70 protein-coding genes and 1 tRNA gene (1 of these 71 cut by a window edge) are annotated in these 51,406 nt (G+C 67.6%); 35 read left to right on the top strand and 36 right to left on the bottom strand.

Going from position 1 to position 51,406, the window contains the following annotated elements; all coding sequences use genetic code 11:
• Nucleotides 1-80, bottom strand: the beginning of a protein-coding gene (locus V2S04_RS13880; protein ID WP_005050818.1) for a hypothetical protein. The gene continues 181 nt to the left of window position 1, outside the view; the window shows 80 of its 261 coding nt (coding positions 1-80); the start codon lies at nt 78-80; its stop codon lies off the left edge, out of view.
• 159 nt (nt 81-239) lie between these two features.
• Here V2S04_RS13880 and V2S04_RS13875 point away from each other — a divergent pair, with 159 nt between their 5' ends.
• Both V2S04_RS13875 and V2S04_RS13870 read left to right on the top strand, forming a co-directional pair.
• Nucleotides 240-527, top strand: a complete 288-nt coding sequence (locus tag V2S04_RS13875) for a hypothetical protein (protein WP_005050816.1) — start codon at nt 240-242, stop codon at nt 525-527.
• The gene (locus tag V2S04_RS13870) at nt 524-769 is read left to right on the top strand and encodes a hypothetical protein (protein ID WP_005050814.1); all 246 of its coding nucleotides are present in this window, start codon (nt 524-526) and stop codon (nt 767-769) included. The genes V2S04_RS13875 and V2S04_RS13870 overlap by 4 nt, the downstream gene beginning before the upstream one ends.
• A gap of 207 nt (nt 770-976) precedes the next feature.
• Here the strand turns inward: V2S04_RS13870 and V2S04_RS13865 are convergent, their stop codons facing one another.
• The 3 genes from V2S04_RS13865 to V2S04_RS13855 are packed head-to-tail and all read right to left on the bottom strand — an operon-like array spanning nt 977 to nt 3,231.
• Nucleotides 977-2,200 (bottom strand): MFS transporter, encoded by a 1,224-nt coding sequence (locus tag V2S04_RS13865; protein ID WP_413639023.1) that lies wholly within the window; start codon nt 2,198-2,200, stop codon nt 977-979.
• The gene (locus V2S04_RS13860) at nt 2,197-2,577 is read right to left on the bottom strand and encodes an ArsR/SmtB family transcription factor (RefSeq protein ID WP_067121069.1); all 381 of its coding nucleotides are present in this window, start codon (nt 2,575-2,577) and stop codon (nt 2,197-2,199) included. Before V2S04_RS13860 ends, V2S04_RS13865 begins: the two co-directional genes overlap by 4 nt.
• 48 nt (nt 2,578-2,625) lie before the next feature.
• Nucleotides 2,626-3,231 carry a TetR/AcrR family transcriptional regulator C-terminal domain-containing protein gene (locus tag V2S04_RS13855; RefSeq protein ID WP_067121071.1) on the bottom strand — a complete coding sequence of 202 codons (606 nt, stop codon included), beginning with the start codon at nt 3,229-3,231 and terminating at the stop codon, nt 2,626-2,628.
• A 93-nt stretch (nt 3,232-3,324) separates the two neighbouring features.
• Here V2S04_RS13855 and V2S04_RS13850 point away from each other — a divergent pair, with 93 nt between their 5' ends.
• Nucleotides 3,325-4,266 carry a cation diffusion facilitator family transporter gene (locus V2S04_RS13850; protein WP_067121073.1) on the top strand — a complete coding sequence of 314 codons (942 nt, stop codon included), beginning with the start codon at nt 3,325-3,327 and terminating at the stop codon, nt 4,264-4,266.
• Nucleotides 4,267-4,311: 45 nt separating this feature from the next.
• Here the strand turns inward: V2S04_RS13850 and V2S04_RS13845 are convergent, their stop codons facing one another.
• Entirely contained in the window at nt 4,312-4,698 is a 387-nt protein-coding gene (locus tag V2S04_RS13845; RefSeq protein ID WP_067121088.1) for a four-helix bundle copper-binding protein, read from the bottom strand.
• Between the two features lie 129 nt (nt 4,699-4,827).
• On the opposite strand from V2S04_RS13845, the gene V2S04_RS13840 reads away from it, so the two are divergent.
• From V2S04_RS13840 to V2S04_RS13830, 3 genes are all read left to right on the top strand, one after another.
• A complete protein-coding gene (locus V2S04_RS13840) occupies nt 4,828-5,253 on the top strand; it encodes a DUF6153 family protein (protein ID WP_067121074.1) in 426 nt (141 codons plus the stop codon).
• Between the two features lie 79 nt (nt 5,254-5,332).
• Entirely contained in the window at nt 5,333-5,944 is a 612-nt protein-coding gene (locus tag V2S04_RS13835) for a DUF305 domain-containing protein (RefSeq protein WP_067121076.1), read from the top strand.
• A 71-nt stretch (nt 5,945-6,015) separates the two neighbouring features.
• Nucleotides 6,016-6,855, top strand: coding sequence for a F510_1955 family glycosylhydrolase (locus tag V2S04_RS13830; RefSeq protein ID WP_413639034.1), 840 nt, complete (start codon nt 6,016-6,018; stop codon nt 6,853-6,855).
• 29 nt (nt 6,856-6,884) lie between these two features.
• Here V2S04_RS13830 and V2S04_RS13825 read toward each other — a convergent pair.
• The 13 genes from V2S04_RS13825 to V2S04_RS13765 all read right to left on the bottom strand — a co-directional run bounded on the left by V2S04_RS13825 (nt 6,885) and on the right by V2S04_RS13765 (nt 19,256).
• A tRNA-Cys gene (locus V2S04_RS13825) sits at nt 6,885-6,955 on the bottom strand.
• A gap of 58 nt (nt 6,956-7,013) precedes the next feature.
• Nucleotides 7,014-7,328, bottom strand: a complete 315-nt coding sequence (locus V2S04_RS13820; protein WP_067121078.1) for a metal-sensitive transcriptional regulator — start codon at nt 7,326-7,328, stop codon at nt 7,014-7,016.
• Between the two features lie 18 nt (nt 7,329-7,346).
• Nucleotides 7,347-9,521, bottom strand: a complete 2,175-nt coding sequence (locus tag V2S04_RS13815; RefSeq protein ID WP_067121080.1) for a heavy metal translocating P-type ATPase — start codon at nt 9,519-9,521, stop codon at nt 7,347-7,349.
• 18 nt (nt 9,522-9,539) lie between these two features.
• The gene (locus tag V2S04_RS13810) at nt 9,540-10,745 is read right to left on the bottom strand and encodes an FAD-dependent oxidoreductase (protein ID WP_067121082.1); all 1,206 of its coding nucleotides are present in this window, start codon (nt 10,743-10,745) and stop codon (nt 9,540-9,542) included.
• A gap of 62 nt (nt 10,746-10,807) precedes the next feature.
• A complete protein-coding gene (locus V2S04_RS13805; protein WP_067121084.1) occupies nt 10,808-11,020 on the bottom strand; it encodes a YHS domain-containing protein in 213 nt (70 codons plus the stop codon).
• A 143-nt stretch (nt 11,021-11,163) separates the two neighbouring features.
• Entirely contained in the window at nt 11,164-12,684 is a 1,521-nt protein-coding gene (locus V2S04_RS13800; protein WP_101305190.1) for a multicopper oxidase family protein, read from the bottom strand.
• The gene (locus V2S04_RS13795; protein WP_184214646.1) at nt 12,681-13,928 is read right to left on the bottom strand and encodes an MFS transporter; all 1,248 of its coding nucleotides are present in this window, start codon (nt 13,926-13,928) and stop codon (nt 12,681-12,683) included. The genes V2S04_RS13800 and V2S04_RS13795 overlap by 4 nt, the downstream gene beginning before the upstream one ends.
• Complete coding sequence (locus tag V2S04_RS13790; protein ID WP_413639018.1) at nt 13,925-15,076, bottom strand: FAD-dependent oxidoreductase; 1,152 nt, start codon at nt 15,074-15,076, stop codon at nt 13,925-13,927. Before V2S04_RS13790 ends, V2S04_RS13795 begins: the two co-directional genes overlap by 4 nt.
• Nucleotides 15,077-15,131: 55 nt before the next feature.
• Entirely contained in the window at nt 15,132-15,428 is a 297-nt protein-coding gene (locus V2S04_RS13785; protein ID WP_067119691.1) for a metal-sensitive transcriptional regulator, read from the bottom strand.
• A 55-nt stretch (nt 15,429-15,483) separates the two neighbouring features.
• A complete protein-coding gene (locus V2S04_RS13780; RefSeq protein ID WP_067119694.1) occupies nt 15,484-15,726 on the bottom strand; it encodes a YHS domain-containing protein in 243 nt (80 codons plus the stop codon).
• A gap of 49 nt (nt 15,727-15,775) precedes the next feature.
• A complete protein-coding gene (locus tag V2S04_RS13775) occupies nt 15,776-18,049 on the bottom strand; it encodes a heavy metal translocating P-type ATPase (protein WP_067119698.1) in 2,274 nt (757 codons plus the stop codon).
• Nucleotides 18,050-18,084: 35 nt separating this feature from the next.
• Nucleotides 18,085-19,047, bottom strand: a complete 963-nt coding sequence (locus V2S04_RS13770; protein WP_067119702.1) for a heavy metal-binding domain-containing protein — start codon at nt 19,045-19,047, stop codon at nt 18,085-18,087.
• Entirely contained in the window at nt 19,047-19,256 is a 210-nt protein-coding gene (locus V2S04_RS13765) for a heavy-metal-associated domain-containing protein (protein WP_067119704.1), read from the bottom strand. Before V2S04_RS13765 ends, V2S04_RS13770 begins: the two co-directional genes overlap by 1 nt.
• A gap of 377 nt (nt 19,257-19,633) precedes the next feature.
• Between V2S04_RS13765 and V2S04_RS13760 the strand changes: the two genes are divergently transcribed.
• The 17 genes from V2S04_RS13760 to V2S04_RS13680 all read left to right on the top strand — a co-directional run bounded on the left by V2S04_RS13760 (nt 19,634) and on the right by V2S04_RS13680 (nt 30,066).
• Nucleotides 19,634-19,765 carry a hypothetical protein gene (locus tag V2S04_RS13760; RefSeq protein ID WP_005050812.1) on the top strand — a complete coding sequence of 44 codons (132 nt, stop codon included), beginning with the start codon at nt 19,634-19,636 and terminating at the stop codon, nt 19,763-19,765.
• 340 nt (nt 19,766-20,105) lie between these two features.
• On the top strand, nt 20,106-20,876 hold the full coding sequence (locus V2S04_RS13755; RefSeq protein WP_413639017.1) for a hypothetical protein: 771 nt from the start codon (nt 20,106-20,108) through the stop codon (nt 20,874-20,876).
• Nucleotides 20,877-20,887: 11 nt separating this feature from the next.
• Nucleotides 20,888-21,337: a hypothetical protein gene (locus V2S04_RS13750; RefSeq protein WP_193599315.1), complete on the top strand. Its 450-nt coding sequence runs from the start codon at nt 20,888-20,890 to the stop codon at nt 21,335-21,337.
• Nucleotides 21,338-21,357: 20 nt separating this feature from the next.
• The gene (locus tag V2S04_RS13745; RefSeq protein ID WP_413639015.1) at nt 21,358-21,567 is read left to right on the top strand and encodes a hypothetical protein; all 210 of its coding nucleotides are present in this window, start codon (nt 21,358-21,360) and stop codon (nt 21,565-21,567) included.
• Between the two features lie 54 nt (nt 21,568-21,621).
• Complete coding sequence (locus V2S04_RS13740) at nt 21,622-22,083, top strand: hypothetical protein (protein ID WP_005051910.1); 462 nt, start codon at nt 21,622-21,624, stop codon at nt 22,081-22,083.
• Nucleotides 22,084-22,094: 11 nt separating this feature from the next.
• Nucleotides 22,095-23,390: a hypothetical protein gene (locus V2S04_RS13735; protein WP_193599313.1), complete on the top strand. Its 1,296-nt coding sequence runs from the start codon at nt 22,095-22,097 to the stop codon at nt 23,388-23,390.
• A 22-nt stretch (nt 23,391-23,412) separates the two neighbouring features.
• The gene (locus tag V2S04_RS13730; protein ID WP_005050711.1) at nt 23,413-23,676 is read left to right on the top strand and encodes a hypothetical protein; all 264 of its coding nucleotides are present in this window, start codon (nt 23,413-23,415) and stop codon (nt 23,674-23,676) included.
• A gap of 181 nt (nt 23,677-23,857) precedes the next feature.
• Nucleotides 23,858-24,298 carry a hypothetical protein gene (locus V2S04_RS13725; protein WP_005050713.1) on the top strand — a complete coding sequence of 147 codons (441 nt, stop codon included), beginning with the start codon at nt 23,858-23,860 and terminating at the stop codon, nt 24,296-24,298.
• Between the two features lie 164 nt (nt 24,299-24,462).
• Nucleotides 24,463-24,762, top strand: coding sequence for a hypothetical protein (locus V2S04_RS13720; protein WP_005050714.1), 300 nt, complete (start codon nt 24,463-24,465; stop codon nt 24,760-24,762).
• Between the two features lie 45 nt (nt 24,763-24,807).
• Entirely contained in the window at nt 24,808-25,029 is a 222-nt protein-coding gene (locus V2S04_RS13715) for a hypothetical protein (RefSeq protein WP_005050716.1), read from the top strand.
• Nucleotides 25,022-25,462: a hypothetical protein gene (locus V2S04_RS13710; RefSeq protein ID WP_005050717.1), complete on the top strand. Its 441-nt coding sequence runs from the start codon at nt 25,022-25,024 to the stop codon at nt 25,460-25,462. Before V2S04_RS13715 ends, V2S04_RS13710 begins: the two co-directional genes overlap by 8 nt.
• The gene (locus V2S04_RS13705; RefSeq protein ID WP_005050718.1) at nt 25,459-25,743 is read left to right on the top strand and encodes a hypothetical protein; all 285 of its coding nucleotides are present in this window, start codon (nt 25,459-25,461) and stop codon (nt 25,741-25,743) included. The genes V2S04_RS13710 and V2S04_RS13705 overlap by 4 nt, the downstream gene beginning before the upstream one ends.
• Complete coding sequence (locus tag V2S04_RS13700; protein WP_264674921.1) at nt 25,740-25,868, top strand: hypothetical protein; 129 nt, start codon at nt 25,740-25,742, stop codon at nt 25,866-25,868. Before V2S04_RS13705 ends, V2S04_RS13700 begins: the two co-directional genes overlap by 4 nt.
• Before the next feature lie 109 nt (nt 25,869-25,977).
• Nucleotides 25,978-27,381 carry a hypothetical protein gene (locus V2S04_RS13695; protein WP_005050720.1) on the top strand — a complete coding sequence of 468 codons (1,404 nt, stop codon included), beginning with the start codon at nt 25,978-25,980 and terminating at the stop codon, nt 27,379-27,381.
• A 460-nt stretch (nt 27,382-27,841) separates the two neighbouring features.
• Nucleotides 27,842-28,021 carry a LysE family transporter gene (locus V2S04_RS13690; protein ID WP_005050722.1) on the top strand — a complete coding sequence of 60 codons (180 nt, stop codon included), beginning with the start codon at nt 27,842-27,844 and terminating at the stop codon, nt 28,019-28,021.
• A gap of 420 nt (nt 28,022-28,441) precedes the next feature.
• The gene (locus V2S04_RS13685; RefSeq protein WP_005050723.1) at nt 28,442-29,155 is read left to right on the top strand and encodes an alpha/beta fold hydrolase; all 714 of its coding nucleotides are present in this window, start codon (nt 28,442-28,444) and stop codon (nt 29,153-29,155) included.
• Entirely contained in the window at nt 29,152-30,066 is a 915-nt protein-coding gene (locus V2S04_RS13680) for an alpha/beta hydrolase (RefSeq protein ID WP_005050725.1), read from the top strand. Before V2S04_RS13685 ends, V2S04_RS13680 begins: the two co-directional genes overlap by 4 nt.
• Nucleotides 30,067-30,117: 51 nt before the next feature.
• On the opposite strand, the gene V2S04_RS13675 is transcribed toward V2S04_RS13680, so the two are convergent.
• Entirely contained in the window at nt 30,118-30,846 is a 729-nt protein-coding gene (locus V2S04_RS13675) for a class II aldolase/adducin family protein (RefSeq protein ID WP_005050727.1), read from the bottom strand.
• A 145-nt stretch (nt 30,847-30,991) separates the two neighbouring features.
• Here V2S04_RS13675 and V2S04_RS13670 point away from each other — a divergent pair, with 145 nt between their 5' ends.
• The 6 genes from V2S04_RS13670 to V2S04_RS13645 are packed head-to-tail and all read left to right on the top strand — an operon-like array spanning nt 30,992 to nt 35,572.
• Entirely contained in the window at nt 30,992-32,386 is a 1,395-nt protein-coding gene (locus V2S04_RS13670; protein WP_005050729.1) for an aromatic-ring-hydroxylating dioxygenase subunit alpha, read from the top strand.
• Entirely contained in the window at nt 32,383-32,976 is a 594-nt protein-coding gene (locus V2S04_RS13665) for a 3-phenylpropionate/cinnamic acid dioxygenase subunit beta (RefSeq protein ID WP_005050730.1), read from the top strand. The genes V2S04_RS13670 and V2S04_RS13665 overlap by 4 nt, the downstream gene beginning before the upstream one ends.
• On the top strand, nt 32,973-33,287 hold the full coding sequence (locus V2S04_RS13660) for a hypothetical protein (protein ID WP_005050731.1): 315 nt from the start codon (nt 32,973-32,975) through the stop codon (nt 33,285-33,287). The genes V2S04_RS13665 and V2S04_RS13660 overlap by 4 nt, the downstream gene beginning before the upstream one ends.
• A gap of 14 nt (nt 33,288-33,301) precedes the next feature.
• A complete protein-coding gene (locus V2S04_RS13655; protein ID WP_005050734.1) occupies nt 33,302-33,496 on the top strand; it encodes a ferredoxin in 195 nt (64 codons plus the stop codon).
• Nucleotide 33,497: 1 nt separating this feature from the next.
• Nucleotides 33,498-34,736 carry an NAD(P)/FAD-dependent oxidoreductase gene (locus V2S04_RS13650; RefSeq protein WP_005050737.1) on the top strand — a complete coding sequence of 413 codons (1,239 nt, stop codon included), beginning with the start codon at nt 33,498-33,500 and terminating at the stop codon, nt 34,734-34,736.
• Entirely contained in the window at nt 34,733-35,572 is an 840-nt protein-coding gene (locus V2S04_RS13645) for an aldo/keto reductase (RefSeq protein WP_005050739.1), read from the top strand. Before V2S04_RS13650 ends, V2S04_RS13645 begins: the two co-directional genes overlap by 4 nt.
• Before the next feature lie 99 nt (nt 35,573-35,671).
• Here V2S04_RS13645 and V2S04_RS13640 read toward each other — a convergent pair whose 3' ends face one another.
• Nucleotides 35,672-36,496 (bottom strand): IclR family transcriptional regulator, encoded by an 825-nt coding sequence (locus V2S04_RS13640; RefSeq protein WP_413639006.1) that lies wholly within the window; start codon nt 36,494-36,496, stop codon nt 35,672-35,674.
• Between the two features lie 855 nt (nt 36,497-37,351).
• On the opposite strand from V2S04_RS13640, the gene V2S04_RS13635 reads away from it, so the two are divergent.
• Nucleotides 37,352-37,906, top strand: a complete 555-nt coding sequence (locus V2S04_RS13635) for a hypothetical protein (RefSeq protein ID WP_005050743.1) — start codon at nt 37,352-37,354, stop codon at nt 37,904-37,906.
• Here V2S04_RS13635 and V2S04_RS13630 read toward each other — a convergent pair.
• Nucleotides 37,827-38,234, bottom strand: a complete 408-nt coding sequence (locus V2S04_RS13630) for an AMP-binding enzyme (RefSeq protein WP_005050745.1) — start codon at nt 38,232-38,234, stop codon at nt 37,827-37,829. The genes V2S04_RS13635 and V2S04_RS13630 overlap by 80 nt on opposite strands.
• A 159-nt stretch (nt 38,235-38,393) precedes the next feature.
• Nucleotides 38,394-38,618: a hypothetical protein gene (locus V2S04_RS13625; RefSeq protein ID WP_039712023.1), complete on the bottom strand. Its 225-nt coding sequence runs from the start codon at nt 38,616-38,618 to the stop codon at nt 38,394-38,396.
• Here V2S04_RS13625 and V2S04_RS13620 point away from each other — a divergent pair.
• Entirely contained in the window at nt 38,605-39,690 is a 1,086-nt protein-coding gene (locus V2S04_RS13620; protein WP_039712022.1) for an SAM-dependent methyltransferase, read from the top strand. The genes V2S04_RS13625 and V2S04_RS13620 overlap by 14 nt on opposite strands.
• Nucleotides 39,691-39,958: 268 nt before the next feature.
• On the opposite strand, the gene V2S04_RS13615 is transcribed toward V2S04_RS13620, so the two are convergent.
• From V2S04_RS13615 to V2S04_RS13595, 5 genes are all read right to left on the bottom strand, one after another.
• Nucleotides 39,959-40,384: a hypothetical protein gene (locus tag V2S04_RS13615; protein WP_005050749.1), complete on the bottom strand. Its 426-nt coding sequence runs from the start codon at nt 40,382-40,384 to the stop codon at nt 39,959-39,961.
• A gap of 35 nt (nt 40,385-40,419) precedes the next feature.
• Nucleotides 40,420-40,821, bottom strand: coding sequence for a hypothetical protein (locus tag V2S04_RS13610; RefSeq protein ID WP_005050751.1), 402 nt, complete (start codon nt 40,819-40,821; stop codon nt 40,420-40,422).
• The gene (locus V2S04_RS13605; protein WP_047801722.1) at nt 40,818-41,642 is read right to left on the bottom strand and encodes a hypothetical protein; all 825 of its coding nucleotides are present in this window, start codon (nt 41,640-41,642) and stop codon (nt 40,818-40,820) included. Before V2S04_RS13605 ends, V2S04_RS13610 begins: the two co-directional genes overlap by 4 nt.
• Nucleotides 41,642-43,270 carry a hypothetical protein gene (locus tag V2S04_RS13600; RefSeq protein WP_005050756.1) on the bottom strand — a complete coding sequence of 543 codons (1,629 nt, stop codon included), beginning with the start codon at nt 43,268-43,270 and terminating at the stop codon, nt 41,642-41,644. The genes V2S04_RS13605 and V2S04_RS13600 overlap by 1 nt, the downstream gene beginning before the upstream one ends.
• Nucleotides 43,271-43,370: 100 nt before the next feature.
• Nucleotides 43,371-43,607: a hypothetical protein gene (locus tag V2S04_RS13595; protein WP_043340519.1), complete on the bottom strand. Its 237-nt coding sequence runs from the start codon at nt 43,605-43,607 to the stop codon at nt 43,371-43,373.
• Between the two features lie 93 nt (nt 43,608-43,700).
• Here V2S04_RS13595 and V2S04_RS13590 point away from each other — a divergent pair, with 93 nt between their 5' ends.
• Complete coding sequence (locus tag V2S04_RS13590; protein WP_005050761.1) at nt 43,701-44,234, top strand: helix-turn-helix transcriptional regulator; 534 nt, start codon at nt 43,701-43,703, stop codon at nt 44,232-44,234.
• Nucleotides 44,235-44,239: 5 nt separating this feature from the next.
• Here the strand turns inward: V2S04_RS13590 and V2S04_RS13585 are convergent, their stop codons facing one another.
• From V2S04_RS13585 to V2S04_RS13565, 5 genes are read right to left on the bottom strand one after another with little or no spacing between them, the layout of a single operon-like run.
• Nucleotides 44,240-44,992 (bottom strand): HNH endonuclease family protein, encoded by a 753-nt coding sequence (locus tag V2S04_RS13585; protein ID WP_005050763.1) that lies wholly within the window; start codon nt 44,990-44,992, stop codon nt 44,240-44,242.
• Complete coding sequence (locus tag V2S04_RS13580; protein ID WP_005050765.1) at nt 44,989-45,465, bottom strand: hypothetical protein; 477 nt, start codon at nt 45,463-45,465, stop codon at nt 44,989-44,991. The genes V2S04_RS13585 and V2S04_RS13580 overlap by 4 nt, the downstream gene beginning before the upstream one ends.
• A complete protein-coding gene (locus V2S04_RS13575; RefSeq protein WP_005050767.1) occupies nt 45,465-45,767 on the bottom strand; it encodes a hypothetical protein in 303 nt (100 codons plus the stop codon). Before V2S04_RS13575 ends, V2S04_RS13580 begins: the two co-directional genes overlap by 1 nt.
• On the bottom strand, nt 45,760-46,011 hold the full coding sequence (locus V2S04_RS13570; protein ID WP_005050769.1) for a hypothetical protein: 252 nt from the start codon (nt 46,009-46,011) through the stop codon (nt 45,760-45,762). The genes V2S04_RS13575 and V2S04_RS13570 overlap by 8 nt, the downstream gene beginning before the upstream one ends.
• Nucleotides 46,011-46,895, bottom strand: a complete 885-nt coding sequence (locus V2S04_RS13565; RefSeq protein ID WP_005050771.1) for a hypothetical protein — start codon at nt 46,893-46,895, stop codon at nt 46,011-46,013. The genes V2S04_RS13570 and V2S04_RS13565 overlap by 1 nt, the downstream gene beginning before the upstream one ends.
• Before the next feature lie 152 nt (nt 46,896-47,047).
• Here V2S04_RS13565 and V2S04_RS13560 point away from each other — a divergent pair, with 152 nt between their 5' ends.
• Together V2S04_RS13560 and V2S04_RS13555 are read left to right on the top strand one after the other, a co-directional pair.
• Nucleotides 47,048-47,707, top strand: coding sequence for a type IV toxin-antitoxin system AbiEi family antitoxin domain-containing protein (locus V2S04_RS13560; RefSeq protein WP_413639000.1), 660 nt, complete (start codon nt 47,048-47,050; stop codon nt 47,705-47,707).
• Nucleotides 47,700-48,758: a nucleotidyl transferase AbiEii/AbiGii toxin family protein gene (locus tag V2S04_RS13555; RefSeq protein WP_005050776.1), complete on the top strand. Its 1,059-nt coding sequence runs from the start codon at nt 47,700-47,702 to the stop codon at nt 48,756-48,758. Before V2S04_RS13560 ends, V2S04_RS13555 begins: the two co-directional genes overlap by 8 nt.
• 5 nt (nt 48,759-48,763) lie before the next feature.
• On the opposite strand, the gene V2S04_RS13550 is transcribed toward V2S04_RS13555, so the two are convergent.
• Nucleotides 48,764-48,982: a histone-like nucleoid-structuring protein Lsr2 gene (locus V2S04_RS13550; RefSeq protein WP_082157160.1), complete on the bottom strand. Its 219-nt coding sequence runs from the start codon at nt 48,980-48,982 to the stop codon at nt 48,764-48,766.
• On the opposite strand from V2S04_RS13550, the gene V2S04_RS13545 reads away from it, so the two are divergent.
• Nucleotides 48,910-49,353 (top strand): SDR family NAD(P)-dependent oxidoreductase, encoded by a 444-nt coding sequence (locus V2S04_RS13545; protein ID WP_082157159.1) that lies wholly within the window; start codon nt 48,910-48,912, stop codon nt 49,351-49,353. The genes V2S04_RS13550 and V2S04_RS13545 overlap by 73 nt on opposite strands.
• Before the next feature lie 85 nt (nt 49,354-49,438).
• Here V2S04_RS13545 and V2S04_RS13540 read toward each other — a convergent pair whose 3' ends face one another.
• The 3 genes from V2S04_RS13540 to V2S04_RS13530 all read right to left on the bottom strand — a co-directional run.
• Nucleotides 49,439-49,831 (bottom strand): SDR family oxidoreductase, encoded by a 393-nt coding sequence (locus tag V2S04_RS13540; protein ID WP_005050794.1) that lies wholly within the window; start codon nt 49,829-49,831, stop codon nt 49,439-49,441.
• A gap of 51 nt (nt 49,832-49,882) precedes the next feature.
• Nucleotides 49,883-50,548 (bottom strand): N-carbamoylsarcosine amidohydrolase, encoded by a 666-nt coding sequence (locus V2S04_RS13535; RefSeq protein WP_005050795.1) that lies wholly within the window; start codon nt 50,546-50,548, stop codon nt 49,883-49,885.
• Nucleotides 50,545-51,406, bottom strand: an 862-nt coding sequence (locus V2S04_RS13530; protein WP_236969048.1) for a polysaccharide deacetylase family protein, incomplete at its 5' end; no start/stop codon positions are given. The genes V2S04_RS13535 and V2S04_RS13530, both read right to left, overlap by 4 nt.

The raw sequence follows: 51,406 nt of genomic DNA, 5'->3' as shown, positions 1-51,406 counted from the left end.
ATGTGAATCTCTGGGTAGTACGAGATCGCCGCCAGCCCCACGCGCTGCAGGACGTCGTCTACCTCTTCGCGACTCGGCATCGCTCCTCCTCTCGTCGCGGGCTTGTGCCCGTCTGAGGGGTATAGGCCGCATCCCGGCTGCTTCGCGGACACAGAGTGCATCGCTCGCTCGCCGGCGCAATGTCGGACCCCCACCGTAGCCTATGAATGTCACATTCACCACCTACTACGGAGGACACCATGAAGCTCACCCTCAACTTCGGGCACCGCCAGGAAGAGATCGACCTGGGTGAACCCGACGCCCGCGACGGGCTGTTCGACAACGGCGAGATCGGCGCCTACGCCGGGAACATCTACCTGTACGTCGACGGCCGCGAGTACGGGTCGCTGTTCATCCACCACGACGACCAGGGGCCGATCATCGAGCTCGGCCAGTTCGACGAGACCGCCGACGAGTGGGTGACCCGCGCCGCGCTACGCGCCCTGCCGGCACACGTCGCGCAGCCGCTCGAGAACGCCGGCGCATGAACGGCCACGAAGGCGGCTCCAAGACCGTTGGCCGGTGGTACGTCGAGGTCAGCCCCCTCGGTGTGATCGCCGGCCCCCTCGAATCCGGGGCCACCTACACCACGACCACCCTCCGGTTCCCCATCGGATGGCGCGTCGGAAAGGTGTGGAGCAACGGCGTCGCGTCCGGCCCTCCCGAAATCTTCGGCATCCCCCGTCGAGTCGTCAGCGCCGCAGCCGGCATCGCCAGACAGATGCAATAGACCGAGCTGAGGGCGGCGGCAACTCCGCCGCCCTCAGTGACGCACTCGCGATTGTAGGAACCGCTCAGAGATGTCCACGACGACTCGACGAGACCGAGGAATCGCGGCTAAAGTGTCCGCGTCCAACGCGTGTGTCTACTCCTCGAGTTGTCCATCGCGGTTCGAGCTGACGACACCCGCCAGAAACATGTGCTCGCAGCTCATCGTTTACAGAGTGGTGACGACGGTACCTGCTGGTTTGTACAGCACAGCCAAGGCGGTAACGCCGACGATGGCGAATCCGAGCAGCGCGCTAGCCGCGATGGGCAGTCCAATGACACCGGGCCAGCCCGCGATCGGGTAGCTAACCAGAAAGCAGCCGTGCGAAAGTGCGAATTGTGCGGTGTATACCAGGTTGCGGTTAGCGGGGGTGGACGCGTCGGCTAGAAGCCGTGACGAAGGGGTGTTAATCAGCGAGGTACTGGCACCGAGCAACGCCCAGGTGGCAAGCAGCATCCACCAGCCCTCTCCCGTGGTCGTGGCGATAATCGTCATCGCGATGGCCGCGATCAGACCCGAAACAAGCGTCCAGGCACCGATGCTCATGGCGCACAAGACACCGATGCGGTCGACGATCCACGGGACGTTGAGGGCAATGATCAGGGAACCGACCCCATACGCGCCGAGGGCGAGGGCGAGGGCGGTGTCATCCAGGTCGAACACGCCTTTGGTGTAGACGACGGAGTTGACCAGGACGATAGCGGTGCCGGCCGCGACGACCACGTTGGCGGCCATCAGGAAGCGGAGGCTGGGCGTGCGGGCGAACACGCGCAGCCCGGTTGGCAGCCGCTCCCAGAACGTGCCGGTGGACGCATCGGGTACGTGTGCGGGAAGGCGGGCGATGAGGACGAGGGTGGCGGAGGCGGCGAAGCCGACGGCGGTGCCCACGAACAGGTTGTTGTAGCTGATCACGGCAAGTAGGGCTGCGGCGATGACGGGGCTGAGGATCGAGTCGAGATCGTAGGCGAGGCGTGACAGCGCGAGGGCACGAGTGTACTGCTGGGGGTCGGGCAGCACGCTCGGGATGAGTGATTGGAAGGCGGGGGTGAAGGTCGCGGACGCGGACTGCAGCACGAACACGAGCACGTAGATCTGCCAGGTGTCCTGGACGAAGGGCAGGGTGAACGCGATCGCGAGTCGAACGGCGTCGGCGCCGACCAGAACGGCCTTCTTGGGGAGCCTGTCCACGAGCGCTGCAACCAGGGGTGCGACGCCGACGTAGGCGACCATCTTGATCGTCAACGCGGTGCCGAGCACCGATCCGGCGGCATCTCCGGCGATCTCGAACGCGAGCAGTCCGAGGGCAACGGTGAGCAGGCCGGTGCCGACAAGGGCGATGACCTGGGCGAAGAACAGCGCCCGGTAGGTGCCGTTGCGTAAGACGGTGATCATGGCGCCACAGGGCGGCTGGCGTCGGCTCCGGCGTGGTGGTGCGGGGCGGCGCCACCGAGGGAGTGCTCGGCTTGGAAGATCGCGTCCGTGACCAGCTGGCGCGCGTGTTCGTCGGCGAGGGCGTAGAACACGCGGGTGCCGTCTTGTCGGGTGGTGACCATACGGGCCAGGCGCAGCTTGGCGAGATGCTGGGAGACGGCGGCGGGTGACTTGTCGACGATGTCGGCGATGTGGTTCACGGACAACTCCCCGGCTCCCTCGAGCGCGAGGATGATCCGCACGCGGGTGGCGTCAGCGAGCATCGCGAAGACCTCGACGGCGAGCTCTACGTAGAGGCTGTCGGGGTCGCGGCCGCATGTCACGTTATCTGCATTCATACGCAGATTCTTCCATATGGAGGGATGGCTCGCCGCTGACGATGATGCTCAGTCGAGGTGGCGGGCGCGGTGCAGGAGCGCGTCCATGCCGAATTCAAGGTGTGCGGCGGCGTTGTCGTCGAGGAAGAGATCGCGGACGCTGGTGAGTGCGGGGAACGAATGTGCGGCGAGTTCCTGCTCGAAGCGGTGGGCGCCGTCCTCGGGGGTGGTCTGTTCTTCGTGGACGAGTCCGACCACGAGGTAGTTGAGGCTCCAGAAGGTGGTGACGGCGAGGTCGGGGTCGACGCCGGCATCGAGCAGCGCGGCAATCACCGCCTCCCCTAGCCGCAGGGTGTTGGTTTCGGAGACCCTCGTACCCGAGACGAGATGTGCGCCGTCGCGGTGGTTCAGAAGGACCTGGCGGTAGCGGCGGAAGATCTCTTTGACCCGGTCGATCGGCGGGTGTGGGAGGTCGTCGAAGGAGAGCTCGCCGAGAATGGCGTCTGCCATCAGGTCGAAGAGGCGCGCTTTGCTCCCCACCTGCAGCGACACCGAGTTGAGGTGAACGTCGAGATGTCGGGCGATCCCACGGAGGGTGATGGCGTCCGCCCCGCCGCGATCGAGCAGGGCCAAGGCGGCGTGGATGACGTCGCGGCGGGATAGTCGGTCGGCCACAGGTCTCTCCTCCGAGCTTGGTCAGTGACCAACACTGTAGTATCTTGGTCACCGATCAAGGAAATTGGTCACTGACCAAGTAAGGAGTGGGACATGGGTGCGGGTCACAACCACGGTGCACCGACTACCGAGGCAGGAGCGCCCGGGGATCACCGAGCACGACTGTGGATCGCGTTCGGCCTGACGGCGACGATCGTGATCGCGCAGGCGATCGGTTCCATCGTCACCGGCAGCCTGGCGCTGCTGACGGACACCGCACACGCGATCACCGACGCGTCCGGTCTGCTGGTCGCGCTGATCGCGGCGACGCTGATGCTGCGGCCGGCTAATCCGAAGCGGACCTGGGGATTCCGACGCATCGAGGTGATCGCCGCACTCGGGCAGGCCGCACTGCTGCTGGTGGTGGGCACTTACGCCGCCGTCGAAGGTATCCGACGCCTGTTCGAGCCGCCGGAGGTCGCCGCGGGAGAGATGCTCGTGTTCGGCATCGTCGGCCTCGCGGCGAATGTGATCGCGATCGTGATCCTCTCCTCGAGCCGCGGCGCGAACTTCAATATGCGGGCAGCGTTCCTGGAGGTGATCAACGATGCACTCGGCTCGCTCGGGGTGATCGTGGCCGCGATTGTGATCGCCACGACCGGGTTCCAGCAGGCCGACGCGATTGCAGGGCTCCTGATCGCGGGACTGATCGTGCCGCGCGCGATCATTTTGATGCGCGACACCACCCGGGTGCTCATGGAGTTCACCCCTGCCGGGCTCGACTTGGACGAGGTACGCCGGCACATCCTTGAGCTCGAACACGTCACCGACGTGCACGACCTGCACGCATCGACGGTCGCCACTGGCCTGCCCACCCTGACCGCGCATGTGGTGGTCGAGGATGAGTGCTTCACCGACGGGCATGCCGCGGAGGTGTTGCACGAGGTACGCGAATGCGTGGCCGGTCACTTCCCGGTGTCGATTCAGCACTCGACCTTCCAGATCGAGACCGCGCACCTCACCGAGGACGAGCCAGCCCTTGTCCGCCACCGCTGAGCCGGGCCCCCCAGCGCCGCGGTAGCGGTCGGCGGAGGAAGGGTGTCAGAGCGTCGCGAGCAGGTTAGTGCAGGCCTGTTCACAGCGGCGGCAGGCGTCGGCGCAGACCCGGCAGTGCTCGTGCATGTCCGCGTGGGTGTCGCACTCGGCGGCGCATGCGGCGCACGCTGCGCGCAACGCCTCCAGCGCGGCACGAAGCACGGTGGTGTCCGTGCCGGTGTGGCGAGAGAGCAGGCGCGCGGTGGTGTCGCAGAGGTCGGCGCAATCCTGGTTCAGACGGATGCAGGTGGTCAGATCGGCGACCATCTCCTCGCTGAGACAGGCGTCGGCGCAGGTCGTACAAGCCTGGCCGCACTCGAGGCACGCGTCGATACAGGCCAGGAGCGCGTCTCGGTTGGCGATGTCGTTGGCTCGGGGGTGGGTGTCGAACATTTGGGCGGTGACGGTCACGGCCTTCTCCTTTGAATCGGTGAGGGGGTTACGTTACGTCGCTGTTCCGGATGCCGGCGACCCCCTTGGGTTACGGTGCGGGGGTATGGTACGGACGGTAGGCTGGACGGGATGATCGGCCTGTCCGCGTTGCGCCTGCGGCTGCCGCACCCGGTGCGGTGGCTGGTTGCCGTGTGCTTCGCTGCAGCGGTCATCGTCGGGTTGATGGGGATGCACACGATCTCCTCGGGACACACCGCCCCTACGACCTCGGAGAATGTCGAGATGCCGGGCGGGGCACCTCACCACTCGTCGGCGCCCGCGACCGGCGATGAGGATGCGGAGGCGTGCGCGTCGTGCAGCCCGAGCGGGGGCCATGACGTTCTGATGATGATGTGCGTGCTGGCGTTGCTGGCAGCCGCCCTCGTGCTGCTGGTCCCCCGCGCCGCATGGTCGTCTGTGTGGGAGCGGCATGCATTGCGTCCGCCGGTGACGCGGTGCCGGCCGGCCCCGGACCGGCCTCCCTCACTCCTGGAGCTGTCGATCAGCCGAACGTGACACGCACTGTCCCTGCCCTCTGGGGCGGGGGTGAGGTTCATTGCCCGTACGCGGGTTTCACGAGTGTTTGAGAGGACTGATGATGAACAAGAAGATGCGTTTGGCAGCGGTCGCGGCCGTACCGCTGGCAGCGGTGCTGTTCCTGGCCGGCTGCGCGGACAACGGAGGCAGCATGCCTGGAATGGATCATGGTGGGTCGTCGTCGGCCCCGTCGGAATCGGCGGAGGCGGACTTCAACATGGCGGATTCGATGTTCGCGATGATGATGATCCCGCATCACGAGCAGGCCGTCGAGATGAGCGACATGATCCTCGCCAAGAGCGACGTTGATCAGCGGGTGCTGGATCTGGCTCAGCAGATCAAGGACGCCCAGCAGCCGGAGATCGAGACGATGCAGGGATGGCTCGCCGAGTGGGGCGTGTCCAGTGACGACATGGACATGGGTGAGATGGAGCACGGCGGCGGGATGATGTCTGACGAGGACATGGCGGCGCTGGAGTCGGCGTCCGGGGCCGAGGCGGCACCCCTGTTCCTGGAGCAGATGATCGCCCACCACCAGGGGGCGATCGAGATGGCCGAGACCGAACTCGCCAACGGGAAGAACGCGGACGCGTTGGCGCTCGCGCAAGCCGTGGTCGATACACAGTCCGCGGAGATCGAGACCATGCAGGATCTGCTCGGCCAGCTCTGAGCCCGATCCGTCGAGTGGGGGCGCCGCTGCCATGCGCGGTGCCCCCACTCTTCGAACGCGGAGGTACGCGTATGCACGTCCATACGAAGACACTGGCGGCGGGCGCCGCTGCTTCCGCCCTCCTGATGCTGGCGGGGTGCGCGGACACTCCGACGTCGCCGCCGGCTGGGGACGGGCGCACCGGGGTACCGAGCCATGTCCACGCGGTGGTCGTCGCCCCGGACACTGACCAGCTTCTCCTGGGAACGCATGAAGGCATCTACGAGGTCACCGACACCGGGGAGTGGGGTGGCCGGGTCAGCACGGACAGCTTCGACGCGATGGGACTCACCGCCACTTCGCAGACACTGATCGCGTCCGGTCACCCCGGCCCCGGAAGCCCCGCCGAGTGGGGGGCACCGAACCTGGGCGTGATGCGCAGCACCGACGCAGGGGTGAGTTGGGAGTCGGTGGTGTTCGGTGGGGAGAAAGACTTCCACGCCCTCGCCGCCGGCGCCGATGACACGGTGTACGCCATCGCCACGGACGTCAGCGACGTGATCCGCAGCGACGACGCCGGGCTGACCTGGGAACCTACCGGTGCGGATCTGGTAGCGGCCAGTCTCGCCGTCGACGGTCGCGGACGGGTGGTCGCGGCCACCGAAGAGGGTGTGCAGATCAGCACGGACGGCGGTGCGTCCTTCGCGGCGTGGCCCGAAGCGCCGCTGCTGTACACGTTGGGGGCTGCGGCCGACCGGACTCAGGTGGTCGGTGTCGGCACCGATGGGCAGATTTGGGTGACCGGAGCCGGTGCCGCGAGCTGGGAGCCGGCAGGTCGCGTGGACGGCCGGGTGCAGGCGGTCGGTATGGACGCCGCGGGCCGCATCGTGATCGTCGACGAGACCAGCGGCATCACGATTCTGCCCGGATAGCCCGCCGGGCACGCGACGGGCCGTATGCGAGGTGCCTACGGGAGTCGAACCCGTCTAGACGGCTTTGCAGGCCGTTGCCTGACCGCTCGGCCAAGGCACCGAGTGTCCCCTTACCGGGGACGTGGACGCAGCAGCGTGGGATCGCCCGTCTGGTCCGGTTAGGACCGGACCAGACGGGCGATCGCGTCGCTGGCTTCCTTGATCTTCTGCTCCGCCTGGTCACCCTCCATGCGCGCCGCGTCGAGCACGCAGTGTTTCAGGTGGTCGTCAAGCAGCCCGACGGCCACGGCCTGCAGGGCGCTGGTCAGAGCGCTGATCTGGGTGAGGATGTCGATGCAGTACTTCTCTTCATCGACCATCTTCGAGATGCCCCGCGCTTGACCTTCGATCCGCTTGAGCCGGTTCAGGTATCGGTCTTTGTCGGTGATGTACCCGTGGGGGGCGTGAGCGGTGTCGGGTGCGGGTGTGGTCATGGCCGGGTTCCTTCGGGTTTAGCTGTCCAGCGCTGCGCGGGTGCTGGCTTCGGGGCTGAGGTCGATGCGGCGCAGCAGCTGCGCGTTCAGGGCGACCACGACGGTGGACAGGGACATCAGGATCGCACCGATCGACATCGGCAGGACGAACCCGATGGGGGCGAGCACGCCGGCGGCGAGCGGCACGGAGATCAGGTTGTACCCGGCAGCCCACCACAGATTCTGCTTCATCTTCCGGTACGCCGCACGCGACAGCTGGATCACCGACAGCACACTGCGCGGGTCGGAGCTCGCGAGGATGACCCCGGCGGACGCGATCGCGACGTCGGTGCCGGCGCCGATCGCGATGCCGACGTCGGCCTGCGCGAGGGCGGGGGCGTCGTTGACGCCGTCGCCCACCATCGCGACCTTGCGGCCCTCCTTCTGCAGCTCGGCGACCTTGCTGGACTTGTCCTCCGGGCGCACGTGCGCGAAGACCCGGTCGATGCCCAGCTCGGCGCCGACGGCGTTCGCGACGGCTTCGGCGTCGCCGGTGATCATGACCACCTGGACACCCAGCTTGTGCAGGGCATCGACGGCTTCACGGGACTCGGGGCGGATCTCGTCGGCGAGCTTGAGCCCGCCGATGACTTTTCCGTCCCGGGTCACGTGCAGGATGATCGCGCCCTCGCTACGCCACGCGTCCGCCGTGTCGACCTCGCTGGCACCGACGTCCTCGAGCAGACGGGGACCGCCGACACGGATCTCCGCACCGTCGACGGTCGCGGTGACACCGACCGCCGGGGAAGAGGAAAACCCGGTCGCCTTCGGCAGGGTCAGGTTCTTGTCCTTCGCGGCGCGAACGATGGCCCTAGCGAGCGGGTGCTCACTGTCGGCCTCGGCCGCCGCGGCGATCGCGAGCACCTGGTCAGCGTCCAGGTCACCGACCGGTTCCACGGCGGAGACGGTGGGCTCGCCCTTGGTGAGGGTGCCGGTCTTGTCGAACAGCACGGTGTCGACGGTGCGCATGCTCTCGAGCGCGAGCCGGTCCTTCACCAACACCCCGCCACGGGCGGCGCGCTCAGTGGCGATGGACACCACCAGCGGGATCGCCAGGCCCAGCGCGTGCGGGCAGGCGATGACCAGCACGGTGATGGTGCGCACGACCGCCGCATCGGGATTGCCGACGACAGTCCACACCACCGCGGTGATCGCGGCGGCGCCCAGCGCGAACCAGAACAGCAGCGCCGCCGCCTTGTCGGCGATCCGCTGCGCCCGAGAGGACGAGTTCTGTGCCTCCGTGACCAGCCGCTGAATACCCGCGAGGGTGGTCTCATCCCCCGTGGCGGTGACCTCCACGCGAAGGCCGGAGTCTGTGGCGACGGTGCCCGCGGTAACGGGGTCGCCAGTGCCGCGGGCGACGGGGCGGGATTCACCGGTGACCATGGACTCGTCCATGTCGGCGCGGCCGTCGACGATCTTCCCGTCGGCGGGGACGCTGCCGCCGGGGCGGACCACCACCACGTCCCCGACCTGCAGGTCGGCGGGTGAGACCTTGACGATCTGGTCCCCTTCGACGCGCTCTGCCTCATCCGGGAGCAGCGCCGCGAGGGTGTCCAGCGCGGAGCTGGTCTGGGCGAGGGAGCGCATCTCGATCCAGTGACCGAGCAGCATGATCACGATCAGCAGCGCCAGCTCCCACCAGAACTCCAGCTCGTGGTGCAGCAGGCCCAGGGTGGCGCCCCAGGACGCGAAGAACGCGACCGTGATGGCCAGACCGATCAGCAGCATCATGCCGGGTTTGCGGGAGCGGAGTTCGCTGACCGCACCGGTCAGGAACGGCCACCCGCCCCACGCGTACATGACGGTGCCGAGGACGGGGGCGATGAACAGTGCCCAGTCGGGGACGGTGTAGCCGAGGATCATCGCGAACATCGGGGAGAACGCCACGACCGGGACGGCGATGATCAGGTTGATCCAGAACAGTCGCCGGAACTGGCCGACGTGATCCCCGTGCCCACCGTGCCCGCCGCCGTGGCCACCACCATCGTGACCTGCGTGGTCCCCGTGGCTGGCCTGCGTGCCGTGGCCGGTGTGGGTGTCGTGCTGGGTGGGCGGCTCGGGGGTGTGGTCGCCGTGGCGGGTGTCTCCCCCGGTGGCGGTGGCGGCCTTGCCGGTGGGGTGGTCGGTGTGGTGTGCGTGCGGGTCAGTCATCGGTTCACTTCCCTGTGCCTAGCGTTGGTGTGAGTCTGCCGTCGCGGTTCCCGCGGAGGCGAGGTCCTGCGGATCGGTCGCGGCAGGAGTATGAAGGTTCGGCATCCACCCGAACACCGCGGGCACGGCGTCCAGCCCGAGCACCCCGACGGGGACACCGTCATGCTCGTGGACGACCAGGAGCGGGTCGGTAGTGTCGATGCGTGCGGAGGTGTGACCCCCGGTGATCCCGGCACCGGCGACCATCATGCCGTGCACGGTTGCCGTGAAGGGGGCGCGGGGCTGGTAGTCGCCCGGGTGGGTGCCGGCGCCGAGGTCGGCGAGCATGGTGCGTGCGGCATGTTCACCCTGCGCGGCCGCGTCCGACCAGTGATCGATGCGCCAGGCGCCCAGGGTGGTGTCATAGTGTGCGGCGACCCCGCCGGCGCTGTAGACGCCGGGGGTGGCGGTGCGCAGCTTCCCGTCCACGATGACCCCGTCTTCCCAAGGGGCGGGGCCGGTCGGGGTGGTTCCGTGGGCGATGATCAGCAGATCCGCCGTCAGCTGTGTGGTGTCGTCCAAGGCGAGCTCGAGCTGTGTGCCGGTGTCAGTGACGGCGGTGAGGGTGCGGCCGAACGCGACGTCCACGTGCTCCCGGTGCGCGGCGGCGAGGCGCTCCGCGGCGCCGGCGCCGAACACGCTGACCCCGGGGGTGGTCGCGCGGGCGAGGAGGGTGACCTGATGTCCACGGTCGCGGAGCAGCGTGGCGGTCTCGGCCGCGACCAGACCGGCACCGGAGATGACGATCTGCGCGGGGCGGCCAAGCGTGCCCAGGAGGTCGCGGACGGCGACCGCGTCTTCCAGGGAGTGCAGGGTGGTGACCCGTCCTGCCTCCGTGGCGGCGGTCAGGCCGGGCAGCGTGTCCGGCAGCAAGCGGGGGGTGCTGCCGGTGGCGAGGAGGAGCGCGTCGTACGGTTCGATCCGGCCGGATGCGAGCCGCACGGTCTTTCCCTGTGGGTCGACCTCGACCGCGGTGTCACTTATGACCTCCACCCCGGGGGTGACGACCTGTTCCGGGGTGAGCAGCCCGATCGCGACCCCCTTGTTGACCAGGGTGCGGTTGTACGGGGCCTGTCCGGTGCGGTCGACGAGGGTGACGCTCACCGTGCCGGAACCGTGAAGAACGCGCGCCGCGGCCGCGCCGGCGGCGCCGGCTCCCAGGATGAGGACCTTCTGGGGTGACAATGTTGCTCCTTGCGTCTCGCGAATGTGGGGGCTGGTGACCGGTATCCCCGGCCTGTGGTCGGTTAGGCGGCCGTGGCGTACTTGGCGGGGTCGGCGTCGAAGAGGGGGCCGCAGGCGGAGCAGCAGAACCAGTACCGCTGCCCGTCGTAGTCCCGGTAGAGGCCTTGGGCTTCCGCGGTGCTCTTGCTGACGGTGCTGCCGGGCATCACCGGGCAGGTGACGATGTCATCGGCGGGGGTGCCGGCGGGTGCTTCGTGGTGATGGTCGTGGCTCATATCCGTTGCTCTCCGTGATGTGGGTCCGGGGCGGCAGCCGTCGTCGCTGCCTCGTTTGTCTGCGTCCGAACCCCTCCAGGCTATACCCTGTACGGGTATGACAACAGGTGGGGTGTGGCGTGTATTCCCTGGACTGCTGGTGCTCAGGGGCGGTAGGCGAGCACGGTCATCATCCCGGCTTCGCCGTGGTAGATGTTGTGGCAGTGGGTCATCCATTGGCCGGGGTTGTCGGCGTCGAACTCGAGGTCGAGGGTTTGGTTCGGCAGCACGATGGAGGTGTCTTTGCGGGGGCCGCCACCGGCGTGCTGATAGGTGTGGCCGTGCAGGTGGAAGGGGTGCCACATGTCGGTGTCGTTCGTCACCCGCAGCCGCACCCGTTCCCCCGCGACCAGTGCGTGCGCGCCGCGCAACGGGTTGTGCATGTCGAACTGGGTGCCGTTGAACCCCCAGTCGTAATTGGCCATGCTGCCGGTGAGGGTGAGGTCGAGGGTGCGGTCCACGTCACGACGGTCGAGGGTGACCTCGGGTGCGGCGAAGAGCATGCTCGCCACCGCGACGACGCGGCCTTCGCCCAGTTCGGCGATGTCCGCGTCCGGGGTGGGCGCCTGTCCGCTGCCGGTGCGGATGATGGCGAAGCCGCGTTCCCGCTTGCCTTCGGCCTCCGCCACCAGGGGGAACGCACCGTCGCCCAGGGTGACGATCACGTCGTAGCGTTCCCCCATTCCCACCAGGACGCTATCGGCAGCGACCGGGTCGACGGGGAACCCGTCGGTGTGGGTGACGGTCAGCCGGTGCCCGCCGATGGCGACGCGGAACGCGGTGTCGCCGCCGGCGTTGATCAGCCGGATCCGTACCCGCGTGCCGGGCGTGCCGGTGAATTGGGCGGGGTCGGCGGCGGGTTTGCCGTTGATCAGGTAGTGCGGGTAGTACACGTCGCCGGCGTCGCCGCCGAGTAGGTCGGAGTCGGCGCCCATCAGCATGTTCCCCATCCGCATGAACATGTCGCCGTGCCCGCCCATGTCGCCCATTCCTTCTCGCAGCTGCTCGAGCACCGCGTCGGGGGTGGCGGTGACCCCGTCCAGCCAGTCGTCGAGGACGATGACCCATTCGTCGTCGTAGCGCAGCGGCTCATTCGGGTCTTCGACGATGAGCACCCCGTATAGGCCGGTGTCCAGCTGGGCGCCGACGTGCGGGTGGAACCAGTGCGTACCGGGGTCGGGGGCGATGAACTCGTATTGGAACGACTCGCCGGGGCGGGTCGCGGTCTGGGTGAGTGGGGGGACGCCGTCCATGTCGTTGCGGAGTGCCAGGCCGTGCCAGTGCACGGACGTGTCGACGGGGAGGGTGTTGCGCAGGGTGGCCTGCAGGGTGTCTCCTGCCTGGACGCGCAGGACAGGCCCGGGGATGCTGCCGTAGGAGAACGTGGACGCGGGTGTTCCTGCCAGATCGAGGGTCGCCGCCGCCGCCGTCAGCGTCGCGGTGACCACGCGGCCGGTGCCGCCACGGCCCCGTTCGGTGCGGTCGACGGCCGCTCCCGTCGGGCTGACCCAGGCGGGGGTGGGGGTGCAGGCGGCCAGAGCCCCAACCGCGGCGGCGGTGGCGCCGAGGGCGAGGAAGCGTCGCCGGGTGAGGTGGGGGGAACGGCGGGGCGCGGGGGCGGTCATGGTCGGCGGGTCCCTTTCGGTCGATGTTGCGTGGCGGGCGGTGTGAGCTCCGTGGGGGTGCGCAGGTGGGTGAGGGTGGCGGTGATGCTGAGCAGCACCACCACTCCCCCCAACACGGCCGCGGCTCCAGGGAGGGTGAGAGCGGGGACGAGGAAGCCGGCCAGCACGACGGGGACGGACATCGCGAGGTAGGAGATCGTGTAGATCACGGCCATAACGGTGGCGCGCTGCCCGGGGTCGACGTGCGGCAGCAGGGTGCGCATCGCGCCCATGAAGGCAGTCCCGAACCCGGCACCCACGACCGCGACACTGGCGAGGTACCCGGGCAGAGTTGGCACGGCCAGCGCGGCGAGGCTGAGCACGGTGCCTGCGCCGAGAGACACGGCCCCGAACACGCTGATCCGCCGGGCGGTGGCCCCCTGCAGTGCGGTGGCGGCGACCACCCCGGCCGCGGCGAGGATGATGATGGACCCGGCCTGGTGCAGGTAGGTGTCGGCGTGGAACCGGGTGGCGATGATCCCCGGTCCCAGGGCGAGGAACAGACCGTTGGTGACCCACCCGGCGATGATGGCGGGGGCGACCGAGACGATGATCCGCCGCCGCGTCGCCGCCGAGACCCGCCGGGCCCGTGGGTCCGGTCCCGCGTCCCCGGGAAGGACGGGTGGGGTGGGAATGGTCCAGGCGGTGGCGGCGAGGAGAGGGAACACCGCGGCGAGGAGCAGAAAGATGGTGCCCGCGTCGATGCCGGGTAGGTCCAGCAGTCCAGCGGCGGTGAGCGCCCCGAGCCCGAGACCGGCCATGGGGGCCACGGTGTTGGCCAGCGCGGCCGCCCCCAGCCAGCGGGAGGGTTCGTGGTCGACCATCATGGCGTTCAGAACCGGGACCAGCAGTCCCGCCGCCAGGCCTTGCAGGGCGCGGGCGGCGAGCAGCAGCAGGAAGGAATCGGCGGCCCAGAACATCAGCAGGCTCACCGACAGGGCCACCGATCCGACGGTGAGGATGCCGCGACGCCCGACCCGGTCAGAAAGCGACCCGAGCGTCAGCAGTGCGAGCAGCAGCGGGATGGCGTAGATCGCGAAGATAAGAGTGGTGGCCACCGGGGGCAGCTGGAGCTGCTCGGTGAGTTGCGGGTAGAACGGGGAAGGCGCCGACGCGGCCGCCATTAGCACGACGGTGCCGGTCACGGCGAGACAGAACCCGCCGCGGGCACGAGTGGCCGGGGTCACAGGGGTGGCGGCGGTCATGCGGCGCTCTCGTGCAGGTGCTGGGCGGTTTCGTGGACGGTGGCGACCGCGTCGACACCGCTCACCCCCACCAGAGCACCGTTGAGCGTGTGCGTGACGAGGGTGCCGGGTCCTGGGCCCTGTCCTTCGGTGGCGGGCGTCATGGTGTACCCGATGCCGGTGATGGCGGTGCCGTGGATCAGTGACGTGTAGGAGCTACGAGGACGGTAGGGTCCCGGGTCGGCGGCGCCGGTGCGGTCGTGGAGCACCGCGGCGGCGGCGTGCTGTCCTTGCGCGGCCGCGTCGGCCCAGTGATCCAGGCGCCAGATCCCGAGGTGGTCGTCGCGGTGTATGGCGGTGCTGCCGGCCGCGTACACGTGCGGGGCAGTGCTCCGCAGCCGGTCATCGACAGGCACCCCGGAAGAGAACGGTCCCGGTGCGGTGGGGGCGTTGCCGAGGGCGGTGATGAGCAGGTCGGCGGAGAGCGTGGTGGTGTCATCCAGGGTGATCCCCAGCAGCGGGCTCCTGTCACGGTCGGCGGTGATCGTGCGGCCCAGGAATGTGGTGATTTTGCCGCGATGGATGCCGGTGATGTGGGCGGCGATCTGCGCGCCGAAGGAGGCCCGCCCGGGGATGCGGGAGCGGCTGATGAGGGCGACGTGATGTCCGGCGGCGTGGAGTGCGGACGCGGTCTCCGCGCCGGTGAATCCGCCGCCGTAGATCGCGACCCGGGACGGCCCGGCGGTGCGGGTGAGGTGTTCTCGGATCTGTTGGGCGTCCTGGATGCTGTGCAGGGTGACGACCTGGTGCCGTGCAGCGGGAGTGTGCCGCCCGGGCAGGCCCGGGGTGAGGGTGTCCGGGCGGCTGCCGGTGGCGATGATGACCGCGTCGTAGCGCAACTGTGCGCCGGAGGCGAGGTGCACGATGCGGCTGATCGGGTCGAGGTGGGTGGCGGTGTCTGCCAGCACGGTGACGGGCGGGAGCGGCGCGTGGATGGTCTCGGGCAAGGTGGGACCGAACGCGACGCCGGTGATGTGCATCCGGATGTACGGGGTCTCGTGGGTTCTGCCGACCAGGGTGACGTGGATGTCCTCGTGGCGGGCGAGGGCTGTTGCGGCGGCGACGCCGGCTGCTCCTGCCCCGAGGATGAGGACATGGTGGGTGGGCATGAGGTGCAGTTCGCTTCCGGGGTACGGGGGTCGCGGCGCTGCGAGGAGGGCAGGGTCAGGACCGGATCAGCTGGGTGATCGCGGTCGAGGCGGCATCAAGGACGGTGTCGTCGGTGAGGGTGCCGGTGGCGTGCGCGTGGCGCAGGTAGTCCGTCAGCAGGGCGAGACCGACACCCTGGAGCGCGCGTTGGGTGGCGGAGATCTGGGTGAGGGTATCGATGCAGGGGCGTTCCTGCTCGATCATCCCGGTGAGCCCGCGAATCTGCCCTTCCAGACGGCGCAGCCGGTTCCGGTAGGTGCGGGGGTCGGTGATGTAGCCCGGTTCGCGGGCGGCCGCGATGGTGGAGGTCATGAAGGGTCCGGTCTCCCGGTGCCCGCACGGGGTGTGTGGGCACCGGGAGTGAGGCTCAGGCCATGGCGGCGGCGTAGCGGGCCGGGTCCGCGTCGAACGCGGGACCGCAGCCGGCGCAGCAGAAGTAGTACCGCTCGCCCTCGTAGTCGCGGAACAGGCCGGCCGCCACGGCGGTGGCCTTGTTGACCGGGGTGCCCTCCATCACGGGGCAGGTGGTCATGTCGGCGCCACCGGCGGCGTCGAGGAGGTTCTCACGGCCGCCGGGGGCGGGGGCGCTGGTGCTGCAACAGCTGGACATGGGTGGTGTTCCTTCCGATGTGGGTGGTAGGTGCTGCCGGGTTGCCCGGTCAGCGGGCGATGCTCTTGAATCCGCGCAGACGCAGGCTGTTGCCCACGACGAACACGCTGGACAGTGCCATGGCGGCACCGGCGAGCATCGGGTTGAGGAGACCGAGGGCTGCGACCGGGATCGCGGCCGTGTTGTAGGCGAAGGCCCAGAACAGGTTGGTCTTGATAGTGCCGAGGGTCTTGCGGGACAGCCGGATCGCGTCAGCGGCGCTGCGCAGGTCGCCGCGGACCAGGGTGATGTCCGAGGCCTCGATCGCGACGTCGGTGCCGGTTCCCATCGCCAAGCCGAGGTCGGCCTGCGCGAGCGCGGGGGCGTCGTTGACACCGTCTCCGACCATCGCGACGACCTTTCCCTCGCCTTGGAGGCGGGTGACGACATCGACCTTGTCCTTCGGGAGGACTTCGGCGATGACCTGGTCGATACCGACCTCGGCGGCGATCTGGCGGGCGACCGCCTCGTTGTCGCCGGTGAGCAGCACCGGAGTCAGGCCGAGTGCCTTGAGCTGGGCGATGGCCTCCTTGCTGGTCGGCTTGACGGTGTCGGCGACGATGAGGATGCCGCGAGCGGCACCATCCCATCCGACGGCGACGACGGTCTTGCCTTCGCTTTCGGCCTGCGCCTTCGCGGCGGCAACCTCGGCGCTCAGGCGCAGCGACCACTCGGCCAGCAGCGATTCCCGGCCGACGATGAGTGCGTGTCCGTCGACGACACCCTGCACGCCCTTGCCTTCCAGGTTCGTGAACCCTTCCACGGTGGGGAGGGTGCCGGTCTGCTGGGTGGCGCCCTTCGCGATCGCCTGCGCGATGGGGTGCTCGGAGGCGTCTTCGAGTGCACCGGCGAGGCGGAGTAGCTCGTCCGCATCGGTGCCCGGCTCGGTGACGACGTTGACCAGGGTCATCTTGCCGGTGGTGACGGTGCCGGTCTTATCGAGCACGACGGTGTCGACCTTGCGGGTGGATTCCAGCACTTCCGGGCCCTTGATCAGGATGCCCATCTGCGCGCCGCGGCCGGTGCCGACCAGCAGCGCGGTCGGCGTGGCAAGACCCAGGGCGCACGGGCACGCGATGACCAGCACGGCGACGGCGGCGGTGAACGCGGCAGCGACAGGGAACCCGGCACCCAACCATGCCCCCATCGCGACGACGGCGATGAGGATCGCAATCGGGACGAACACGCCGGAGATCTTGTCGGCCAGGCGCTGCACCTCAGCCTTTCCGGTCTGGGCGTCCTCGACGAGCTTGGCCATCTGCGCCAGCTGCGTGTCCGAGCCGACCCGAGTGGCGCGAACTACCAAGCGTCCGCCGGCGTTCACCGTGGCTCCGGTGACGGGGTCGCCTTCGGCGACCTCGACCGGGACGGATTCGCCGGTGAGCATGGAGGCGTCCACGGCGGACGTGCCGGAAACCACGACACCGTCGGTGGCGATCTTCTCGCCCGGGCGGACGATGAACTCGTCCCCCGCCTGCAGGTCCTCGACCGGGATCTTCGTCTCCACCCCGTCGCGCAGCACGGATACTTCCTTCGCGCCGAGCTCGAGCAGCGCGCGCAGCGCGGCGCCGGCCTGACGCTTGGACCGCTTCTCGAAGTAGCGGCCGGCGAGGATGAACATCGTCACCCCGGCGGCGACTTCGAGGTAGATGTTCGCGGCTCCTTCCGAGGGGGCGAGGGTGAGCTCGAACGGGTGCGTCATCCCGGGGGTGCCGGCGGTGCCGAAGAACAGCGCGTACAGCGACCACAGGAACGCGGCGGTCGTGCCCATCGAGATGAGCGTGTCCATCGTCGCGGTGCCGTGCTTGAGGTTCGCCCACGCCGCCTTGTGGAACGGGAACGCCGCCCACACGATGACCGGCGCCGCCAGCGCCAACGACGCCCACTGCCAGTAGGTGAACTGCAGGGCGGGGACCATCGCCATCGCGATGACCGGGACGCTCAGGACGATGGAGACGATGAGCCGATTGCGGAGGCTGGTCAGCTCCGGGTCGGCATCGTCCGCGTCCCCGCCCTCGGCGGTGTCGTTCTTGGCCTTCTTCGGGGCCGGAAGCGCCGCGCTGTAGCCGGTCTTCTCGACCTCGGCGATCAGCAGGGCCGGGTCGTATCCGGCGGGGATGGTGACCTTCGCCTTCTCGGTGGCGTAGTTGACCGTGGCGGCGACGCCGTCGAGCTTGTTCAGCTTTTTCTCGATCCGCATCGCGCAGGAGGCGCAGGTCATCCCGCCGATCTGGAGTTCGACGGCGGAGTCCGCGGTCTGTTCTGCGGGGGCTGTGGTGCTCATGGTGTTCCTTCTTCTCTCAGATCACCGCGGGGCGGTCAGTGACCGTCGCCCGTGTCGCTGTGTGTGTCGTCCGTGTCCGTGTCGCCGGTGCCGTGCCCGGCGTCCACGACGAACTCGGCGGTGTGGACCTGCCCGTCGACCTGGAAGTCGAGGTAGAGCAGGTACCGGCCGGTGGTAGGCGCCTCGGCCGCGAATCGGATGTCGGGTCCGGCGGTGTCGCCGTCCTGCGGGTCGTCGCCTTCGGCGTGCACGTGCAGGTAGGCCAGGTCCCCATCGCGCAGCGCGACGAGGTGCCCGAAGGCCCCAAGGTACGGCTGCAGGGTGGTGACTGGCTGCCCGTCACGGGTGACCGACAAGGTTAGCTCGGAGCTCTCCCCCGCGGTCAGGTCCCCATCGAGGGTGACCGTGTACCCGTCGACCTCGCTTGTCGTCGACGTGGCGGTCGCCGGGTTCGGGGTGAACGCGCCCGCGACGTCGACCGTGCGGGTCAGGGTGACCTTGTCGGGGCCGTCGGCGACGTCCGGCACGAAGTCGGCATAGATCCGGTAGCTGCCGGCTTCGGTCCACTCCCAGGAGGTCGTCCAGGTGCCGGTGGCCTCGTCGAGCGTGGGGTGCACGTGCCGGAACTGGGTTCCATCGGTGCGCACCACGATCAGGTGCAGGTCCTTCTCATGCGAGGACTCGTACGCGGTCAGCGCAGTCCCGTCAGCGTCGAGGATCTGGAAGCTCAACTCGCCTGACTCGCCCGTTCCGGTGGGCGCGGCGATCGGGCTGAGTTCGTATCCGTAACCGGAGAGGGAGACGCCGGGGATGGTGGCGGTCTCGGCGGTGTCCTCGCCGGTCATGCCGGCGTGATCGGCCATCGAGCTGTCGTCAGCCGCGGCCGTCCAGTTGGCGACGGCGCTGTCCGGGACGACAGCTGCCGCGATGCCGAACGCCCCGCCGAAAGCCACGACGACGCCGGCGCCATACAGGCTGAGTCGTCCCGCAGCGTTCATCAGGCGCGCACCGCGGAGTAACCAGCCTCGTCGACCGCGGCCAGCACGGCGGCGTCATCCAGAGCACTGGTGGAAGACACGACGAGCTTGCCGGTCTGGGCGCTCACCTGGATCTCGTCCACGCCGGGGATCTGGGAGACCTCTTCACGGATGGACATCTCGCAGTGTCCGCACGTCATGCCGGTGACCTGGTACTCGCTGGTGGCCATGATGGTTTCCTTCCGTCGGTGATGCGCCAGAATCGGCGACACCCACCCTAACACCCCTACCCCCCTAGGGTATTCCGGAGTACTGAGGAAATCGTGGTGTCCATGCTCAGATTTGTTTGTGGCATCGCGTGAGACCTACCGCCTCGAACCGGCCGCCTGTGCGTGAATTACGTCTCCCGCCCAGCAGCTATCCCCTTGCTGCAGGAGAGATCACCCGAACCACCCGACCGAAATGTCCATATGGACACCACGTGGACACTTCATCTGCGAAATGGACATTTTAGAAAAATCCCTACAGCGATGTCCCCCAGCGATGTCCGACCCCCTCCCTAAGCTGTGAATGTCACATTCACTAGCCGACGATCCGGGAGGACACCATGGCAACCATCAACCAGCACCCGTCCGGCGTCGCGGACTGGGCCACCATCTGCGCCTGGATCCACGAGAACCGCCCCGACCTTTGGGAAGGGCTCGGCCCCGCCGACGAGGACCGCGCACCCGCGAGCTGATCCAGCAGATGCAGGCCAGATCGCCACTTGACCTCCGGGCAGGAAACACCTACCCTAGTAAATGTCACATTCACTACTAACTGAGTAGAGGGAGAACCCACAGACCCACAACCAGGGGAACCGCGCAACGCCGTTCCCCTCCCAGGGACAGGCGCCACACCGCAGCCTGACGAGCGCTCGCCGCGCTCGCCGCCATGTCCCTCCCGGCGACCCGCCGTCCTCCCAACCAGGTCGCCGCCGCGGGGGCGGCTCCGTGACACAGCCGCCCCCGCCCCTTCCCCTTCATGTCCGCGAAGAGAACGATCCGCGGCCTATACCCACAGACGAACCGGAGGATCCCATGGACAGCATCGACACCACCGCACCGGCCGATTGGCACGACTTCTACGTCGACCCCTTCCCCGGCCGCAAGGGCTCCGAGCGGATCACCGACACCTGCGGCAAGTGCATCGGCACCGGCCTGTACACCGCGCCGACACATTTCACCGATGGCCAGGGGCGCCCGATCTGCTTCGACTGCCGCGGCACCGGCACCCGCAGCCGCCTCGTCAGCAGCGCCCGCGCCACCGCACGAGCCCACGCGAAGGCACACGCCGAGCACGTCGACACAACACGGGCGATCACCGCCCGCCGCGCCGCCTTCGAGGCCGAGCACCCCGGCCTCCGCGACCAGCTCACCGAGGCACACCTGAGCATGCGAGACGGAAACCCGCTGCGCGAGAAGATCGGCTACCTCCTCGACTCCCTCGAGGACTACACCGGCACCCTCGACGACGACGAGGTCCGCACCGCCCACGAGCTGCTCGAGCAGTACGAGCTCGAGCTGGCCGCGCGCCGCCCGGTCCCCACCGGGCGCACCCTCATCCAGGGCGAGATCCTCGCGACCAAGACCACCGACACTCAGTGGGGAATCACCGTCAAGATCCTCGTCCAGGGCGAGGGCTGGCGCGTATGGGGCACCAAGCCCTCCGAGATCTCCACCGCCGCCCGCGGCGACGTCGTCGCGTTCACCGCCACCGTCTCCGCTTCCGACGACGACGACAGCTTCGGCTTCTACTCCCGGCCCACCAAGGCACACATCATCGCCGCCGGCATCCGCCGCACCGCATGAACGAGCGCCTCATGAACAGCCGCACCAGCCTGACCATCTACCCCGCCCACGACGAGAAGTCTCTGCTCCCACCGACGCCGATCCTCGTCGACGAGCACTACTTCGTGCGCGCCGGGCTCGAGCAGCTCCCCGCACGACTCATCGGATTCAGCCCCGCCGGCGCGCTCGCCATCACGGCATGGGTTCACGACGTGTTCCGCACCCCCGAGCTCGCACGCGACCTGTACCCGATCTTCATCATCGCCGGCCACGTCCAGGCGTATCCGATCCCCGCAGCCAGAGTCACCGTGCGCGAGCCATCCGGCGTCGTCCAGGTCGTCATCACAGACCCCCGCGGCAAGCGATACCGCCCGTACCTCGGAGAGGACCGCGACGTCGCCGACCGCATCGCCGCCGCCTGGGGTTCCCACCGCGGCTACTCCGCCACCGTCCAACCGATCACCCCGGCAACAAGCGCCTGACCACGCGAACGGAGATCACCATGCGCTGCCTGATGTGCGAAGAGCCGACCACCATGTACATCCCCTCCGACGACGTCGACGGGATCGGGCTGCACAGCTGCGGCGCGTGCGGCTTCGAGATCGAAGCTCCCCGCGACGAGCCCGTGCGGATGATTCCCGTCAACGAGCGTCGAGAGCGGCCCGTCGACGTGACGACGACGACGGTTGCGAAGACCCTGCAACCTCTCTAGTATCAGTGAATGTCACATTCACTACTTTCTTACTGATCCGAGGAGTGCTCCCCAATGAGCGAAGAGGCAGCGACCGTCACCGAGGAAGTCGTCTACGTCGGCCGCAAGGCCGCGAGTAATGGAAAGCTCGCGCACTGGTATCGGACGCTCGACGACGGTGAGCTCACCAGCAAGGAGCTCGGCTCGTACAAGCCGTACACGTCGGCTCCGGTGGGCGCGATCATCACGATCACCCGCCCCGCCGGCGAGCCGACCGTGCTCTACACGGGCGGACAGTACACGCCACGGATCACCGGCAGATACGCCGACACAGCCGCCACCGACGAGTGGCGCGTGGCCGATCAAGCGGAGGCGCAGCGGGATGCGAATGAGCGGCGCATCAAGCGGGATCTCGACGGTCTGCCCGAGGAGTTCACCACGGCGCTAGACACCGTTGGTGCGCACTTCTCACGGCTCAACGCCCCGCAGCGGGCAGCACTGTTGACCCTGGTCACCGCGAAGCTCCTCCGCTACTGAGGTCGACCGTCATGTCCACCCTCGATCTCCTCGACGACCGCTTCCCGCACGGTACCCCGGACGGGTACCGCCACGGATGCCGCACTGCCGCGTGCCCCGCGCTGATCCCCTGCCGCACCGTCCACACCCGCTACGTGGGCGACTACTCCTTCGCGAAGCTCATCGACGCCGGCACACCGCTCGCCGAGATCCTCGAGCGCGACGAGGCCGCGCGTGCCGAGTCGCGGCAACGGGACAAGATCGCCGCTCGAGAAGAGCGCCGTGCCGCCGTCGAAGCCACACGCCCCCGTCGACCCAAGCCGACCCCCAAACCGAAGCCGGCGCGCGCCAACACACCCAAACCCCCGCGCATGCCGAAGGAGGCGCCGGCGCCGGCGCCGACCGCACGGCCTCGCCCGTCGACGCCGCGGCCGCGCACCCATCCCGGCTACCAGTGGCTCGACAAGGCACGCAGCGACGCCGAGAAGCTCCCCGCAGAGCTCGCCAGCGCGTTCTCAGAGGCACTCGACGGCTACGAAGCGGACCTCGATCGTCACGTCGACGAGCTCGAGCAGTGGCGCAAAGACCACCGAGAGCTGCGCGGCCAGCTGCGCGCCGCGGCCGAGACCCTCAAGACGGCCACCATCGCCGCCGGCACCGGCCTCTCCGTCGGAGGGGTGATCGAGAGAGCGCTGCAGGAGGCAACCCTGCGGCACCAGTCCGCCGTCGACGCCCTCGCAGACCACGATCGCCCTTCCCCACCGGCCAGGCCACGCACACCGCGACTTCGGACCGCGCGTGCTGCCCGAACCTCGCAGCCGAGGCAGCTGCAGCCGCACGGCACCAACGCATGCCGAGCGCGCGGCTGCGACCGCCCCGAGTGCATCGAAGCCGGCCGCGAGTATCACCGGCAGTGGATGGCGAACCGGAAGGCGCAGAGCATCCCGCTCGAGCACCACGGGACCGCCTACGGCTACCAGCTCGGCTGCAAGGACCGCGACCACTGCCCCGCGGAGATCTCGTGCGCCGATGCGTCACTGGCTGAGGAACGGCGCCGACGCCGGGAGGCCGGCATCGCCCCGCAGGCCCCGCGCGTGCCCGCCGAGCCGATCCGACAGCACGTCCGCCAGCTCATGGCATCCGGCATGACCGTCCTCGAGATCGCCGACCAGGCACAGGTGTCCAAGACCGGCGTGAAGATCCTCCTCTACGGCCGCTCAGGCACCCGCAAAGGAGAGCTGCCCCGCGAGATCGAAGCAGAGAAAGCACGACGACTGCTCGCCCTGCAGCCGACTACCGCAGCCACGAAGTTCGCCCGCTCCGCCTGACACCAACATCAGGAAGGCCACCATGAACGACCGCACCACACCTACCACCACCATCACGATCCAAGTGCCCAGCACCGCACCCGAGGACGTGATCTCACGAGTCACCGCGCTCGGCGCGGAGCTCGGCGCCCAAGGCGGAATCGACCAGGTGCTCCTCGAGCTCGTGCGCACCTGTCACGTCTGCGGCTGCACCGACGAGCGAGCATGCTTCGGCGGCTGCTGGTGGGTCAACGACGACGGCACCCCCGACCTCTGCTCGAGCTGCGAGGACAGGCCCCACCAATGACACAGGAAAGCACCGCCCGAACCTGCCTTGCCACCGCCACAGGGCAACGCGGCTACTGCGGACGCAAGACGTCATCGGCAGCCACCACGATCGCCGACGTGACCTGCAAAGACTGCGGCGCAGCCGTGCGTGCAGACCAGCAAGCCGGCATCCTCACCCCCGAGCTGACCGCGGCGATCGCATGCTGACCGCCAGCTGGTCATCATGGACTCCCGGACGCCCAGGAGGCGCGCTGCGCGGCGTCATCGACGACGTCGCCGACAAAGACACCCACCAGTCCGGCGAACGAGTGTGGCGCTGCGCCCACCATCACACCACCGAGGCCGACGCCACGCGATGCGCCACCACCGAGCTCAAGCGCCGCCAGAACGCCCGGCCGCTGAACTGGTCCCAACGAGTCACCATGCGGATGATCGCCGATGGCCGATCACTCTCCGGCGGCGCCAGCTACCTCGACACGACAGGCCTGGGGATCCCCGGCGGCACCATCCAGTCCCTCCGCAGGCGAGGACTGATCGAACGCTACTCGTGGGTCGAACCCGGCTGGGTGCTCACGAAAGTCGGCGTCGACGCCATCAACAGCGGCGCGTGCGACGAACCCGACAGCGGCCCCGACGACTGACCGCACCGACCTCCACAACCCGGATGTCCGCGAACACCCCCAACATCGGCCTATACCCAGCAAGAAGGGCCTGCAGCAACACCATGCACGGGGGTTCCCCCACCGGGCATGCAGGCGTATAGTCAGTGAATGTCACATTCACTGTTCGATTGAGGAGAAACGCCATGACCATCACCCAGACCGCCGCCCCCACGGGCACCGCGGTCACCATCACAGGAACCATCCGCACCCCGCTCACCCTCGTCCGCCGCCTCCCCGACCGCCGAGCACGAGTAGGGTTCCGCGTCGACACCGACGCCGGCCCCTACAACGTCCACGCCAACGGCGCCCTCGCCGAGCTGCTCCGACTGACAACGCACCGCGGGGACCGCGTCACCGTCCACGCCCCCGCCGCCACGTTCAGCCACCCTGACCAGACCATCCCCGACCTCGAAGCCGACAGCGTCGAACTCGACCTCCACTGACCCGCGACGAAGATGGACACCACCGACGCACTACCAGGGAGCACCATGACCCGCATCTTCCACGTCAACGGCAAGCCCGTCGACGTCACCGACGCCGCGGCCGTCCAGGCACTCACCCCGGACGAGTACGCCGACCTGCTCACGCAGACCCTCAACGACACCGACGCGAACGACACCGAGATCATCGGACTGCGCCAGGACCAGCCGCCCACCGGCACAGGGTTCATCATCATGAATCCGCCCACAGAGGAGGCCGAGCATGCCTAACCCCGCCCCCACCACGACCGGCACCGACAGCTCCCTCCTTACCCCCATCCAGCGCCAACGCGCACTCACCCTCTCCGACGCACTCTGGCGCCTCCGCACCGGCCAGCACGACGCCGGCGACGACATCACCCTGACCATCCCCGCACCCGCCATCGAAGGCATCGAGAAGATCCTGTTCGCCCTCGCCGAAGGGGATCTGCGGTTCGCGTCCGTGCGGGCCGGTCAGCTGATGGATGGTGTCAGCGCGGCGCTGCGCGATCGCGCAGTGGGGGAGCAGTGGCGGGCGGCGTTCGATCACGCCCGCCAGGACGGACACAACGAGGCCGAGGCGCGTGAGTTCGCCGACGAGTACGCCGCCTACGTGGAGGACCGGCAGTACGAGCTGCGCGACCCCGACCTGCCGATCCCCTCACCGAGCGAGTACACCCGATGACCGGGGCTGCGCCGTCGTCCGTCACTCTGGATGTGCGCGCGACGATCGTGCGAATAATCCAGCAGCACACCGACGAGCCTGACGAAGAGGCAGGTTTCATCGCCGACGACATCATGGACGCGCTGAACCTGGGCAGTGAGCTCACGGTCGCCGTCCCGAGGCCGCGGCGCCGCGGCGAGCATGAGTGGCCGTGCGCGCTGTTCTACACCGGCAATTGGAAAGGCCAGCAGCCACGCGCCCGATGCAGCTGCCCGCCGGTAGCGGATGGGTCCGTGTCATGAAGGATCCACGCCAGCTCTCGCAGGCCGAGCTCGACGAGTACCTCGACCAGCTCATCAATGAGGGGAACGATGACAGCCCCGAGTTCCACCGCGCGTACCAGGTCTGGGAGGAGCTCAACGGCTGACCCAGACCTCGACCGCACTCCTCGGGGCCCCGCTCACCGGCGGGGCCCGATTTCTGTCCGCGAACACCCCCAACACCGGCCTATACCCAGCAGACGAACGGGAGAGGCCATGTGCGACGACATCGACCACGGAGGGCGACGGTGCCCGTCGTCGACAGCCGCAGGGCAGCGGCGTCGGCGTGCGGAGAAGCGTGAGCAGAACGCCGAGAAGCAGCTCGAGGCCTTCATCGGGGCAACCCCGTTCCGGCCGGTCTCTGGCGAGCTGATGCGAATGAGCTCCCGCCCCAGCTACTACGACACCGACGAGTGGATCGAGTACGAAGACACCCTCCGCGCCGCCGCGGAACGCCACGGCATCGAGATCTCGGAACTGCAGCACGCAGACGGGCTCTGGGAAGGCGCATCTGAACCAGCCGGCGCCTACATCGTCCGTGCGGACAGCTTCGAGCAGGTCACCGACTGGGCGGGAGAGCTCGCAGGACGGTATGAGCAGGACAGCATCATGGCCGGGTACTTCGACCCGGACGGACCTGACCGGGTTTACAGCTTCGCCGCCGACACCGGCTCGCAGCTGCAAGTCCAGGAGACTCTCGACATCCTCCGCGCCGCCGGCGCACCAGGTGGCAGGCTCTACGACGGCAAGCTCGAGATCGCCGAACCCGCCGAGTACCCGCTGCCGGCATCCGCCGTGAACGCGATCGCCGCACGTCTCGGCACGTCGCCCACCTTCGCTCGAGCGCACGTCGCGTTCGTGCCAGGCACCGACAGCTACCAGCGCCACCAGCCCATCAAGGAGATCCAATCGCTCAGAGAGCGATACGCCGACGCGCACGGGTTCCCGCAACGCAAACCCATCCCCCGGCTGACCGAGCTCGACGACATCGCTGCAGCGCGAGCCTACGCGGCCGCAGCGCACGAACCCACCCACCCACAGGTCGCCCGGTCTTACCGAAGCCTGCGCCAGCACATCGGCGCGCAGTGGGACATGCTCACGGAAGCCGGCTACACCTTCGAGCCCTGGCACGGAGAGGCCGAGCAGCCCTATGCCGACTCCGCCGCGATGCTCGACGATCTGCGACAGAACAAGCATCTGTTCTACTTCCGCACCGAGGTCTCGCAGCACACCGAAGGCGCTCTACCGCCGGACCACCCGATGGCACGCACCGTGACCGTCACCCTCCCCTCGGGAGAGCGCGCGCCGATGCTCGCCAACGACGTGTTCCGCGCTGTCCACGACGCAATCGCCCACAGTGAAGGGCACCAATTCGGCCCCTACGGGGAGAAGCGCGCCTGGTGGACGCACCGGGCATGTCTCCCCCGCGAAGCGCGACTCGCGCTGTGGTGCGAGACGCGCGCACAGAACTGCTGGACCAACGCTGGCCCACACATGACTGCTGAGACCGAGCCCGGACACCCGCGCCTCCTCCGCCGAGGAGAAGAGGGCTGGATCCCGTTGAGTGACCGTCCCTACGCGCAGCAGAAGTGCTGCCGCGTGGACACCGCGCTCCTCTAGCGCGTCAGAGACCTCGGGCGATCTCGTGCGCCAGCGCCGAGGGGAACACCTCATAGTCGTCTGTACCGACCGCGAGGATCCTCACGGTCGCATCCTCCTCGAGGAAAGCGGCATTGTAGGTTCCCGCTCGAGATGGCATGAACCCCTCGCGATTCCACGGTAGTTGGCAACGGTTTCAGGGCCAGGATTCCACGCGAAATGGCATTTTCCTACAGTTGGTCCGACTCAACTCAGATGCCCGCTTGCGGCAGGCAGATCGACCTAGAGTGTGTTAACGAGTGAGCAGCCGCGCCGTTCAGAGGCGAGGGCGATCGCCGACGGGGCGGCTCACTCTTCTCCTCATCCCGGTGTTGCTCAGCGCGACCGGCGTCCTCGATCTCCGCATTCCTTGGCCGTGGCTCCATGGCGAGTCCGCGGGGGATCGTCCGGTCGAGCACTCACCCCTGAGAGCCCTGTCAAGGTGAGCTGGACCGGGACAGCCGCTGGAGTGCTCTATCTCGCGTGGCTGGCGTCCGCAACCCTGCGCCCCGGCGGCAACGGGCTATTCGAGACACAATCCCACGCGCGCGACTCCCGGTCGAAGCTGTTCCGGATGGGGCTCGTCACCAACCTGCTCAACCCCAAGGCCGCTGTCATGTAACTCGCGATCATCCCGCAGTTCATAGATCACGGGCAGGGAAACACGACCGCTCAGGGATTCGTTCTCGGCGGAGTTCAGATCATCGTCAGGATGATCGTCAACTCCCTCATCGTGCTGGGCGCCGGCACAATCTCCGGATTCGTGTCGACGCGACTCACATGGATCCGGCACCCCGCTCGGCGCAGTGGCGGTCACGCTGGCCAGAGAGGTCCCGCAATGCATCTCGCCCCTGAACCGGGCGATCATGCTGCAGGACCTCCGTGAGACGCCGCTCAGATAGACCGTCCTCCGGAAGCTCGACGAGTACGAATGACCCTTTCTGAAGGGATTGAACAGGACTGTTGTTCTGCACAGATTCTGCTAGGTAGAGTGGGATTCCATCCGACGGAACCCGCCGTCGGTGAACAAAGGAGTTCCAGAATGCGCATCGTCTTGGTTCATGGAGGTTGGCAGGGTGGTTGGGCGTGGGACGGCGTTGTCGCTGAGCTCACGAAGGCAGGCCACGAGGTATGGGCCCCAACCTTGCAGGGTCACGGTGACAACGACGACCGTGCAGGTGTCACGCTCTCGACCATGGCGGACAATCTCATCGGCCGGATCGCCGACAAGGGGTGGGACCGGTTCGTCGTAGTCGGCCACAGTGGCGGCGGCCCGCTCATCCAACTCGTAGCTGAGGCGATGCCGGAGCAGGTGGAGCAGGCGATCTTCATCGACGCGTGGGTACTCGCCGACGGCGAGTCGATCAATGCGATCCTCCCCGCCGAGTTGGCGAATTTCGCCCGTGGCACAGCCGCGTCCTCGCCCGACCAGAGCGTGCCGATCCCGCCGCAGCTATTCATGACGGCTTTCTTGCAGGACGGATCGGAGGAGCTTCACGCGCAGGTCGAGCCTCGTCTGGTGCCGTCGCCTGGCGGTTGGCTCGACGAGCCGATCCGTCTTCGGACGGCCGGCACCGGTGACGTGCCGAGCGGCTACATCTTCCTGCAAGAGGATCGGGCTGTGCCGCAGGAGTTGTACCGCGCATCAGCAGACCGGCTCACGAACCCGACGACCGCGAGCTCGCCGGGGAGCCATCAGGCCATGTTGACGCGCCCGGTGGAGCTGGCAGCAGCCATCGTCTCCGTTATGTCGTGACGACGTTTCGCTCTTTCGCGACTTCCGCTGGGACCGTCGCTTACGCCGAATGGCTGCCCGGCGGCCCCGCCCGTGCGACGGTGCTGCTCGTTCACGGCGGGGGGGTGGGCCCCGGTGGCTGGAGTCGAGCGATCGGCGGGCGACCCGGGTGGGCACCCCGTCTCGCCGAAGCCGGATACCGCGCGGTCGTGATGACGTGGCCTGGGTTGTCGGCTGGCGGCGCATGGGACCCCGACACGCGGCTGGATGGGGCGGCGGTCGCCGGCGCGATCGTCGAGCTAATCGCTGCGCTCGGCGGCCCGGTCGTCCTCGTGGTCCACTCCATGTCCGCCGCTTTCGGCTATCGGGTCGCTTTCCACCATCGGGATTCACTGATCGCCCTAGTCGCGCTGGCACCCGCTCCCCCCGGGGACATCCAGCCCGAGCCCGCCGTGCTGGAAGAGGACGCCGATCACATCGTCGTCCAGGGACGCCCGCTCACCTGGAGGCTTCCCCGTCGCGGCTGGTGGCATCCCGGACCAGAGTTCATCGAGGCGAAGCTGGTCGGTGCAAGCGAGCAGTTCCCACCCGGTCACCTGGACGAGCTCCGTTCGCAGCTGGTGCCAATCCCAGCCGGGCTCCTCCTCGAGCGGCAGAACGTCCGCGGTGCGCAGGTCCATATCGGCGACAGGGAGTTGGACGGCCTACCGACCCTCGTGATGGTCGGTACCCACGACACCGATCATCCGATCGAGTCGGACCGCGCGACTGCTGACTGGCTCGCCGAGCGAGGCGGCGATGTCAGGTTCGTCGCGTTGACGGCAGCGAACGTGGCTGGCAACGGCCACATGCTGATGCAGGAGTCGAACAGCGATGCGGTACTCACCCTGGTGACGGAGTGGCTCGGTCCAAATGTGCGCCTGCGGCGGTGAGGATGGTGCAGTTGATCGCGACCCGGGCTCCGGACATCTGTGATGGCCCGACTACAGCAGGAGCCGTTGCTCAGCAAGTTCCTGCAGCAGGAATCGCCAGAGATGCCCGTCGTTGAATGCGTCACCCAGGTCGGGCAGGTCGGCGAGATCGTCGTCATCGATCGGCATAGGCTCGGCCCCTGCCTGCAGAACGGCGAGGTGCACGCGAGCCAGGCTGTCGACATTGATCGCGCGGATGACGGCCTGCGGGACGCTCTCGCCGACGGCCGTGAGGCCGTGACCGCGCAGGATGCCGACCGGCCGCGTGCCGAAATCGTCCGCCATGGCCGTCGCGCGTGCGTGGTTGCGGATCAGCGCAGACGAGGGGTGCGCGGGGATGCCGCCGCGCGCCATCCGCATAGCGGGGATGTTGAAGGCACCGACAATCGGTAGCAACGTCCGTCCGGTCAGCGAGAACGCGACGACAGCCGGCGGATGCGCGTGGACGACGGATCGAGCCGCAGGATTGCGGCGCAGCAGCTCAAGATGCAGAGACAGCTCGTTCGGCGCCCGGTACCCGCCGGCGAGCTCGAACGATCCCTCAAGGGGCACGGCGAGGATGTCGTCGGCGGTGGTGAACCGCAGCCCCCGCTCCTGCGGTCCGCGGGCTCGGATGAGGACGGTGTCGTCGTCGACCCGCAGGCTGACGTGCCCGAGGATGTCGTCCACGAGCCCCCGGACCGCGAGCACGCGGCAAGCATTGGCGACGAGCATGCGTTCGTCGACGTAGTCGTTCATCATCCACTTCTCCTTCGAGGCGTGATCTCCGATTGCGAATTCCTGGAAAATCTAGCAGAATCAGATTCTGTCTTAAAGAAAACCGGTCTCGACCGACATCATCTTCAAGGCGCGGAATAGGACTCTGACATCAGGAAGCAGCGACCCAATGGCGAGCAAGACGACGATCTTCGAGGACGTGCGGCGCGGCATGATCCCGGCGCACATCTATAACGACGAGGAGATCTTCGAGCAGGAGAAGAGCAAGCTCTTCAGCCGCGCGTGGATTTTCGTCGGACATGAATCCGAGATCCCTCAGCCCGGTGACTACGTGGTGCGGCATGTGCTCGACGACTCGTTTATCGTCGTGCGCGATGAGAGTGGTGAGATTCGGGCGCACTTCAACATGTGCCTGCACCGCGGGATGCAGGTGTGCCGCGCCGAGGTCGGCAACGCCTCCCACTTCCGTTGCCCCTACCACGGGTGGTCATACCGCAACGACGGCCGGATTATGGGCCTCCCGTTCCACGAGGAGGCCTACGGGGGTGAGGCAGGGTTCAACAAGAAGGGTGCACGACTGCTCCCGGCGCCGAACCTGGACACATACAACGGTCTGATCTTCATCAGCATGGACCCGAACGCGCCGACCCTGCGGGAATACATCGGCGACTTCGCGTTCTACCTCGACTACTACACCGGGCAGAGCGCCAAGGGCATCGAGCTGCGTGGCCCGCAGCGGTGGCGCGTCAACGCGAACTGGAAGATCGGCGCCGAGAACTTCGCCGGCGACATGTATCACACGCCCCAGACCCACACCTCGGTCGTCGAGATCGGGTTGTTCCGTGAGCCGAAGGCGGAGAAGCGCAAGGACGGCAACACGTACTGGGCCGGCAACGGCGGCGGCACGACCTACAAGCTCCCGCCGGGCAGCCTCGAGGAGCGGCTGCGCTACGTCGGATATCCCGACGCGATGATCGAGCGGATGAAGGAGCAATGGTCGCCTGAGCAGCTCGATGTGATTGGCCGTGACGGGTTTATGATCTCAGCGGCATCGCTCTTCCCGAACATGAGTTTCGTGCACAACTGGCCGAAGGTGGAGGACGGGGACGACGTGCTGCCCTTCATCTCGATCCGTTCGTGGCAGCCCATTAGCGAGAACGAGACGGAGGTCTACTCCTGGTTCGCGGTCGATGCCGAGGCGCCGGAGGAGTTCAAGGAGCTCTCGTACAAGGCCTACCTTATGTGCTTCGGTAGCACGGGAATGTTCGAGCAGGACGATGTCGAGAACTGGGTCTCGCTGACCACGACTGCCAAGGGTTCGATGGCTCGACGGCTCCTGCTCAACAGTCGGATGGGGACTCTCAAAGACGACACTCCGGTCGTCGCTGCGCTGACGCCTGAACAGTTCGCCGGTCCAGGCGTCGCGCACGTTGGTTACGGCGAGTACAACCAGCGTCATCTGCTCGATCGCTGGGCCGACTACCTCGACACCGATGACGAAGTCGAGGTGCAGGTCGCGAGCATCGGTACAGGCATCACCAACAACGGGGAGGCACCCGCATGATGAACACCGAGACCGGTGTCCAGATATCCGAGCAATCGCCTCTCGGCGCCCACGCCACGCGCGCCGATCGAGTCGGGCGGTCCCTACTGTTCTCCGACGAACTGCATCTCGAGGCGCATCGTTGGTTGATTGAAGAGGCTTACACCCTCGACGAGCAACGGTACGAGCACTGGCTTGAGACGCTTACAGAGGATATTCACTACATCATGCCGGTGCGTCAGACGACGGCTCTCGGGTCTTCCTTCACGACGGCGAGGGGGATGTCGCACTGGGACGAGAATAAGTACTCGCTCAGCCGCCGGGTCGCGCGATTCCTGACTGAACACGCTTGGACGGAGGACCCTCCCTCACGCCTGCGTCACTACGTGACGAACGTGCGCGTGTTCCTGTCCTCGGTCGAGGACGAGCTCATCGTCGACTCCGCCGTCCTGCTGTTCCGCAGCCGGGGAGACGTCAACGAGCCGTCAATCATCTCCGCTCACCGCGAGGACGTATTGCGTCGCGTCGGTGACGACCTGCAGTTGGCACGTCGGGTGATCATGGTGGACGAGTCGGTGCTCCGCACCCAGAACCTGGCGATCTTCCTGTGAGCGGCCTCGACTGGGAGGGTGCCGACGTCGATCGTGATGCCGCGGCGGCTGCGGCGGCGGAGCGCGAGCGTCTTATTGCCCGCACCGTCGGAGAGCCGCTCGTCATCGCCAACGAGTTTTCGGAGATCGAAGTGCGCCGCGTGGAAACTCACAACGGCACGAGGCTACTGATCGACGCCCCGAAAACTGGCCAGTGGATCGCGATCGACCCCATGGAACTCGAGGCCCTGACCTGGCAGACCACGCAGACGTTCTCCGAGATGATCGCGCGGCCTGACCAGCCGATGTTTCCCGAAATGCGACCGCAGTAGAAAAGGAGAGACCGATGGCACGGATCATCGCCGACCGCAGCGCCTGCCAGGGCTACGCCAATTGCGTTGTCGCCGCGGGCGACTACTTCGACCTAGATGACGACGCCCTAGTGATCGTTCTGCGCGAGGACCTGCCCGACAGTGACCGCAAGCGAGTAGAGGAGGCGGCGCGCAGCTGCCCCGTCTCCGCCTTGGTTGTGGAGGACTGACGTGTCGCGGGTCGTCATCGTCGGCGCCTCTGTTGGTGGGCTCAAGACCGCCCAAGCCCTTCGAAGCGAGGGATTCGAGGGCGAGATCGTCCTGATTGACCAGGAACGCCATCCCACCTACGACAAACCTCCGCTCTCGAAGAAGTACCTCACCGGTGAGACGGCGCGACACGAGATCGAGCTTCTCTCCGAGCACGAGACGCGGGGGATCGGAGCCATCTCAATCTTCGGCACGCCCGCGGCATCCCTCAACCTCGAAGGCCAGGTTGTGACGCTCGAGGACGGTACAGCCGTCTCATACGACACACTCGTGATCGCCACCGGGTCACGCGCCCGTCGCTCTCCGTGGGGTGAAGGTGAGCATATTCACTTGCTGCGTACCAGCGGCGATGCCGAGCGCTTGCGGGATGAGCTGGCCACAGCGCGGCACCTTGTGGTCATCGGCGCAGGCTTCATCGGGGGGGAGGCTGCCGCAACGGCGATCACGGCGGGCGTACGGGTCAGCATGGTTGACCCGTTCCCGGCGCCGATGTCGCGGGTGCTCAATGCCGAAGTCGGCCAGATCTTCAGCCGCAAGTATGCCCAGGAGGGCGTCGAGGAGTACTTCGGAAGGACAGTCGAAGGCGTCGAACAGACGGCAGACGGGGTGCGCGTGGTGCTCGATGGCGGCGAGATCATCGAGGCCGATGCAGCTCTCGTCGGTATCGGAGCTGTGGTCAACACAGAGTGGCTCGAGGGTTCCGGCATCGAACTCGACAACGGGGTGACCTGCGACTCTGGGCTGCGGGCCATCGGGCATCCTGAGATCTTTGCCGTCGGCGATATCGCACGTTGGGCGAGTGCGTCGCGCAACGTCTCGCTGCGCCTCGAACATTGGACCAATGCCGTTGATCAGGCTCGCGTCGTCGCACACAACATCGTCCACCCTGATGATTGCGAGGACTACGACACGACCGAGTATGTCTGGAGCGACCAGTACGACTGGAAGATCCAGATCGTCGGGCATACCGGATCTGATCACTGGACGATGGTGGGCGACCCTGCGCAGGACCGCTTCGCCGTCGTGTACGGCGAGAGCCAAGGGCAGGCCGAAGGTGCCGTCATCGTGAACTGGCCGCGTGCCCTCGTCGACGCCCGCCGCTCGGTCGCCTCGCGAGCGAAGGCGGACGAGCTGATACATCGGCTGCGCGCCCTCCTCGAGCCCTCGAGCACGGCTCCGGCGAAGGCGGCCGCCCGATGAGAGCTGACGACACCACCCTCCCCCTCCTGCACGGTCACCGCATCCCGCGAATCGGGGTGGGCACGTGGCCACTCACGGGAGACGAGTGCGCAACGATGGTCGAGAAGGCGGTCGGCTACGGTTACCGCCTGTTCGATACGGCGTACAAGTACGCGAATGAGGAGGCCGTCGGTGCCGGTCTGCGTGCATCGGGCATCCCTCGTGACGAGGTCTTCATCACGAGCAAGTTCAACAAGGAGGACCACAGCGTCGAGGGAGTGCAGCGCGCGTACGACCGATCGCTGAAGACCCTTCGCGTCGACTACCTCGATCTGTTCCTGATCCATTGGCCGGTTCCGGCCCTCGACCGATACGTCGAAGCGTGGAAGGGTCTGGTGAGACTGCTCGAAGAGGGACGAGTGAAGGCGATCGGCGTCTCCAACTTCAAGTCTCACCACCTTCAGCGCGTCGTCGACGCGACCGGTGTCGTCCCCGACGTCGATCAGATCCAGCTCAGCGTCGACATCGCCCGTGTCGAACAGCGCAGCTTCCAGCGCGCTCACGGCATCCTGACCGAGGCGTGGAGCCCGCTCGGACGCGGAGGAGCCCTGCTGTCCGATCCCGCGGTGACCGCGATCGCGTCGAAGTATGACAAGTCGCCCGCACAGGTCCTACTGCGCTGGCACATCGAGGAAGGGATCGTTCCCGTCCCGCGCGCCGGCGATGAGAAGCATCTCGCGCAGAACATCGACGTCTTCGATTTCACGCTCAGCTCGGAGGATATGGCGACGCTGAGTGGGCTGGATCAAGGCGAAGAAGCCGCCCGCGACCCGGACGATCCGGCCAACGGGCACTGAGGCCCACGGCGGCGGGTCGGTCGCTCCCGCAGCCACGCTCATCAGCGGCGTGTTCGCGTGCGCAGCGCATCCATGGGCGCTACGACGACCCGGGCCGGTTCACCCCAACAGTTCGGCGAGGCGGATCGCGGCGTCCTGCAGTGACCGCGCTAGGGACTTGACCTTGCCCGGCGGTAACCGCTGCACGGGCGCGGAGGCGTTGATCGCCAGTCGCAGTCCCGACGAGACGTGGACCGGGACCGCGACGCTCGCCACGCCGTCCTCGCTTTCCTGCCGATTCACGGCATAACCGTCCAGTCGTGTCCGAACCAGTTCGGCGACGAGTTCGTCTCGGGAACGTATGGAGTTCGGTGTGACGATCTCGAGCTGCTCGTCCGGGTACAGCCGGAAGAGCTGCTCGTCGCTCAGCTCGGCAAGCAGCGCCTTGCCGGTCGAGGTGCAATGCGCCGGCAGGGTCTTGCCCAGTCTCGAAACCACGCGCACGGCCACATCGGGCTCGGCAACGGCGAGGAATCGGACATGGTTGCCCTCGAGCGTGCCCAGGTGGCAGGTCTCACCGAGGGCGGCGCTGAGGTCCTCGAGGATCGGCTGCGCCAGTCTCGGGACATCCATCCTGCGCAGCACCGAGAAGGCCACCGTCGTCAGCGCCGGGCCAGGGCCGTAAGCCTTGGTCACCGGGTTCTGCCGCACGAAGCCGCGCCATGCCAGCATCGCGAGAAGTCGGTGCGCGGTCGAGGTCGCCACCCCGAGGAGGGCAGCGGCGTCCGTGAGCCGCAGCTCGTGCTCCTCACCCAGCAGCAGGATCAGCTTCAGCGCGTTGTCGACCGACTCGATCGGATACTGGGGTGGATCGCCCGGCGACCCGAGCTGTCGATTCTGCACGGCAGAAAGCTTACTTGCAACGTGGGCGCGCTCCTCCTGCACCGCGCGCTCCGATGCCGACCCGACAGGCGGGAGGATCGTCTCCGCGGTGCCACTGCAGCCCGTGCCACCCCACGCCGCCCGCGTGGCTCCCTGTGACGGCCCCGACGGCCCAGGCGCTCTACGGTCGGAGCAGGACCTTCAGGCTGCTGGACGCGTCGCGGGACTGCTCGAAGGCGGCGGCGGCATCGTCGAAGGCGAACTCGTGGGTCGCCAGCGGCGACAGATCGATCCCCTGGGCGTCGGACGCCTGACGATCGACTCGAGGACGGCCTCGTACTCGCGATGAGCGATGGCGAACGACTGCGGGTGCCACAACTGATAGATGTGTAAGCAGCGTTCCGGGTAGGAGTCCACTACCCGCCCCAACGGGATGTCTGCACGCGCGACGCAGCAGCGGAGGAACGCGTGGTGCGCCACCAGCCAGGCGTCCATGTCACCGACTGCCAGCGCCGCATCCATTAGCGTCCCGTACTCGCGCGAAGCGCCGATCTCGGAGCGCAGCATCCGTCCACCGTCCGGCGCGCGCCTAAGGACTCCAGCTGAAGCCGGACACCGTAGAGCTGGTCGACCTCTTCTACGTCCGGGTGATACACCGTCGCTCGGCGATGGTATCGGCCTCGTTTGAGCCTTTCTTCCCGCAGCAAGCGAAACGCCTCGTGCAAATGACCTCCCCGTCGATCCAGGTCTTTCAACTTTCCATCCTGCGTGAGGCGGCAGTGGCGGTGACACTCCACTGCTCGGAAGAGCACTATTTCGCGCTATTGATCCGGACCCCGATGGTCGGAAGCTGTTCAGTGCCGCGTCATCGGCGCAATACGCTGGGAGACGGGGCTTCCTCTGCCCCGGGAGGACACCATGCAACCAGATAACCTCACGGTCACGGCTCGGGTGGCGCGCACAGCCGTCCCCGGGCGGCTGGACGATCTCACCGAGTGGGCGCATGGTTTCACCGGCCGGGCCCAGTCGTTCCCCGGCTACCGGGAGTCGAAGGTCCGAGTCTCGGAACGGCACCGGCGCCAGGTTGTCGTCGAGATCACGTTCGCTTCCCCCCATGACCTCATCCGGTGGGAGGACAGTAAGGAGCGGCAGGCGCACCTGCAACAGGCCGTGCCGCTCACGATCGGGCAGGCCCGTCCACTGACTCCGGACGCCCTCACCGGTGCAATCCCGACGGCCGGTCCCGCGCGCCCGCGGTGGTGGACGGCGATTTTAGTGTGGATCGCGCTGGTACCGCCTGCCATGTTCAACGCCTACTTCATCGCTCCGCTCCTGACCGGCCTGCCGCCGTACCTCCAGATCCTATGTACGACGCCACTGACCGTCGCGTGCGTCATCTGGGTGATGTTGCCTCTATTGCACGCGCTCGAGGAGAGCATCCGCCACTGGCTCGCGTGGCGGCGCGGGCGCTGAGCGTCTGCCCCATTAGGCGCTGTCGCGGCGGGCAAAGCCCTCTCCGCTCCCTCTTGTCAATCTTGCCTACCTTGGTGAGGGGCATGTCGTCGACGGCGATCAGCCGCTCGGGGTGCTTATGCTTAGCCACCCCGGCGGACTCCATGGCGGCGCGGATCCGTTCGAGCCCGAGCGGGCCGCCCTCCTTGAGACTCACGTAGACGCATACCCGCTCGCTGAACACGGGGTCGAGCATCGCGACGGCGGCCGCTAGATCGAAGCTGTCATAGCGGTAGACGAGGTCCTCCACCTCTTCGCACGAAATCTTCTCGCTGCCTCGGTTGATCATGTCGAGATGTAGCCATCCTCGGTGAAGGACCGCGCGTTCGTCTCAGGTGCGCGGTAGCATCCGCGCGGGGTGTAGCGGATCGGTTTCCTGCTCGAGCATAGATCGACGGCTCATCAGATGCCTCCAGAGTTCTTTTCGTCGGTTATGTCGGTGTGGTGATCAGCGGCGGCGCTGGCGCTTGCCGCCCCAGAACGCGCGGACTGCCATGGTGATCGCTTCGTCTTTGGTGAGGCGATCACCACGGGCCGCGGCTTCGTCGCGTGCCTGGTTGATGTACTCGAAGACGTCCGGAGGTAGTCGGAAGGTCGCGGGGTGTTTTTCGATGCGCTGGACATTGTACGGGCCGCGCTTCTTGCCGGTGCGGGGCGACGTGTCACACCCCAATCAGGGCGGCTTCGACGTCGTCATCGGCAACCCACCCTACGTCAACCGGCGCGAGCTCAGCTACCGCATCACCGGCTTCGAGACAGACAACGTCGACGACATCTACGCCTCCTGCTGCGAGCGCTCGGCGCAGATCACGCGCCCGGATGGCCGGCTCAGCCTGATCGTTCCCATCCGCAGCCAGTTCGCCGATCGCGACGAGTCACTGCGGAAGTTCTACGAGCGGCGGTTCGATGCGATCTGGGTGAGCACCTTCCAGGAACGCCCGGCTGCCCTGTTCCAGGTGAAGGTGCGCAGCACGATCATCACCGCCGCCGGGTATGGCAGCGTCTCCGAGCTGCACACGACGCTCACCCACAGCTGGATCGAGGCGTTCCGTCCGCATCTGATGGCGACACTGCGGTATTCGCTTCGGCCCGCCGGCTCGCGGACCCCGAACTGGATGCGCGCCAGCAGCGACGCGATGTTCGAGCTGATCGACACGCTGCTTGCGAAGGGCACGATCTCCTCGACGCCGCTTGTCCGTGTGAGCGACTACTCCGTCGGTTTCAAGAAGACCGCCACGTACTTCCTGAGCACGTACACGGTGCCGCCGGTCACCTACGACAAGACCACGCACGCCACGGTGCCCCTCAACGAGGGGAAGCTGTTCGTTCAGAACCGGAAGGACCAGCTCGCGGCCAGCGCGATCGCGGCGTCGCGGCTGGCGTTCCTGTGGTGGACGTTCACGGGCGACTGCTTCAACGTCACCAAGGGCACGATGTCGCAGATCCCATTCTCCCCGCACGCTTACGGGCAGGACACGTTCGATGCTCTGGTGGAGCTCGGCGAGAGGATCGAGGAGGCGCTGCCGGCCGTGCGCTCCTGGGATCTCAACTCCGGGAAGTACGTGGGCGGGTACGCGATCCCCGAACTGCGTCATCTCACCGGTCAGGCCGACGAGATCATGCTGGAGGCGATCGGCCGCATCGATCTGCTGCCGGAGATCCAGTACGCCCACGCCCGGATGTACAAGAGCACCGGGATTTCCGCGACGACACTGCGAAAGTTGCCGTTCGAGGTCGAGGTGTGACGCGCGACATCCGCACGGGTCCTTTGCCCTCGAGCGACTGCGATCGTTCGTCCGGGTCAGGATCCTCTGAGTGATGGATATGACAGGTAGGCGCTACCGGATGAGTTGACCCATCTCCCAGTCGCCGAGAGGGATCGTCCGACAAGTTCTGTCAGCGGTCCAAGCGGGACGGTGGCGGTCAGGTTGATCATCGCCGCACAGCATAGAACGCGTTCTCGAACTCGATGGGCGGGACGACACACCGACAGCGGTGGGGTGCCTACCCTTCTCAGGCGGAGTCACGGAGCGAGGTGACAAGCTCCGCGGGGAGGGCAAAGACCTTCTCGAGCAACGGGAGAAGGTCCCGGACTGCCTCGAGGTGCTGCTCTTCGGTCAGATCGTCGATCGCCGGAGGCTCGTCGCCAGTCCAGCCGATCGCTTCCGCCACGATCGTCAGGGACCAGGAGTCCCACCTGAGCCGCCCCTCGGATCGCAGCTGCTCCCGGAACTGACCGAGCACGCCCACGGGCTGAAACGCATTGCGATCGCGCGCGAGCTCGTCGCGAACGTACAACATCGCCGTTTCGAAACCGAGCAGGAACGTGTGCACTCGCTCGAACGTGACGGGCTGCCCGATATACATTCCGGATCGCTTCACGAATGCCTCGGCGATCGAGTAGACCGGCAACTCGGCCGGCCCGTTAGTTTCACTCATCTCGACTTCCCTGCCAGCAGCTCAGGAGACGGTCATTACCCGCGGCGCCGTTTGCGGCCCCAGTAGGCGCGAAGCGCAACGGTGACGATCTCGTCCTTGGTGAGGCGGTCGCCGCGGCTGGCTGCATCCTGCTTGGCCCAGTCCATCAGTTCAAGCGCGTCGTCGGGGAGACGGATCGAGACGGGCTTCTTCTGGACGTAGACGACGTTGTAGGGCCCCCGCTTCTTCTTCGCCGGCGGTGGCGTCTCCGCCTCGGCCGACTCAGGAGGCGTCGCGCTCGCCGCTGCCGGCTTCTGGCTTGCGCGAGGTGCGCGTGCGGGTGCTTCGGACGTCGCTGCCTGGTCGACGTCGCTGGTGACTTCCTCAGCGGGGGGCGCGGCCTTGCGTGCGCGGGGCTTCGCTGCAGCTGTGGGCTTCTTCGGGGCGGCCATGGTCACTGACCACCTCCTCGGTTTCCACGGCGGCGAGCGCGGCGCTCCTCGATGCGCCGCTTCTCTTCCATGCTGATGAGCTCCGCCGGCGACAGCGAGCGGGGGCGGCGAGTGCGGCCGCGCTCGGCCTGCCTCTGGTACTCGGTCGTCTTGGCCGTGCTGACGACGTTGAGGGTGACGCCGGTGATGGTGTCGCGGCTGGTGTCGAGGTTCACGTATCGGTTCTTCGACTCTTCGCGGAACCAGCCGAGGGCGTCGCCGCCGTTCTCGTGGATGCGCTTGAGCATCGTCGAGGCGTTGTACGAGTTGACCTCCATCACGCGGCCGTTGGAGAAGGTCAGGTGGGCGGTGATCTGCTTCTGCTTGTCGTGGGACTGGCCCTTGGCGGCGTTGCGGACCTGCTTGATCAGTTCGGCGTTCGCCTGCTCGCGGCCCTTCGCGGTGCGGCCCTTGGGGATGCGCATCTCGATGTACCGGTCGCCCCCGGTGGCGTATGCCACGTCGACGCGCAGCCGACCACCCTGGCGACCCTCAACGTAGGTGCCGCTGAGGTCTTCGGGGATGACGGGCTTGGCGCCGGCCTTGCCTCGCACGGGGGCGATCGAGCCGTCCTTGCGCCGGCGCCGCGGCGGGACGTGGGTGAGGCGTCCGGTGTCAGCGAGCTCCTGGAGCGCCTGGCGGTAGAGGGCGCCGCTGGTTTCGCCGTTGAGGATCTTGCGGACCATTCGAGGCGAGCGGTGCAGCTCCTCGGCGATCTCGGCCGTGCTGATGCCCTTGCGCCGCAGATCGCGGATGAGGTCTTGGGCGGTGCGCTGCTGGTCAGCCATCAGCCCTTCTCCTCTGCCTGCTCGAGCGCCTTGGCGATGCCGGCCCGCTCGGCACGTGCTTTCAGCGCGTCACGCTGCCGCAGCGTCTCCGGCGTGATGAAGGATCCGTTGAGGTAGCCCTGCAGGCGCAGGCGCCCGGTCTTGCCGTCGTCGCCGCCGCCGATGAACCGGTCCGGCAGGGACCACGCCGGCAGCTTGGTCGTGTAGATCGCATCACCCTGGATGCCGATGAGCGTCGAGGGGTCGACCGTGAGAGCACCGGAGGTGTAGCCGCCGAGGGAGCTGGGGCCGTGGAGGACGCGAGCGCGTGCGCGACCCCAGACCTGGGCGGCGAGCTCCGGGTGGTAGAAGCTTCGGGTGCGGTCGTTCGGGCGCGACGGGATGCGATAGATCCAGAGGTTGCCCTGTCGCAGCATCTTGGCCCTGTACTCGGGCGGGACGTCATCGGGCGACGCGGCGACGCGGGTCTCGTCGCGGCCCGCGGCGGCGAATGCACCGATCGAGTGCAGCATGATGTTCCGCAGCGCGGCGAGCACAGCGCGGCGCAGGTCCGGGTGCATCTCGTCCTGCAGCTGGACTCGCTCGCGGGCGCGCGTCATGCGCTCGGTGAAGGTGTCTAGAGGCTTGGCCTTGCGGAACACCACGGCCTCGTGAGGGCGGATCTCCCACCCGTGCTTGAGGGCGACGTGGATCTCGCTGCCGTCGGCCCAGGTGTCGTGCACCGCTCCGGGCCGGTTCGGATAGAACCAGCCTTCGCGAACGTCCAGGTGCTTCACACCGAGCAGGCCAACGTGGTTCCAGCCCTGAGGGACGCGGAACCGCACGTGGAAGCGGGCGCGCGCGTAGGGGTCTTGCTCGAGCAGCTCGTACGCGGCGGCCTGGTTCAGCCGGATCGCGGGGCCGATACCGAGCTCGCGCCCGACGCCGGCGAACATGAACCGGCCGTCGACGTAGGCGAACTCGCTGATCTTCTTCGTCTTGGCCGGGTCGATCAGCGGGACGCAGTCCTCGTGCTTGGCGAACGACTCCCCCGCGACCAGGTGGTCGTAGTGGTGCAGGCCCGAGGTGAAGTGGATCTCCTGGGCGATGTCGTCTTCGACCGGCACGGGGTTGATGTTCTTCGGCAGCGACAGCGCCCACAGGTTCGTTCCGGTGGCGGCAGGGCTGTTGAACAGGCGCGCGTTCTCGTCGGCGTGGCGAATGATCGACGCGGTGACGTTCCAGGCCAGACGAGCCTGGGCAGGGGTCAGCGGCCCGTCGCCGAACCACTCCTCCGCGGTGCGGACTTCGATCTTGAAGCCGGTGACCGCGTGCTCGAACCGACCGGTGGGCGGGCCGTTGTTGACCCAGTGGGCTCCGGGCTTCCAGTTCGGGGTCTGGACGTACAGCCAGTGCCGCACGCCAGGCGCAGGCTCGGGGCGCTTCCCGGTCAGCATGATGCGGTTAGCGCCGTACGAGGCAGCCGTGTCGAGCAGGTCCGTCAGGTTGGGGTTCTTGCGGCGCTCGCCGATGACGGGGCGAACGGGCGTGCCGGCGTCGGTGACGCCTTGCCCGGTGGTCTGGTCGACCCAGATCGTGGGCACGTCCTTCGGCGTCCACGGCTTGGGTCGGTAGTTCAGCTCGTCCATCTCACCCCCTCATTCGTCAGGTTATATTAGTCAAGAGTGCTTGAAAATTGCAATCAGATTTCGCAGTCGACGGGCGCTCCATGAAGGTCTGGCGGGGTCGCTAGGACGCGAGGCGGCCGCCGTAAGAGCGCCCGCGTCCGTGGTAGGACTTCTGCGCCTTCCGCAGCCCTTCCTCGGTCATCCCCAGCAGGAGGGCGATCTCTCGCTGGGTCAGCTCGGCCGCGCGCGCCTCGTCGACGACTTTGCCGCGGCGTTCGCGCAGCTCGTCCGCTTGCGCGAGCTGCTGGCCGATGCGACGGAGCTCCTCACGGATGGCGTCCGCGTCCTTGTTAGCCATGCGCCCCAGCATCCCCAACCAAGTTGGGTCTGGTTGCCGCGGCGCGCCGTAACCGCGAAAGTGGTTATATTCATCCAGCTGAGAGGAGCGCTGATGACCGGACGGCACCTCACCACGGCGGACGTCGCCGAGAAGCTCGGCGTGTCCGTCGTCGCGGTCTACAAGATGCGCTCCATCAGCAACAAGCTGCGCAGAGCCGGCCAGGAGGGTCCTCTGCTCCCCGAGCCGGTTGCCATAGAAGGCAACTCCCCGCTCTACGACGAGGCCGCGATCGACGCATTCGCGCAGGAGCGCGCGCGCAGGGCGCCCTCGCAGCGCGGCCGCCGGCCGCGACTGATGCCGGGACTGGCGCGCGATGCGGCTTTCGCGGAGCGGTTGCGGGCGGCGATCGCGGACGGGGCGGGGGCGCCCGAGGTTCCCACGCAGGCGGCTCTGATCGACCTGCTCGGCTTGAACGTCGTCACGTTCGGTGAGCGGATGCGAGGGCGCACCCGCTGGACCGACGCCGAGCTCGAGGTGATCAGGCGCACCCTCGGTGTCGACACGACGGATGCGAACGAGGTCGTAGACCGCGCTCGCGCGGCCAAGCGTCAGGCGCGCGCGGCGAGATCCCACGCGGGTTCGTAGCGGCTTCACGACATGCTCCCGCTCTCGTCGCTGGCTTGCTGGGCAGCGCAGGTTGAGAGCGTGTCCACGAGCGCACCGCGGTCGGCTTCGTCGACCGCGAGGTGCCAGGTGTCGACGATCTCCGTGTAGCGGGCGACGTAGGTGCACACGTAGTCGGCGTTCGATGGCAGCCACAGGGCTGGCCCGTGGTCGTTCTTGGCCGCATTCGTGTTGCCATCGACGGCGACGATGTTGTCGAACGAGTTGGCGAACTGAATGCGCTGCTGCTCGGTCCACGCCCACGCGCCCCCGGCGTGCGCCGCCGAAAGGCTGACGATGTGGTCGATCTGGACGCCGGAGCTTCCCGGGGCTCCAGGGGCGGCGATCCGGTCGTGCTCGAACTCAATGCGTGTGCCCGTGTACGGATCGGGGTCGAGCACGCCGGAGAGCACCGTGCAACCGTCACGGACGACGTCCTGCAGCTGGACGGCGAGGAGATCGTCTCGCTGATCGCAGCCGTTTCCCTCGATGTCGATCCAGCGCTCGCCGAACGTGGCGCGGCGATACTCGGGAATCTCCTCGGTGGGATCGATCAGCGGCAGCTCCTGCGCGACTGCGGCGAGCGCGGTGTAGTCGTAGGTCGGGTCCGGGGCGGGTGCCTGCGGGCGCGTCCATGTGTCGATCCAGGAGGTGATGCCCAGCTGGTGGGCGCCGAAGCCGAGCGCGAGAGCTGCGACCGCGGCGAGGGCTGTGCTGGCGCGGCGGGTGCGTCGGTTCATCTGCGCTCCTTTGCCTGTGCGGTGTCGGCTTGGTCGAGCAGCAGTATGGTTCGGGCGATCTGGGTGCGTGCCTCGTCGATGACCTCGAGGGTTTCGTCGTCGGCGTCGAGCTCTGAGAGTGCGTGGCTCTGGCGGCGGAGCTGGTCGCCGAGGTGGAACATGCCGGCACTGAGGAGGACCTCGGCGAGCGCGGCCGCGCGGGCGCCTTGGTGGTCGGCGCTGACGGCGAGGTCGTCGATGATCTCGATGAGGGTTGCGCGGGATCCCATCGTTGGGTCTTCTCCTGGAGTGAGCTCGCGGAGCGCTTCACGGTTGAGCAGCGTCTGGAAGAGCCTGTGCATCCGTTGGGTGAGGGGGCGGCCGTCGCGGCGGGTGCAGTTGAGCGCGAACTCGCGGAAGCTCCATCGGACGGTGACGGGTGTGCCGGTCTGGATGGTCATGGCTTCCTGGAGGCGCACGGCGATGTCGGTCATCAGTGCTCCTCGGTTCGGCCCAGGTGGGGGATCTGCTTGAGGTGGGCGCCGCGGCCGTTGCCGAGCTGGGGGGAGATCGCGCAGCTGGGCAGGTGCAGTCTCGCGTTCGGCCCGTGGCCTGCTGCCGCGTGGGGTGTGGGCTGCCGCGTTGGCCGGGTGTGCCGGGCGCCTCGCTGAGTCAGCGGGAGGGGGTTGAAGCGCAGCGACAGGGCCCAGCGATGGCCGCCGAGCGCGCGGACGACCCGCAGCCACTCTCCCTCTTTGGTGGAGTCGATGGTGAAGGTGTTCGGCTGGTCAGACATCTGCGGCTTCTTTCGGTGCGAAGGGGCTGTTCTTGGCGTCGCGGAGCATCTGCCGGGTGATCGGCTCGGTCTCCTCGAGCGAGGCGAGCGAGAAGTAGTGGCGGCGGGCGCGGGCCGCTTCGGTGCAGGTGAGCAGCTGGCGGTTGCCGTGGTTCGGGCATCCTCCCTTGCTGCGGCATCCGGCCAGGTAGCCGGCGGTGGTGCCGTGCAGGGCGGCTTCGAGGATGTCGAGCGTCTTGCTCATCAGGCGGCCTGCCGGAGTCCGAGGTCGTCACGGTCGCGGTCGATGGTGCGGACGTCGACGCCGAGCAGGTCGCTGAGCTGGGTGAGGCTGAGTCCGCGTTCGGTCCCGCGTCGGGTGGCTTCGAGGCGCTCGTCTCGGGTGAGGCGGACGTTCTGGCCGGCGAGAGCGAGCTCGATCGCGATCTCGTCGAGCAGGGGTTCCTGCCCGGCTGTGGGCGGTGCCGGGTCGGTGTCGATGTCGTCCCAGGCCAGCGGCGGCAGCCAGCCGTGCCGGCGTGCGACCGTGAGTGCGTAGGAGCGGCCGACCCGCTGCGCTCGGGTGTGGGTGGGGGGCTGCTGGTCCCAGAGCTCGTCGTAGAGCGCGGCGATGTCGTCGTGGACACGGATGTCCACGTAGGCGCCTTCGAGTGCCTTGTTGACCTTCCAGCGCGGGTAGCCGAGTCGGCGTGCGATCTCGTGGTGGTTCCATCCGATCGCGGCCAGAGCCTGGAGGCGCCGGCGGGTGCCGCGGCCGTTGACTCGGCCCTGCGCGGCGAGAGTGCTGCTGTCGGGGGTGACTGCGAGGAGTTTGCGGGCGGTGGCGCCGGTGACGAACCGTGCCGTCTCGCTGTTGAGCAGGCGACGGACCGTGGCGCCGCCGACGCCGGCGCTGATGGCGATCCGTTCGGGGATCATCCCGGTGTCGACCAGTGCCTGCAGGTGCTGCCGGATCGGCTCGATGGGTTGGTGCGCGTCCTGGTATCGCCCGTAGGCCAGGAGACGGTAGCGGTCGCGGCGGCGGCGCGCGTTGCCGTCCATGCAGGCGCGGCACCCGCAGAGGTGGACGACGTAGCAGGTGGAGGTCAGCCCGTGCTTGTGGTCCGGCGGGCAGGTGTGGGTCCGCATCTTCTCCTCCTCACAGATGGTTATATTCCCGAATATAACCCGTTCCCGAGGGTTTGGAACCCCCTCACTGCTAAGGGGTGGCCCCAGAGGCTCGAAGTCGACAATCTGAACGAGCTACAACGTTTGTTGCGGTTTCTCGCTACACTGTGCGCATGGCAGGATCAACTTTCGCTCGTCTGGGCGAGCTCACGTCACAGCGTTGGGGCCTGGTGACCACCGCCCAGGCGCTCGAGGCTGGCGTGGCGCGCCCGACCCTGACGCGCCTCGCCAACAGCGGCGCGCTCATCCGCGTCGCGCGCGGCGTCTACCGCCTCGCCGGCGCGCCAGAGCACGAGCAGGAGGCGATCCTCGCGACCTGGCTCGCCCTCGGCGGCGCCGACCGTCCCCGCACAGACACCGGCGTCCCGCCCGTCGTCGCCGCAGGCCAGACGGCCGCGCAGCTGCATGGCATCGGCGACTGGTTCCCCGGGCCACTCGAGTTCGTCGTTCCCACCCGCCGCGGTACCCGCCTGGACGGGGTGCGGCTCCGCACCCGCGAGCTCGCGCCCACCGAGGTGGTCTCCGTCGACGGGATGCCGACCATGAGCGTCGAGCGCACGATCGCCGACCTGATCGAGCAGTGGGTCGACCGCTCCCTCGTCGCCGATGCGCTCGCCGACGCCGCGGACGCGGGAAAGCTGCTCTCCCCCGCCCGCCTGACCGAGTATCTGGAGCCGCTGGCCAAGCCCAACAAGTACCCCTCGGGTGCCGCGCTCGCGGCTGATCTGCTCGCTCTTGCGGGCGTCGACGCGGTGGTGCCGGCCGATGCCTGAGCCCGACGGCTACAAAGACTGGACGGGGCTTGCGCAGGCGATCAAGGCGGCCGCGACGAAGGCAGCCGGTGACGGCGCGAGCGCGCTGGATGTGAATGCGCAGATCGTGCAGGCACAGCACGATCGTTTCCTCAGCCGGGTCTTTGCGGAGGGGGAAGAGTCCGAGTGGCTGCTCAAGGGCGGCACGGCGATGCTCGCCCGGGTGCCGAAGTCACGGTCGACGAAAGACCTGGATCTGGCCTCGACCGGCGCCGCCGATCTGGATGCCGCGCAGCAGGCGCTCGAGCAGGCAGCCGCGCGTGATCTCGGCGACCATGTGCGGTTCCAGCTCACCCGTGCCCGTGCGACCGGGCGAGGAGAGAACCAGCCGGGTGTCGCGACCCGGCGCCTGGTGTTCACATGTCTGGACGCGAACACCGGCCGGAGGATCTCCGACATCCCCATCGACGTGGTCGTCGGCCCTCCCCCGGTCGGCCGCGTCGAGACGATCGAGCCGTCGACGCGGCTGCAGCTGGGGCGGCCGGTCCCGTCGCACCCCTACCGGCTGTTCCCGATCTCCGATCAGGTCGCGGAGAAGGTCACTGCGACGATGAGCACCTACAACGGCCGCCCCAGCAGCCGCGCGAAAGACCTGGTGGACATCGTCACCATTGCACGCACGCAGCGCGTCGACCTGCGCGAGCTGCAGATGGCCATCGACGCGAAGCGTGCACTGTCAAAGCTCGACTCGTTCACTACGTTCACGGTCCCGGACGGTTGGGACGGTCCCTACCGGGTGCTCGCGGCCGGCACGCCCTCAGCCGGCGGGATCACCGATCTGGGTGAGGCCGTGGCTCTCGCGCGTCAGCTGATCGATCCCGCGCTCGCCGACGCGCCCGTGCAACCGGGGACGGTCTGGGTCCCTGGCTCAGGCTGGACACAGAACCCTCCGCCGCCGGAGCCGGGCGGCAGCGGATCCCCTTCGGGGGAGGTCCACGTGCGCGCGCACGTGCGCTCCGGTTATCCCGTCACGGAGCACTGGCGCGCAGCGCGCGGCTCAGCCCAGGAGTGACCGCGTCAGTGCGCCGCGTCGTACGCCTCGAGGATGGACGCGGGAACCCTGCCGCGATCGCTGACCTGGTGTCCGTTCTGACTGGCCCATTCACGCACCGTGTTGAGATCGGCCCGTCCGCCCCGCGACGTCCTCGCCGGACGCCGGGTGGCTGCGCCGATGCGGCGCGCGCTCTTGGCCCAGGCCTCGAACTCGAGATCGATCTCGAGTTGCTTTCCGTCGATCGCGAAGGTCGCGGGATCGAGCCGCTCGCCAGGTCGCGCACACCACCGCGAAGGGCGGCGTCATCGCGATGACGAAGTCGCTCGCTGCGGAGGGCGCCCGCTACGGCGTCCGCGCGAACTCGATCTCGCCTGGCTTCGTCAGCACCCCGGCGACGGACAAGGCGGTGGATGCGGAGGGCAAGGCCTGGCAGGTCGGCAACGCGCTCATTCAACGCCCCGGCACGGGCGAGGACATCGCGTACATGCCGCTCTACCTGGCCTCCGACGAGTCCTCTTGGGTGACCGGACAGAACTACAGCGTCGACGGCGGCGCGACCGCCGGGTGGCGGAACGACAGCGAGACGGACCGACTGGCCGCGAAGAACGGCTGACACGCGGGTCGCGGCGCGACCGGTGACGGACGTGAGGCACGGTGTCAGCTGACACCGTGCCTCCCGTCCGTCGTGGCCACCTCGTCTAAATCGCGAGGTACCCGCCGTCGACGGCGAACTGCGCGCCGGTCGCGAAGGCGGCCGCGTCGGAACCGAGCCACGCGACCATCTCGGCGATGTCGTGCGGCGTGCCGAGTCGGCCGATCGGGTGCTTCGTCAGCAGCGCGTCCTTGAAGCCGGGGTAGGTCTCCTCCAGCGCGTCTATCATTGGCGTCTGGATCACCCCGGGCAGCACTGCGTTCACGCGGATGCCTTTGTCGGAGTACTCCACCGCGGCGGCTCGGGTGAGGCCGATGACGCCGTGCTTCGACGTGACGTAGGCGGACTGGTGGGCGATGGCGACCTGCCCGAGGGACGAGGCGGTGTTGATGATGGATCCGCCGCCCTGCGCCAGCATCTGCGGGATCTCGGCCTGCACGCCGGTTCAATATTCCGCACAGAGGAAGTTGGCCCCACGGCGTTACTGCAGTCAATCGTTCTGTTGCGCAAGCCCCCGCAGGTAAGCACGTGCGTCGTCGAGGCTGACGACATCGCCGTACTTCGCGTCGATGTCAAAGAGGCTGGCCAGGTGCGGAAGGGCTGCCCGGTCGCCGACTGCCTCTTCGACGACGATGGTGTGGAAGCCGTAGGAGCAGGCGTCAACCGCCGAGGCGCGCACGCACCCACTGGTGGTGCAGCCGACGATGATGATGGTGTCGACACCCCGTGAGATCAAGCGTGCGGCGAGATCAGTTCCGAAGAAGCAGGATGCGTACTTCTTCACCAGGGTCATCTCGTGGGGCAGCTGGCCCAGCCTGCTGTCGACCTCCACCCATTCGCTGCCCTCCACCAACAGGTGGTTGGACGGGATCTTCTTGATCCAGAGCCCCGCCTCCTGCAATTCGGTGTCGTACGCGACCGTCGAGAAGAAGATGGGGATCTCGAGTTCACGGGCGGGGACGAGTAAGGCATTGGTGGCGGCCAGCTGTGACTCCAGTTCGCCTGACAGGGGCGAACGGCTGTCCGTGAATCCGGTGATCAAGTCGACGATCAGCAGCGCCGGCTTCTCGCCGTAGCCGATCCGGCCGCCCAATCCCTTGGCCTTGAACTCGTCGCGCAGCCGTGCGTACTCATCGATCAGCTCCGTATTCGTCACGAATCGGCTCTCCTGTTCCCCGTCGACTGATAGTGCGCCGCGATGGCATCGCTCGTCGTCACCCAGACACCATCGTGAGACGTGATGTGCTCGAGGGCCCGATCAAGGTAGCGGTGGCGGAACGGCTGGCCGACGATGAACGGGTGCAACGGCAGCGACATGACGCGACCCGAGTGCTCGGAGTCTGAATAGAGCTGATCGAACTGGTCGATCACCGCTTCCAGGAACTGCGGGCCGGTATAGCTCTTACTCACGAACATCGTCACATCGTTGAGTTCTATCGTGTAGGGAACGCTGAACATCCCGTCGACGTTCAGCGGATACGGCTGATCGTCGTTCGTCCAGTCCAGGACGTAGTCATACCCCAGCTCCCGAAGGATCCGCGGCGTCTCGAACGTCTCTGTGAGCGCCGGGCCAAGCCAGCCCCGCGGCCGTACTCCGGTGGCGGAGGCGATTGTATCCGTCACGTCTTGAAGGTAGGCGCGCTCCGTGTCAGCACCCATTCCAGCTTGGAAGGTGGAATTGTCGCGGCCATGCGCGAGCCACGCCCAGCCGCGTTGCCGGCCTGCCTCGAGAATCTGGGGGTAGTGCCGACAAACGTCGGAGTTGAGAAGCACACTTGCGGGCACTCCATGTCGGTCGAGGCTCTCGATCATCCGCCACAGGCCTACCCGCGGACCGTAATCGCGCCAGCCGTAATTGAGTGGATCCGGCTGCAGCATCGCGGTACCGCCGAAGATGCTCGTGGAGGGCTTGTCGATCTGATAGTGCTCGATGTTCAGCCCGACATAGAACGCCACTCGGGCCCCATTCGGCCACGAAATCGTCGGTCGCTCCGTGATCGGGCTGTAATCGAAG

Origin of the sequence: Microbacterium sp. OR21 (genome assembly GCF_047306785.1) — a bacterium.
Lineage (GTDB): Bacteria > Actinomycetota > Actinomycetes > Actinomycetales > Microbacteriaceae > Microbacterium > Microbacterium esteraromaticum_E.
This window is presented reverse-complemented; position numbering and strand designations above follow the sequence as displayed.

Excerpts from the sequence above, each read along its gene's own strand:
- V2S04_RS13875 (WP_005050816.1), top strand. The coding sequence starts at position 240 with ATGAAGCTCACCCTCAACTTCGGGCACCGCCAGGAAGAGATCGACCTG.
- V2S04_RS13870 (WP_005050814.1), top strand. The coding sequence starts at position 524 with ATGAACGGCCACGAAGGCGGCTCCAAGACCGTTGGCCGGTGGTACGTC.
- V2S04_RS13865 (WP_413639023.1), bottom strand. The coding sequence starts at position 2,200 with ATGATCACCGTCTTACGCAACGGCACCTACCGGGCGCTGTTCTTCGCC.
- V2S04_RS13860 (WP_067121069.1), bottom strand. The coding sequence starts at position 2,577 with ATGAATGCAGATAACGTGACATGCGGCCGCGACCCCGACAGCCTCTAC.
- V2S04_RS13850 (WP_067121073.1), top strand. The coding sequence starts at position 3,325 with ATGGGTGCGGGTCACAACCACGGTGCACCGACTACCGAGGCAGGAGCG.
- V2S04_RS13845 (WP_067121088.1), bottom strand. The coding sequence starts at position 4,698 with ATGTTCGACACCCACCCCCGAGCCAACGACATCGCCAACCGAGACGCG.
- V2S04_RS13840 (WP_067121074.1), top strand. The coding sequence starts at position 4,828 with ATGATCGGCCTGTCCGCGTTGCGCCTGCGGCTGCCGCACCCGGTGCGG.
- V2S04_RS13835 (WP_067121076.1), top strand. The coding sequence starts at position 5,333 with ATGATGAACAAGAAGATGCGTTTGGCAGCGGTCGCGGCCGTACCGCTG.
- V2S04_RS13830 (WP_413639034.1), top strand. The coding sequence starts at position 6,016 with ATGCACGTCCATACGAAGACACTGGCGGCGGGCGCCGCTGCTTCCGCC.
- V2S04_RS13820 (WP_067121078.1), bottom strand. The coding sequence starts at position 7,328 with ATGACCACACCCGCACCCGACACCGCTCACGCCCCCCACGGGTACATC.
- V2S04_RS13815 (WP_067121080.1), bottom strand. The coding sequence starts at position 9,521 with ATGACTGACCCGCACGCACACCACACCGACCACCCCACCGGCAAGGCC.
- V2S04_RS13805 (WP_067121084.1), bottom strand. The coding sequence starts at position 11,020 with ATGAGCCACGACCATCACCACGAAGCACCCGCCGGCACCCCCGCCGAT.
- V2S04_RS13800 (WP_101305190.1), bottom strand. The coding sequence starts at position 12,684 with ATGACCGCCCCCGCGCCCCGCCGTTCCCCCCACCTCACCCGGCGACGC.
- V2S04_RS13795 (WP_184214646.1), bottom strand. The coding sequence starts at position 13,928 with ATGACCGCCGCCACCCCTGTGACCCCGGCCACTCGTGCCCGCGGCGGG.
- V2S04_RS13790 (WP_413639018.1), bottom strand. The coding sequence starts at position 15,076 with ATGCCCACCCACCATGTCCTCATCCTCGGGGCAGGAGCAGCCGGCGTC.
- V2S04_RS13785 (WP_067119691.1), bottom strand. The coding sequence starts at position 15,428 with ATGACCTCCACCATCGCGGCCGCCCGCGAACCGGGCTACATCACCGAC.
- V2S04_RS13780 (WP_067119694.1), bottom strand. The coding sequence starts at position 15,726 with ATGTCCAGCTGTTGCAGCACCAGCGCCCCCGCCCCCGGCGGCCGTGAG.
- V2S04_RS13775 (WP_067119698.1), bottom strand. The coding sequence starts at position 18,049 with ATGAGCACCACAGCCCCCGCAGAACAGACCGCGGACTCCGCCGTCGAA.
- V2S04_RS13770 (WP_067119702.1), bottom strand. The coding sequence starts at position 19,047 with ATGAACGCTGCGGGACGACTCAGCCTGTATGGCGCCGGCGTCGTCGTG.
- V2S04_RS13765 (WP_067119704.1), bottom strand. The coding sequence starts at position 19,256 with ATGGCCACCAGCGAGTACCAGGTCACCGGCATGACGTGCGGACACTGC.
- V2S04_RS13760 (WP_005050812.1), top strand. The coding sequence starts at position 19,634 with ATGGCAACCATCAACCAGCACCCGTCCGGCGTCGCGGACTGGGCCACC.
- V2S04_RS13755 (WP_413639017.1), top strand. The coding sequence starts at position 20,106 with ATGGACAGCATCGACACCACCGCACCGGCCGATTGGCACGACTTCTAC.
- V2S04_RS13750 (WP_193599315.1), top strand. The coding sequence starts at position 20,888 with ATGAACAGCCGCACCAGCCTGACCATCTACCCCGCCCACGACGAGAAG.
- V2S04_RS13745 (WP_413639015.1), top strand. The coding sequence starts at position 21,358 with ATGCGCTGCCTGATGTGCGAAGAGCCGACCACCATGTACATCCCCTCC.
- V2S04_RS13740 (WP_005051910.1), top strand. The coding sequence starts at position 21,622 with ATGAGCGAAGAGGCAGCGACCGTCACCGAGGAAGTCGTCTACGTCGGC.
- V2S04_RS13735 (WP_193599313.1), top strand. The coding sequence starts at position 22,095 with ATGTCCACCCTCGATCTCCTCGACGACCGCTTCCCGCACGGTACCCCG.
- V2S04_RS13730 (WP_005050711.1), top strand. The coding sequence starts at position 23,413 with ATGAACGACCGCACCACACCTACCACCACCATCACGATCCAAGTGCCC.
- V2S04_RS13725 (WP_005050713.1), top strand. The coding sequence starts at position 23,858 with ATGCTGACCGCCAGCTGGTCATCATGGACTCCCGGACGCCCAGGAGGC.
- V2S04_RS13720 (WP_005050714.1), top strand. The coding sequence starts at position 24,463 with ATGACCATCACCCAGACCGCCGCCCCCACGGGCACCGCGGTCACCATC.
- V2S04_RS13715 (WP_005050716.1), top strand. The coding sequence starts at position 24,808 with ATGACCCGCATCTTCCACGTCAACGGCAAGCCCGTCGACGTCACCGAC.
- V2S04_RS13710 (WP_005050717.1), top strand. The coding sequence starts at position 25,022 with ATGCCTAACCCCGCCCCCACCACGACCGGCACCGACAGCTCCCTCCTT.
- V2S04_RS13705 (WP_005050718.1), top strand. The coding sequence starts at position 25,459 with ATGACCGGGGCTGCGCCGTCGTCCGTCACTCTGGATGTGCGCGCGACG.
- V2S04_RS13700 (WP_264674921.1), top strand. The coding sequence starts at position 25,740 with ATGAAGGATCCACGCCAGCTCTCGCAGGCCGAGCTCGACGAGTACCTC.
- V2S04_RS13695 (WP_005050720.1), top strand. The coding sequence starts at position 25,978 with ATGTGCGACGACATCGACCACGGAGGGCGACGGTGCCCGTCGTCGACA.
- V2S04_RS13685 (WP_005050723.1), top strand. The coding sequence starts at position 28,442 with ATGCGCATCGTCTTGGTTCATGGAGGTTGGCAGGGTGGTTGGGCGTGG.
- V2S04_RS13675 (WP_005050727.1), bottom strand. The coding sequence starts at position 30,846 with ATGATGAACGACTACGTCGACGAACGCATGCTCGTCGCCAATGCTTGC.
- V2S04_RS13670 (WP_005050729.1), top strand. The coding sequence starts at position 30,992 with ATGGCGAGCAAGACGACGATCTTCGAGGACGTGCGGCGCGGCATGATC.
- V2S04_RS13665 (WP_005050730.1), top strand. The coding sequence starts at position 32,383 with ATGATGAACACCGAGACCGGTGTCCAGATATCCGAGCAATCGCCTCTC.
- V2S04_RS13655 (WP_005050734.1), top strand. The coding sequence starts at position 33,302 with ATGGCACGGATCATCGCCGACCGCAGCGCCTGCCAGGGCTACGCCAAT.
- V2S04_RS13645 (WP_005050739.1), top strand. The coding sequence starts at position 34,733 with ATGAGAGCTGACGACACCACCCTCCCCCTCCTGCACGGTCACCGCATC.
- V2S04_RS13635 (WP_005050743.1), top strand. The coding sequence starts at position 37,352 with ATGCAACCAGATAACCTCACGGTCACGGCTCGGGTGGCGCGCACAGCC.
- V2S04_RS13630 (WP_005050745.1), bottom strand. The coding sequence starts at position 38,234 with ATGATCAACCGAGGCAGCGAGAAGATTTCGTGCGAAGAGGTGGAGGAC.
- V2S04_RS13615 (WP_005050749.1), bottom strand. The coding sequence starts at position 40,384 with ATGAGTGAAACTAACGGGCCGGCCGAGTTGCCGGTCTACTCGATCGCC.
- V2S04_RS13605 (WP_047801722.1), bottom strand. The coding sequence starts at position 41,642 with ATGGCTGACCAGCAGCGCACCGCCCAAGACCTCATCCGCGATCTGCGG.
- V2S04_RS13600 (WP_005050756.1), bottom strand. The coding sequence starts at position 43,270 with ATGGACGAGCTGAACTACCGACCCAAGCCGTGGACGCCGAAGGACGTG.
- V2S04_RS13595 (WP_043340519.1), bottom strand. The coding sequence starts at position 43,607 with ATGGCTAACAAGGACGCGGACGCCATCCGTGAGGAGCTCCGTCGCATC.
- V2S04_RS13590 (WP_005050761.1), top strand. The coding sequence starts at position 43,701 with ATGACCGGACGGCACCTCACCACGGCGGACGTCGCCGAGAAGCTCGGC.
- V2S04_RS13585 (WP_005050763.1), bottom strand. The coding sequence starts at position 44,992 with ATGAACCGACGCACCCGCCGCGCCAGCACAGCCCTCGCCGCGGTCGCA.
- V2S04_RS13580 (WP_005050765.1), bottom strand. The coding sequence starts at position 45,465 with ATGACCGACATCGCCGTGCGCCTCCAGGAAGCCATGACCATCCAGACC.
- V2S04_RS13575 (WP_005050767.1), bottom strand. The coding sequence starts at position 45,767 with ATGTCTGACCAGCCGAACACCTTCACCATCGACTCCACCAAAGAGGGA.
- V2S04_RS13570 (WP_005050769.1), bottom strand. The coding sequence starts at position 46,011 with ATGAGCAAGACGCTCGACATCCTCGAAGCCGCCCTGCACGGCACCACC.
- V2S04_RS13565 (WP_005050771.1), bottom strand. The coding sequence starts at position 46,895 with ATGCGGACCCACACCTGCCCGCCGGACCACAAGCACGGGCTGACCTCC.
- V2S04_RS13560 (WP_413639000.1), top strand. The coding sequence starts at position 47,048 with ATGGCAGGATCAACTTTCGCTCGTCTGGGCGAGCTCACGTCACAGCGT.
- V2S04_RS13555 (WP_005050776.1), top strand. The coding sequence starts at position 47,700 with ATGCCTGAGCCCGACGGCTACAAAGACTGGACGGGGCTTGCGCAGGCG.